The sequence below is a fragment of the Fervidobacterium sp. 2310opik-2 genome (assembly GCF_011057735.1).
Taxonomy (GTDB): Bacteria; Thermotogota; Thermotogae; order Thermotogales; family Fervidobacteriaceae; genus Fervidobacterium; species Fervidobacterium nodosum.
In genome coordinates this window covers 1-57671 of the sequence record NZ_LNGG01000025.1, presented here as the reverse complement: position 1 = coordinate 57671, position 57671 = coordinate 1, and the positions used below count along the sequence as shown (strand labels likewise).

At 35.7% G+C, this 57671-nt stretch carries 61 protein-coding genes and 1 pseudogene (1 of these 62 running past the window's edge); 43 read left to right on the top strand and 19 right to left on the bottom strand.

Annotated elements, in window-relative coordinates:
- The 7 genes from secA to AS161_RS07770 form a co-directional block, all read left to right on the top strand.
- Window positions 1–879: the end of a preprotein translocase subunit SecA gene (gene secA / locus AS161_RS07800; protein ID WP_164542369.1), read on the top strand. The gene continues 1716 nt to the left of window position 1, outside the view; only the last 879 of its 2595 coding nucleotides appear in the window; the start codon falls outside the window, past its left edge; it ends in the stop codon at window positions 877–879.
- Between the two features lie 28 nt (window positions 880–907).
- Window positions 908–1639 (top strand): cyclic nucleotide-binding domain-containing protein, encoded by a 732-nt coding sequence (locus AS161_RS07795; RefSeq protein WP_164542368.1) that lies wholly within the window; start codon window positions 908–910, stop codon window positions 1637–1639.
- Window positions 1626–1949 (top strand): cyclic nucleotide-binding domain-containing protein, encoded by a 324-nt coding sequence (locus AS161_RS07790; protein WP_164542367.1) that lies wholly within the window; start codon window positions 1626–1628, stop codon window positions 1947–1949. The genes AS161_RS07795 and AS161_RS07790 overlap by 14 nt, the downstream gene beginning before the upstream one ends.
- Before the next feature lie 79 nt (window positions 1950–2028).
- Window positions 2029–2436, top strand: a complete 408-nt coding sequence (gene mce / locus AS161_RS07785; protein ID WP_011994472.1) for a methylmalonyl-CoA epimerase — start codon at window positions 2029–2031, stop codon at window positions 2434–2436.
- Between the two features lie 47 nt (window positions 2437–2483).
- Window positions 2484–4022: a carboxyl transferase domain-containing protein gene (locus AS161_RS07780; protein WP_164542366.1), complete on the top strand. Its 1539-nt coding sequence runs from the start codon at window positions 2484–2486 to the stop codon at window positions 4020–4022.
- Between the two features lie 36 nt (window positions 4023–4058).
- Window positions 4059–4460 carry an OadG family protein gene (locus AS161_RS07775; RefSeq protein ID WP_164542365.1) on the top strand — a complete coding sequence of 134 codons (402 nt, stop codon included), beginning with the start codon at window positions 4059–4061 and terminating at the stop codon, window positions 4458–4460.
- Window positions 4454–4897, top strand: a complete 444-nt coding sequence (locus tag AS161_RS07770; protein ID WP_164542364.1) for a biotin/lipoyl-containing protein — start codon at window positions 4454–4456, stop codon at window positions 4895–4897. The genes AS161_RS07775 and AS161_RS07770 overlap by 7 nt, the downstream gene beginning before the upstream one ends.
- A gap of 228 nt (window positions 4898–5125) precedes the next feature.
- Here AS161_RS07770 and AS161_RS07765 read toward each other — a convergent pair whose 3' ends face one another.
- The 3 genes from AS161_RS07765 to AS161_RS07755 are packed head-to-tail and all read right to left on the bottom strand — an operon-like array spanning window position 5126 to window position 7287.
- The gene (locus tag AS161_RS07765; RefSeq protein ID WP_164542363.1) at window positions 5126–5932 is read right to left on the bottom strand and encodes a DUF2520 domain-containing protein; all 807 of its coding nucleotides are present in this window, start codon (window positions 5930–5932) and stop codon (window positions 5126–5128) included.
- A 9-nt stretch (window positions 5933–5941) separates the two neighbouring features.
- The gene (gene meaB / locus AS161_RS07760) at window positions 5942–6880 is read right to left on the bottom strand and encodes a methylmalonyl Co-A mutase-associated GTPase MeaB (RefSeq protein WP_011994477.1); all 939 of its coding nucleotides are present in this window, start codon (window positions 6878–6880) and stop codon (window positions 5942–5944) included.
- Window positions 6877–7287, bottom strand: a complete 411-nt coding sequence (locus tag AS161_RS07755; RefSeq protein ID WP_011994478.1) for a cobalamin B12-binding domain-containing protein — start codon at window positions 7285–7287, stop codon at window positions 6877–6879. The genes meaB and AS161_RS07755 overlap by 4 nt, the downstream gene beginning before the upstream one ends.
- Window positions 7288–7752: 465 nt before the next feature.
- On the opposite strand from AS161_RS07755, the gene AS161_RS07750 reads away from it, so the two are divergent.
- The 3 genes from AS161_RS07750 to AS161_RS07745 are packed head-to-tail and all read left to right on the top strand — an operon-like array spanning window position 7753 to window position 8944.
- The gene (locus AS161_RS07750) at window positions 7753–8292 is read left to right on the top strand and encodes a hypothetical protein (protein ID WP_011994479.1); all 540 of its coding nucleotides are present in this window, start codon (window positions 7753–7755) and stop codon (window positions 8290–8292) included.
- The gene (locus AS161_RS09350; protein WP_238374575.1) at window positions 8276–8425 is read left to right on the top strand and encodes a hypothetical protein; all 150 of its coding nucleotides are present in this window, start codon (window positions 8276–8278) and stop codon (window positions 8423–8425) included. The genes AS161_RS07750 and AS161_RS09350 overlap by 17 nt, the downstream gene beginning before the upstream one ends.
- A 42-nt stretch (window positions 8426–8467) precedes the next feature.
- A complete protein-coding gene (locus AS161_RS07745) occupies window positions 8468–8944 on the top strand; it encodes a polyhydroxyalkanoate synthesis regulator DNA-binding domain-containing protein (protein ID WP_164542362.1) in 477 nt (158 codons plus the stop codon).
- A 42-nt stretch (window positions 8945–8986) separates the two neighbouring features.
- Here AS161_RS07745 and AS161_RS07740 read toward each other — a convergent pair whose 3' ends face one another.
- The 3 genes from AS161_RS07740 to speD all read right to left on the bottom strand — a co-directional run bounded on the left by AS161_RS07740 (window position 8987) and on the right by speD (window position 10956).
- Window positions 8987–9514 carry an XRE family transcriptional regulator gene (locus AS161_RS07740; protein ID WP_164542361.1) on the bottom strand — a complete coding sequence of 176 codons (528 nt, stop codon included), beginning with the start codon at window positions 9512–9514 and terminating at the stop codon, window positions 8987–8989.
- 99 nt (window positions 9515–9613) lie between these two features.
- Complete coding sequence (gene speE / locus AS161_RS07735; protein WP_164542360.1) at window positions 9614–10501, bottom strand: polyamine aminopropyltransferase; 888 nt, start codon at window positions 10499–10501, stop codon at window positions 9614–9616.
- A 41-nt stretch (window positions 10502–10542) separates the two neighbouring features.
- On the bottom strand, window positions 10543–10956 hold the full coding sequence (gene speD / locus AS161_RS07730) for an adenosylmethionine decarboxylase (RefSeq protein WP_011994483.1): 414 nt from the start codon (window positions 10954–10956) through the stop codon (window positions 10543–10545).
- Window positions 10957–11279: 323 nt separating this feature from the next.
- On the opposite strand from speD, the gene AS161_RS07725 reads away from it, so the two are divergent.
- The 17 genes from AS161_RS07725 to AS161_RS07645 all read left to right on the top strand — a co-directional run bounded on the left by AS161_RS07725 (window position 11280) and on the right by AS161_RS07645 (window position 26812).
- Window positions 11280–11867: a queuosine precursor transporter gene (locus tag AS161_RS07725; protein WP_241241363.1), complete on the top strand. Its 588-nt coding sequence runs from the start codon at window positions 11280–11282 to the stop codon at window positions 11865–11867.
- Window positions 11868–11894: 27 nt separating this feature from the next.
- Window positions 11895–12632, top strand: a complete 738-nt coding sequence (locus AS161_RS07720; RefSeq protein WP_164542358.1) for a lipoate--protein ligase family protein — start codon at window positions 11895–11897, stop codon at window positions 12630–12632.
- 13 nt (window positions 12633–12645) lie between these two features.
- Window positions 12646–13389 (top strand): 16S rRNA (cytidine(1402)-2'-O)-methyltransferase, encoded by a 744-nt coding sequence (gene rsmI / locus AS161_RS07715; protein ID WP_164542357.1) that lies wholly within the window; start codon window positions 12646–12648, stop codon window positions 13387–13389.
- The gene (locus AS161_RS07710; protein ID WP_164542356.1) at window positions 13389–13925 is read left to right on the top strand and encodes an RsmD family RNA methyltransferase; all 537 of its coding nucleotides are present in this window, start codon (window positions 13389–13391) and stop codon (window positions 13923–13925) included. Before rsmI ends, AS161_RS07710 begins: the two co-directional genes overlap by 1 nt.
- A 58-nt stretch (window positions 13926–13983) precedes the next feature.
- Window positions 13984–14631 (top strand): DUF47 family protein, encoded by a 648-nt coding sequence (locus AS161_RS07705; protein WP_164542355.1) that lies wholly within the window; start codon window positions 13984–13986, stop codon window positions 14629–14631.
- Window positions 14632–14639: 8 nt separating this feature from the next.
- Entirely contained in the window at window positions 14640–15593 is a 954-nt protein-coding gene (locus AS161_RS07700; protein WP_241241362.1) for an acetyltransferase, read from the top strand.
- Window positions 15594–15637: 44 nt separating this feature from the next.
- A complete protein-coding gene (locus AS161_RS07695) occupies window positions 15638–16141 on the top strand; it encodes a DUF3242 domain-containing protein (RefSeq protein ID WP_164542354.1) in 504 nt (167 codons plus the stop codon).
- Window positions 16142–16184: 43 nt separating this feature from the next.
- Entirely contained in the window at window positions 16185–16922 is a 738-nt protein-coding gene (locus tag AS161_RS07690; protein ID WP_011994491.1) for a ribonuclease HII, read from the top strand.
- On the top strand, window positions 16909–17610 hold the full coding sequence (gene thyX, locus AS161_RS07685) for an FAD-dependent thymidylate synthase (RefSeq protein WP_164542386.1): 702 nt from the start codon (window positions 16909–16911) through the stop codon (window positions 17608–17610). Before AS161_RS07690 ends, thyX begins: the two co-directional genes overlap by 14 nt.
- The gene (locus AS161_RS07680; RefSeq protein ID WP_011994493.1) at window positions 17607–17963 is read left to right on the top strand and encodes a hypothetical protein; all 357 of its coding nucleotides are present in this window, start codon (window positions 17607–17609) and stop codon (window positions 17961–17963) included. Before thyX ends, AS161_RS07680 begins: the two co-directional genes overlap by 4 nt.
- Window positions 17964–18016: 53 nt before the next feature.
- Window positions 18017–18835, top strand: a complete 819-nt coding sequence (locus AS161_RS07675) for a bifunctional 5,10-methylenetetrahydrofolate dehydrogenase/5,10-methenyltetrahydrofolate cyclohydrolase (protein ID WP_164542353.1) — start codon at window positions 18017–18019, stop codon at window positions 18833–18835.
- A gap of 15 nt (window positions 18836–18850) precedes the next feature.
- Window positions 18851–19240 (top strand): preprotein translocase subunit YajC, encoded by a 390-nt coding sequence (gene yajC, locus AS161_RS07670; RefSeq protein WP_011994495.1) that lies wholly within the window; start codon window positions 18851–18853, stop codon window positions 19238–19240.
- A gap of 21 nt (window positions 19241–19261) precedes the next feature.
- Window positions 19262–20686: a protein translocase subunit SecD gene (gene secD, locus AS161_RS07665; protein ID WP_164542352.1), complete on the top strand. Its 1425-nt coding sequence runs from the start codon at window positions 19262–19264 to the stop codon at window positions 20684–20686.
- Window positions 20686–21582, top strand: a complete 897-nt coding sequence (gene secF / locus AS161_RS07660) for a protein translocase subunit SecF (RefSeq protein WP_164542351.1) — start codon at window positions 20686–20688, stop codon at window positions 21580–21582. The genes secD and secF overlap by 1 nt, the downstream gene beginning before the upstream one ends.
- A 147-nt stretch (window positions 21583–21729) precedes the next feature.
- Window positions 21730–23679: a sodium-translocating pyrophosphatase gene (locus tag AS161_RS07655; RefSeq protein ID WP_164542350.1), complete on the top strand. Its 1950-nt coding sequence runs from the start codon at window positions 21730–21732 to the stop codon at window positions 23677–23679.
- Window positions 23680–24681, top strand: a complete 1002-nt coding sequence (locus tag AS161_RS07650) for an ATP-dependent 6-phosphofructokinase (protein WP_164542348.1) — start codon at window positions 23680–23682, stop codon at window positions 24679–24681.
- Between the two features lie 766 nt (window positions 24682–25447).
- A complete protein-coding gene (locus AS161_RS07645; RefSeq protein WP_164542347.1) occupies window positions 25448–26812 on the top strand; it encodes an MFS transporter in 1365 nt (454 codons plus the stop codon).
- Between the two features lie 33 nt (window positions 26813–26845).
- Here AS161_RS07645 and AS161_RS07640 read toward each other — a convergent pair whose 3' ends face one another.
- From AS161_RS07640 to AS161_RS07625, 4 genes are all read right to left on the bottom strand, one after another.
- Window positions 26846–27409: a hypothetical protein gene (locus tag AS161_RS07640; protein ID WP_164542346.1), complete on the bottom strand. Its 564-nt coding sequence runs from the start codon at window positions 27407–27409 to the stop codon at window positions 26846–26848.
- 33 nt (window positions 27410–27442) lie between these two features.
- On the bottom strand, window positions 27443–27649 hold the full coding sequence (locus AS161_RS07635; RefSeq protein ID WP_011994502.1) for a heavy-metal-associated domain-containing protein: 207 nt from the start codon (window positions 27647–27649) through the stop codon (window positions 27443–27445).
- 53 nt (window positions 27650–27702) lie between these two features.
- Entirely contained in the window at window positions 27703–29895 is a 2193-nt protein-coding gene (locus tag AS161_RS07630) for a cation-translocating P-type ATPase (RefSeq protein WP_164542345.1), read from the bottom strand.
- Window positions 29896–29982: 87 nt separating this feature from the next.
- Complete coding sequence (locus tag AS161_RS07625) at window positions 29983–31671, bottom strand: GGDEF domain-containing protein (RefSeq protein ID WP_164542344.1); 1689 nt, start codon at window positions 31669–31671, stop codon at window positions 29983–29985.
- Between the two features lie 127 nt (window positions 31672–31798).
- Here AS161_RS07625 and AS161_RS07620 point away from each other — a divergent pair, with 127 nt between their 5' ends.
- Complete coding sequence (locus tag AS161_RS07620) at window positions 31799–32728, top strand: 1-phosphofructokinase family hexose kinase (protein WP_164542343.1); 930 nt, start codon at window positions 31799–31801, stop codon at window positions 32726–32728.
- A 48-nt stretch (window positions 32729–32776) separates the two neighbouring features.
- Here AS161_RS07620 and aglA read toward each other — a convergent pair whose 3' ends face one another.
- The 6 genes from aglA to AS161_RS07590 form a co-directional block, all read right to left on the bottom strand.
- Window positions 32777–34195 (bottom strand): alpha-glucosidase AglA, encoded by a 1419-nt coding sequence (gene aglA, locus AS161_RS07615; RefSeq protein ID WP_014452203.1) that lies wholly within the window; start codon window positions 34193–34195, stop codon window positions 32777–32779.
- A 63-nt stretch (window positions 34196–34258) separates the two neighbouring features.
- A complete protein-coding gene (locus AS161_RS07610) occupies window positions 34259–35146 on the bottom strand; it encodes a glycosidase (RefSeq protein WP_164542342.1) in 888 nt (295 codons plus the stop codon).
- A gap of 29 nt (window positions 35147–35175) precedes the next feature.
- A complete protein-coding gene (locus AS161_RS07605) occupies window positions 35176–36000 on the bottom strand; it encodes a carbohydrate ABC transporter permease (protein WP_014452205.1) in 825 nt (274 codons plus the stop codon).
- Window positions 35997–36881: a sugar ABC transporter permease gene (locus AS161_RS07600; RefSeq protein WP_014452206.1), complete on the bottom strand. Its 885-nt coding sequence runs from the start codon at window positions 36879–36881 to the stop codon at window positions 35997–35999. The genes AS161_RS07605 and AS161_RS07600 overlap by 4 nt, the downstream gene beginning before the upstream one ends.
- Window positions 36882–36944: 63 nt before the next feature.
- On the bottom strand, window positions 36945–38195 hold the full coding sequence (locus tag AS161_RS07595; RefSeq protein ID WP_164542341.1) for an extracellular solute-binding protein: 1251 nt from the start codon (window positions 38193–38195) through the stop codon (window positions 36945–36947).
- A gap of 56 nt (window positions 38196–38251) precedes the next feature.
- Entirely contained in the window at window positions 38252–39220 is a 969-nt protein-coding gene (locus AS161_RS07590) for a LacI family DNA-binding transcriptional regulator (protein WP_014452208.1), read from the bottom strand.
- 309 nt (window positions 39221–39529) lie between these two features.
- On the opposite strand from AS161_RS07590, the gene AS161_RS09345 reads away from it, so the two are divergent.
- The 6 genes from AS161_RS09345 (at window position 39530) to AS161_RS07565 (ending at window position 47419) form a co-directional block, all read left to right on the top strand.
- Window positions 39530–39790, top strand: coding sequence for a hypothetical protein (locus tag AS161_RS09345; RefSeq protein ID WP_241241361.1), 261 nt, complete (start codon window positions 39530–39532; stop codon window positions 39788–39790).
- On the top strand, window positions 39781–40854 hold the full coding sequence (locus tag AS161_RS07585; protein ID WP_241241360.1) for a hypothetical protein: 1074 nt from the start codon (window positions 39781–39783) through the stop codon (window positions 40852–40854). Before AS161_RS09345 ends, AS161_RS07585 begins: the two co-directional genes overlap by 10 nt.
- A 66-nt stretch (window positions 40855–40920) precedes the next feature.
- On the top strand, window positions 40921–43071 hold the full coding sequence (locus tag AS161_RS07580) for a hypothetical protein (protein WP_241241359.1): 2151 nt from the start codon (window positions 40921–40923) through the stop codon (window positions 43069–43071).
- Window positions 43072–43207: 136 nt separating this feature from the next.
- The gene (locus tag AS161_RS07575) at window positions 43208–45199 is read left to right on the top strand and encodes a glucodextranase DOMON-like domain-containing protein (protein ID WP_014452211.1); all 1992 of its coding nucleotides are present in this window, start codon (window positions 43208–43210) and stop codon (window positions 45197–45199) included.
- A 129-nt stretch (window positions 45200–45328) separates the two neighbouring features.
- Window positions 45329–46930, top strand: coding sequence for an ATP-binding protein (locus tag AS161_RS07570; protein WP_164542340.1), 1602 nt, complete (start codon window positions 45329–45331; stop codon window positions 46928–46930).
- An 18-nt stretch (window positions 46931–46948) separates the two neighbouring features.
- Window positions 46949–47419 carry a pyridoxamine 5'-phosphate oxidase family protein gene (locus AS161_RS07565; RefSeq protein WP_011994751.1) on the top strand — a complete coding sequence of 157 codons (471 nt, stop codon included), beginning with the start codon at window positions 46949–46951 and terminating at the stop codon, window positions 47417–47419.
- A gap of 321 nt (window positions 47420–47740) precedes the next feature.
- On the opposite strand, the gene AS161_RS09340 is transcribed toward AS161_RS07565, so the two are convergent.
- Window positions 47741–48340, bottom strand: a complete 600-nt coding sequence (locus AS161_RS09340) for a DDE-type integrase/transposase/recombinase (protein ID WP_158510139.1) — start codon at window positions 48338–48340, stop codon at window positions 47741–47743.
- Between AS161_RS09340 and AS161_RS09335 the strand changes: the two genes are divergently transcribed.
- A complete protein-coding gene (locus tag AS161_RS09335; protein WP_231882451.1) occupies window positions 48326–48793 on the top strand; it encodes a hypothetical protein in 468 nt (155 codons plus the stop codon). The genes AS161_RS09340 and AS161_RS09335 overlap by 15 nt on opposite strands.
- Here the strand turns inward: AS161_RS09335 and AS161_RS07555 are convergent.
- Complete coding sequence (locus AS161_RS07555; protein ID WP_033192267.1) at window positions 48735–49460, bottom strand: glycogen/starch/alpha-glucan phosphorylase; 726 nt, start codon at window positions 49458–49460, stop codon at window positions 48735–48737. The genes AS161_RS09335 and AS161_RS07555 overlap by 59 nt on opposite strands.
- A 529-nt stretch (window positions 49461–49989) precedes the next feature.
- On the opposite strand from AS161_RS07555, the gene AS161_RS07545 reads away from it, so the two are divergent.
- Window positions 49990–50400: a hypothetical protein gene (locus AS161_RS07545; protein WP_011994753.1), complete on the top strand. Its 411-nt coding sequence runs from the start codon at window positions 49990–49992 to the stop codon at window positions 50398–50400.
- Window positions 50390–51646, top strand: coding sequence for a CPBP family intramembrane glutamic endopeptidase (locus AS161_RS07540; protein ID WP_249477048.1), 1257 nt, complete (start codon window positions 50390–50392; stop codon window positions 51644–51646). Before AS161_RS07545 ends, AS161_RS07540 begins: the two co-directional genes overlap by 11 nt.
- On the opposite strand, the pseudogene AS161_RS07535 reads toward AS161_RS07540, so the two are convergent.
- Window positions 51647–52455, bottom strand: a pseudogene (locus AS161_RS07535) (IS481 family transposase).
- Between the two features lie 458 nt (window positions 52456–52913).
- On the opposite strand from AS161_RS07535, the gene AS161_RS07525 reads away from it, so the two are divergent.
- The 6 genes from AS161_RS07525 (at window position 52914) to cas1 (ending at window position 57620) form a co-directional block, all read left to right on the top strand.
- The gene (locus tag AS161_RS07525) at window positions 52914–54308 is read left to right on the top strand and encodes a DUF2828 family protein (RefSeq protein ID WP_041256981.1); all 1395 of its coding nucleotides are present in this window, start codon (window positions 52914–52916) and stop codon (window positions 54306–54308) included.
- Window positions 54309–54477: 169 nt separating this feature from the next.
- The gene (locus AS161_RS07520; RefSeq protein WP_011994757.1) at window positions 54478–54927 is read left to right on the top strand and encodes a hypothetical protein; all 450 of its coding nucleotides are present in this window, start codon (window positions 54478–54480) and stop codon (window positions 54925–54927) included.
- Window positions 54928–54966: 39 nt separating this feature from the next.
- Window positions 54967–55491, top strand: coding sequence for a hypothetical protein (locus tag AS161_RS07515; protein WP_011994758.1), 525 nt, complete (start codon window positions 54967–54969; stop codon window positions 55489–55491).
- Window positions 55492–55510: 19 nt separating this feature from the next.
- Window positions 55511–55858, top strand: coding sequence for a hypothetical protein (locus tag AS161_RS07510; RefSeq protein ID WP_011994759.1), 348 nt, complete (start codon window positions 55511–55513; stop codon window positions 55856–55858).
- A gap of 245 nt (window positions 55859–56103) precedes the next feature.
- Window positions 56104–56547: an RNase H family protein gene (locus AS161_RS07505; protein ID WP_011994760.1), complete on the top strand. Its 444-nt coding sequence runs from the start codon at window positions 56104–56106 to the stop codon at window positions 56545–56547.
- A 68-nt stretch (window positions 56548–56615) separates the two neighbouring features.
- The gene (cas1, locus tag AS161_RS07500; RefSeq protein WP_011994761.1) at window positions 56616–57620 is read left to right on the top strand and encodes a CRISPR-associated endonuclease Cas1; all 1005 of its coding nucleotides are present in this window, start codon (window positions 56616–56618) and stop codon (window positions 57618–57620) included.
- Window positions 57621–57671 lie beyond the last annotated feature (51 nt).

Genomic DNA, 57671 nt, shown 5'->3' with positions numbered 1-57671 from the left:
AGAGGTAGGTCTGGAAGACAAGGGGATCCTGGCGAGTCAATATTCTTCCTTTCGGTTGAAGACGATTTAATGAGAATATTTGGTGGCGACAGAATACAAAAAGTAATGGATATGGTCAAGATAGAACCAGGCCAACCGATATATCATCCACTATTAACGAAACTCATTGAACAAGTACAGAAAAAAGTTGAAGGTATAAACTTCTCCGTAAGAAAGTACCTTCTTGAACTTGATAGCGTTCTTGATACTCAAAGAAGAGCTATATATGGTTACAGAGACAATATACTTGAACGCGATGTCGATGACTTTATAAGTGAAGCTATCGATAATTTTGTTGAAGCAAGAATTGAAGAGTTTTGTTCTGGCGTGGAATGGGATTGGGAAGGTTTGAAAAACTCATTTGCAGTTATAAAAGATTTTGTAAAAATAGATACTAAAATAGATGATAAAGAAAAGCTGAAGCAGGATATAATTGAACAAATCACAAAGGCTTACAGATTGAAAAAAGAAGAATTTGGTGAGGATTTTGAGCATGTTGCCAAATTTATAGTACTTAGGATAATAGATGAAAATTGGAGGCAGTATTTAGAAGAAGTTGAGCATGTAAAAGAATCTATTAGACTTAGAAGTTACGGTCAAAAAGATCCTGTTCTCGAGTTTAAGAAAGAAACATACGATATGTTTAATGACATGATGATGCGGACATACGAACTTTCAGTTTCGTACTTACTCAACTTGAGACGTGTTGACAACAAAGCTGAAGAAGAAAGTAAGAAAGAACTTGCAAAGGTCAGCACTGTGCATGACGAGTTCAGATTAATTGCCGAAGAAAGCAAAGATAGCGATAAGAAAAAGCCCAAGTTGAAAATAAAGAGATGATGAGTTAGCAAATTGGGAGGAGTATCTGGTGAAAATAGAAGGTGTGATACTCAAAAGCGGAGAAATTCCGAAAAAGCTTTTTAAGGTAATTTCTGGGACCGTACGTGAAACAAGGCAAAATACGTACCACGATCTTGTTAGTGGAGATTATATAGCATTAATGGAATATTTACTTTCGATTCCATTAGAGGAAGATATAGTTGCAATCGAAGAAAGTGAAATTGTAGAAATAGACTTTGAAAGTGAATATTTAAATATAGTAAAAAAGATTGTCGAACTTAGGAAACTAATAGATGAAACATCCATCGATATTGACAACATGGTTTTAAGCGATTTTAATTTTGAAAATATTGAATTGGATGATTACCTTAATCAAATTGAGCAATTACTCACACTTGCGGCAGGCGAACTTCCGGATGATGTTCAAGAAGCCCTAAAACAAATAGAACAGCTTGAAGATGATAAGATAATAACGAAAGTTAACTTAGTCCGCAGATTTATTGAGAAATTTCCAGACGACGAAAGCGGTCCAAGACTTTTAATAGAAACAGCATCAAAAGTTTATCTTTTACTAAATGATAGATACCTCACAAAAGCTTTGTTAAAGAAAGTTTTAATAAATTACTCTCAAAAACTTGATTATTGTTATGAAGCGGCCAAAATGTTGAAAACCGTATACGAAGATGAAGGGAATATACTATGGCGAAGGTACGCAAAAATTGCAAAAGTCATTGAGGTGATTTTGCGTGGAAACGCTTGAATTCAAAGATAATCAGATGATTATACAAAAAGGTGAAAAAGGTGAATATGTTTATGTTTTAAAATCTGGAAAAGTGAAGATAAAAGTTAATGGTTATGAATTAATAATGACCGATGAAGATATATGTGTGTTTGGCTTAGAAGCTCTGATTGATGAACCTTACACGGAAACATGTGTGACGGTAGGAAACGTTAAGGTTATAAGGTATCAACCATCAGAATTTATGGAAATATATGCAAAAACAGAAGTTGGAAAGAAAGCACTTGAAAGTTTCATGAGAAGGACCGCAAAAGTTCTTGGATGGATTTGATTAAGTTTCAAAAAAGAATTAGAATATCAATATAGAGACTTATAAAGAAAATTATATTGCTTGCTTTGGGGGTGGATTTATGCACACTAATAGGATCGACCACATAGGTATAGCTGTAAGAGACGCTAAGGAAAAATTAAAATTATATCAGGATTTTCTTGGTTTGGAGGTTACCGAAATTGAAGAACTTCCAGAAAGAGGCTTAAGGGTGTATTTCATAAAGGTTGGAGACACTAGGATTGAATTGCTTGAACCGATGAACGAAAATTCTGAAGTGTCAGGATTTTTGGAAAAGAAAGGCGAAGGAATTCACCATTTAGCTTTCAATGTTCATGGGATAGAAGAGGCAGTCAGACTTGCAAAAGAAAACGGATTACAGCCACTTTCTGAAGAACCTAAAAAAGGCGCTGGTGGTACAAAAGTTTTATTCCTTCACCCAAAAACAACAGGTGGAGTACTAATTGAATTGGTAGAAGGTGAACATTAATTGTAATTCACATAAATAAAATATCTTTGAGGGGAGTGAAGCAGTAGATGGACGAACTTATACAGAAATTGAAAGATTTAGAAAAGGAAGTTGAAAATGGCGGCGGACAGGACAAAATAGACAAGCAACACGCGGAAGGAAAACTTACAGCAAGAGAAAGATTAGAATTATTATTCGATCCAGGTACATTTGAAGAGGTAGATAAATTCGTGAAGCATAGGAACACACAATTTGGGCTGGACAAAATGAAATTGCCTGCCGATGGTGTTGTAACAGGAATTGGTAAAGTAAATGGCAGACCTGTTGCAGCATTTTCACAAGATTTTACGGTCATGGGTGGCTCGCTTGGTGAGATGCACGCGAAAAAGATTGTGAAAATAATGGATATGGCGATGAAACTTGGGATTCCACTCGTTGGTATAAATGACTCGGGTGGTGCAAGAATACAAGAGGGCGTTGACTCACTTTACGGGTATGGTGAGATTTTCTATAGAAACACACTTGCATCAGGTGTCATCCCTCAGATAACAGTTATCGCGGGGCCATGCGCTGGTGGAGCGGTTTACTCTCCAGCTATTACAGACTTCGTTGTGATGGTTGATAAAACTGCTCAGATGTTTATCACAGGACCAAACGTTATAAAGGCAGTAACCGGCGAAGATATCTCAAAAGAAGATTTGGGTGGTTCATTTGTACACAACTCTAAGAGTGGAAACGCACACTTTTTAGCATTAGATGATAGACAAGCAATAGAAATGGTTAAAAAGCTAATTTCTTATATACCTCAGAATAACATGGAAGAACCATTGCCCGAGGATAATTTCAGTATACCAGATATATCTGATATACATACATTAGTACCTGTTGACTCCAAGAAAGGTTTCGATGTTCGAGACGTTATAAAAAAGATAGTTGATGAGGGAACATTTTTTGAGGTTCACGAGCATTTTGCGAAAAGTATTGTAGTTGGTTTCGCAAGAATTGGAGGAAGGTCTGTAGGTATTGTTGCAAACCAACCAAATTATCTGGCAGGAGTATTAGATATTGACTCTTCGGATAAAGCAGCAAGGTTTATCAGATTCTTGGACGCGTTTAATATACCGATAATCACATTTGTTGATACACCAGGTTACCTACCCGGTGTTAAACAAGAACATGGTGGAATAATAAGACATGGCGCTAAGTTACTTTACGCATACAGCGAAGCGACCGTTCCAAAGATTACAATCATTCTAAGAAAAGCGTACGGTGGTGCGTATATAGCTATGGGAAGTAAACACCTTGGAGCAGATTTTGTTGCCGCATGGCCAACGGCTGAAATTGCAGTTATGGGACCGGATGGCGCTGCAAACATAATCTTCAAAAAAGACATAGATGCATCAGAAAATCCAGAGGAAACAAGAAAACAAAAAATAGAAGAGTATAGACAACTGTTTGCCAATCCATATGTAGCTGCATCAAGGGGATACATAGATGCGGTAATTGATCCACGTGAAACAAGAACATGGATAGAAAAGGCTCTTGAATATGGTTCAACGAAAGTAGAACCAAGACCCAACAAAAAACATGGAAATATACCTTTGTAATTTGTAAGTAGTAATTAATTCAAAAGAGGTGGTTGTGTGAATAATCCAAATGAATTAACAATAACTATTGTTGGTGTAGTCACTGTCTTTGCAGTTTTTGTTATCTTGTATGGAGTTTTTAAATTAATGGAAATTATAGGCATTAGTCAAAACAAAAAAGTTAAAATGCCGAAAGAAAATCAACAATCTTCCAAACCTAATGTTGAAAATGCGGTTATCGTGGAAAATTCTACAACGAGTATCCCAGTTACAAATATGACGCAAGGGATTGAAAACGAGGAAGAAATAGCGGCGGTTTTTGCTGCGATATATTCTCTTCTTGGAGAAAATGTTATTGTTAAATCCATAAAACCAGTACAACGTATAGTTGAGAAAAAAGGAAAAAGAGGATGGAATGAATGGAGAACATATGGTTGGAGAGGTGGAAATAAATGGTGAGAAAATTTGTTGTCCGAGTTAATGGTAAAGAGTATGTTGTGGAAGTTGAAGAATTAGGAATACAAACTCAAGCATCTGTTCAAAGTTTTGCTCAGCAAGCGCAATCATCTCAACCTGTCCAAACAGTGCAAACACAACAACCAGCACAACCGGTCCAAGCGGTTAAAACAGTTCAACCGGTTCAAGAGGAAAGTAAACAAACTCAAGTGTCATCTACATCGTCTGGAGTAAAAATTGTAGCTCCAATGTCTGGTGTCATTTTGAAAGTACTTGTTAGCGAAGGTCAAAAAGTTGAGTACGGTCAGAAAGTTGTCATCCTTGAAGCGATGAAGATGGAAAATGAGATAGTGGCAGATAAACCTGGAGTTGTGAGGAAAATACTTGTTAAAGAAGGAGACAACGTAGATACTGGCCAAGCGCTTGTTGAGTTAGGATAATAAATAAAAAATTAATTTGATAAAAAGCGGACAAACCTAAAAAGTTTGTCCGCTTTTTATCGTATAATTAGTAAAGAGGAATCTATTTTCTATAAAGTAATTATGAGTTTGTTTGCGAATTACAATATTTTGAAAGGTGAAGTTACATCTTCTATAAATCACAGTAGTTCGCATAAAACAAAAAAGTGCCATTATTGGCACTTTTTTCATATAGAATACTCAAAGGGTTTAAAGTACAATTTTTCGAAGAATTTTTACAAATTGTTGGTATAAATCCTCGTTTATCCCGTACTTTTCTTTGAAAAACTCTTTAAAAACCTTTCCTTCTTCTTCTACCACTTTCCAATCTTTTCTCTTAACAGGTCCAGTTAAAGCATCTTTTAAATCATACTTTGATATATTTTTACTGACCGATTCCATCAGTGTTGATATTATTTTTCTAGCGTTTTCATTATCTATTCCTATATCTTCGTATATTTTTAAGGACAAATACGCAAGTGCCATAGGAAAGTTGCTCGATATAACCGCCGCAAGATGATATAAAGCTTTGTCATGTGTTGAAATTGTTACATACTTTCCTCCGACTAATTTTACAATTTTCTTCGCTATTTCTAAGCCTTTTTCGGAACCTTCTATACCAAAAATGACATTTTTGAAAGAATGATATTCATCTGCAACTGAGCAATTAGGATGCATAGAAACAGGGGACCATTCTTCAGGAAATATTGCGGATGAATGAAACCCACTGAAATGTACCGCTATTATATTATTGACTTTTCTCTCCAATTTTTGTTGTATATAGGGTAATACTGAATCATTTACTCCAAAAAGTACGATACCATCCAATAGAAAATCATCATCGTAAGTAACTGGTATACCGTCTAACTCTTTAGCAAGTTGTTCGGCTTTTGCTCTATCTCTTGAAAGAATATGCCCAAATTTTGTTTTTCCCTTTAATTGTCTTGCTATAGAGCTGGAAACTTTTCCAATGCCAACTATATTTATAAATAATTTTGATGGGCTTTTCGTACTCATAATCTTGGTTCATTCCTCTTTATCACATATTTTTCCAATTACAAAATCAACTAATTCTAAGACATTCTTTCCATCAACGCTGTACTTATCAAGCAACTTGGATATTTTTTTATTCAATATAGTTTCCACATGCTTCTTGATTCTTCTTTGAGCTCTTAAAGAAATTTCACCACTCTGATATAAAAATTCACGGTGATTTTGAATTTCATTGTAAAGTTCATCAATTCCTTTTCCTGAAGTTGCTACGCACATAACTATAGGCTTTTTGCTATCTGAATAAGATAATATTGTTTCTAGGTTTATTTTTAGTATTTCTGCGCCTTCAAGATCGGCTTTGTTTATGACAAATATATCGCCTATTTCCATTATTCCAGCTTTCATAAGTTGAATTTCATCACCGCTTCCGGGCGAAAGAACTAGTACAACAGTGTCTGCTACATAAGCAATATCTATTTCGCTCTGACCAGCACCGACAGTTTCAATTATTATATAATCGAATCCAAATAACTTATAGAGTGTAATCACACCAAAAATTGAGTCGTTTAGACCTCCAACATTACCTCGACTCCCCATGCTTCTTATAAATACGTCATTATCTGTAAAATGCCTTTTCATCCTTATCCTATCACCCAACAGTGCACCACCAGTAAATGGGCTTGAAGGGTCAATTGCTATTATACCTACGCTCTTTCCATCTTTTCTTATCCTTGTAACATAAGAATCTGTCAATGTACTTTTTCCAGCTCCTGGACTACCGGTTATTCCAATGATATGTGTTATTCCATTCTTCTCTAAAAGAATATCTTTAAAATTTTTTTCAATTTCAAAGACTAACTCCGGATTATTCTCAACCATAGTTATAGCCCTTGAAAGGGCAAATTGATCCTTTTCGATGATTTTATCGGTGAGCTTTAATAAGATTTCCGACTCTTTGGAAAATTTTTTCATGCTTGCTCTACACCTTGCTTAACAACCTCGTTAATTTTTTCTACAACTTCTGAAATTGGAGTTCCTGGGCCAAAGACAGCTTTAATTCCCATTTTCAAGAGTTCTTCGGCATCATCGGCTGGTATGATTCCTCCAACAAATACTGGAACATGGAAATCGTATTTTTCCATCAATTCGAGAACTTTTTTACATACGCTCATATGTGCGCCAGAAAGGATAGATAAGCCTATAATATCGACGTCTTCTTGCATAGCTGCTCTTATAATCTCCTCTGGAGTTTGTCTTAACCCAGTGTAAATAACTTCCATACCAGCATCTCTTAGACCTCTTGCCACAACTTTAGCACCTCTATCATGCCCGTCCAGTCCGGGCTTTGCGATAAGAACTCTAATTCTTTTCCCTTCCATAATCATCACCCCACAACCTTAGATTTTTGTTTACAAACCTATTTTATCACTCAAAAAATCTTTTTCAAATATTGGAAAAAGTTAAAAAACAAATTAAATTACACCAAAGTTATTCAATGAAGCTAATAATTTAAATCATTTAATTAATGCGTATTTTTAGTCTGTTTTATTTTGAAAAAAGCCTTAACCAAAATTTGAAATAGAATATTTTACATATAGATTAAAGCAATCGATGAAAATAAAAGGATGTTAAAAGCACAGATTACACATTGAGACATTAATAAATACTATCGTAATTTATCGTAAAGCGATAAATCTAATTAACAAATAATTTTTTCATTATTCGATGGATGTTATTATGCATTGCATAATAATTAACAAAGTTGATACTTTACTTGTAACATAAAAATTGGAAGATATTTAGAATTTGAAAAGCTTCCTATTACAGGATTAAGGTATTCTTATATGATAAACGATGGAACTTTTGGTTTATATGTCTTTTCAACATTTGAAAATTTACCTTCTTCAACACCATCTTCGTATGTCTATACCGTAAAATCAAATTTAAATGATGAAACAAAAATGTTGATTTTAGCTTCAATGAAAAATAACAACTCACACATTGTTTTCGAAAATCAAAAAGTTATTGACCAATTCGCGTATGCCTTAAATTGGTATGGAAATGTGTTGTGGCTTGATTACGGAGTTTTAGTAACATATCAGAAAGCAAAATATTTAATTGTTGATAAAATTTTAGAAGATGGTGTTCATCTCAAATGGCCGTTTGTTTACACGACTTCATTATCGCTTGTTTATCAAGTACCATCTTCTAGTCTTATAGTTCATAACTACACAGCTTTTGAGACTGAAAATAGGAGTACATTTAAATTACCAGTTGAAGGTTTAGGAGAAGTTGAAATAGAAGAAAAAGTACCGAGTATTTTTGAAGATGTTTTTGGTGCAGAATATCAAATTGGAAACAATGGACTTGAATGTAGAATCTGAGGAATTTGATGTTATGTACGAAGGTTTATATAATTTTGATGATTACACATCACTTTTTGCAAGAGGATTATACAATAAATTAGGTGATAATGATAAAAATTTACTAATGCTTGGGATAAAAGCTAGTTATTAATCTTCCTGGGGGGTTCTCCTCCCAGATTTTTGGAGGAATACAGTGAGGATAATAGAAAAATATAAGAACAGAAAATTATATGATACGAATATGAAAAAATTTATCACTTTAAATGATGTTGCAAATTTTGTTAAAGAAGGGGAGACGGTAAAAATCATCGATAGCCTGGGTAAAGATATTACCCAGGAGATTTTTTTGAAAGCAAGAATAAAAGGTAAGATTTTTTGTAGCCTAAAAAAGGAAATGATAGAAAGATTAATCCAGGGTTTTATTAAAATTTTTAAAGGAAATACAGACGACTTTATTGAAATACTTCTTGATCTTGTAAATCAAGGGGTATTGCCTGCAGATATTGCAAAAGAACTAGGAAATGCTGTAATCAAGCATTTTAATGAATTTGAAGAAAATATGAAAAAGGATATAATAGAACTTATTAAATCAACAGGTTTTGTTTCAAAAGAAGAGTATGATAAGTTAAAGGAAGAATACGAAGCTTTAAAGAAAAAATGTGAAAATTAATTTTTTTAATATTTGTGTAAAAAATCTATTTTCATGTTTTTTTCATATTGTTTGGATCCAAAGTATTTTTGCTTTTTCCTTCCCTGGGTTTCTGAGATAGTGGATACAATCTGCCGAGTAGTAAAAACAATCTCCTTCATTTGCTCTGTATTTTTTCCCATCGATATAGATTTCTACAGAGCCCTCGATAACATACCCGAACTCATCGCCGTCGTGATAATCTTCCTGCTCTGTTTGTGCCCCTGGTTCAAGCTCAACAATTTTTGCATCTATTTCTTTGTCTTCTATTCCATCCATTAGAATATCAATCTTTACACCTTTTGGTAATTCGTACATAGGTACCCTTTCATTTTTTTTGAAGATAATTTTCTTTTGTTCATCGGTAAAGAAGTGCTTTAAATCTGTACCTAATACCCTTAAGACCCGTTCTAATGTTTCAACGGATGGTGAAACTTTATCGCTCTCTAACTGTGATATAAAGCTTCGCGATAAATCACACCTATCGGCCAATTCTTCTTGCGTGTATCCCCTTGCTAATCTTAGGCGTTTTATCTTACTTCCAATTTTCATGATTTCACCTCAACATACTTTAACTAGTTCTCTTGTTTAATTATAGTTATATTTTAGCATAAAAAACGGCAGGGATAACCTGCCGTTTTGTTAATTTTTTTATTCTTCTATGTATTTTTTTACGAAATTCGGAAGTGCAAATGCGGCTATGTGTATTTCTTCATTGTAATATCTTAACGGTTCTTTGAAATTTTTTACTTTATCTGGATTGAAATCTTTAACTGGGTCAATTCCTGCTTTTGAAGCGTAAGTGTAAGACCAAATACCTCCGGGATACGTTGGCATAAAGCCAAGGTACATCTTTACAAGCGGGAAGTTTGCCTTAATTCTTTTGTAAGCAGTTGAACCCCATTCGTAGTCGTATGTCAGGCCTTCAGTTTGAGCACACAAAATACCATCTTCTTTCAAAGCCTCGTTACATGCCTTGTAAAAGTCAAGCGTGAATAGGTGCCCACCTTCCCCTGCTGTTGGGTCGGTTGAGTCAATTATAATAACGTCAAACTCGTTTTTAAATTGCCTTACGAACTTCGCACCGTCTTCGTAAACAAGCTCTACTCTTGGGTCTGTTAACTTTGATGCGGTGTATGGGAGATATTCCATAGCAGCTCTTACAACAAGTTCGTCAATCTCACACATTACCGCTTTTTCAACGGATGGGTGTTTTAAAACTTCTCTTATGCTTCCACCGTCACCGCCACCGATAACAAGGACTTTCTTTGGATTTGGATGCATAAACATTGGTACGTGAACGAGCATTTCATGGTACATGAATTCATCGATTTCCGTTGTCATTGTAATACCATCTAGTGAAAACACTCTTCCATAAAATGGTGCTTCAAATATATCTATTCTTTGATACTGACTCTGGGCTGAGTACAAATATCTATTAACTTTCATGAATAATCCACCGGGATCTTTCGAATACCATTCCATATACAACATATGTCTACCGGGTTTTAATTCTTTTTCGAGTCCTTTATCAGCCATTCAGAGCACCTCCTTTTCGAAGTTTTTAAACTATAAAAACATTAGAATATTTCTGCCATTTCTGCTTCAACAGCTTTATGTGGTGCGTTTTCAGGAATTCCGACTTCATCGTATTTTCCTCTAAGGTGCTCAACGACATGTGCCCTTTGCGACTTGAATATCTTCTTTAAGTAAGAAAAAGCTTTCCATGGGTCGACATGGTCACCACATGTGAACAAGTCAACCGCTGCGTAACCGTACTCTGGCCATGTGTGGATCGTAAGATGTGACTCACTTATTACTACCACACCGCTTACTCCGTAGGGGAGGAACCGGTGGAAAGAAGAATTAACTATTGTCGCACCAGTTTCGTAAGCTGCTTGTTTCATATGAAACTCGATTGCGTCAATATTATCGAGCATTTCCTTGTCACAATCGTAAAATTCTGCGATAATATGTCTACCCAAACTTTTCATGTTAATCCCTCCCCATTTAAATTTTGATTATTGTTTATTTATGAGATATTTGGTAAAAGATAGAGATTTGTTTTTGTGCATTTAAATAAACACAATTATTCCATTTATATAATCATGTTTACTTAAGTGAACAAAATACGTCAGTATTACGGACAATATTATATACAATAAATCGGTTTTTTATGGTTACGTCCATGTAACGATTGTGGTAATTTTTGGTTTAAAAAATTCCTTTATAAAACGTATGAAGTATAATAATTTGCATTTTGATTTTCAGAAAAATTAGGATATATAGATTGACAAAGGAGGTATTTAAAAAGTTTATGAATCAAGTAGAGAAGAAACTCATGACATTTACGACCCTTTTTATCACTGGTATTGTTATTTCAAACGTTATAGCATCTAAAGTTGTTAAAATAGGTTTATTTGTCTTCCCGGCCTCTATTATAAGCTATACTTTTACGTTTATTATTTCAAATATGGTTTCAGAAAGCGTAGACAAAAAGTACTCAAAACAGCTTATATATATGGGTTTTCTTGCACAAATAACCGCAAGTTTGTTGATAATATTAGGTTTGTTCATGCCTTCCGCTAACACTGAAAGAGGAGAAGCGTACAAGATAATTCTTGGAATGAATTGGCGCTTTACGATAGCGAGTTTATCAGCTTATGGAACATCGCAATTAATTAACCATTATGTTTTTAACAAGGGGTTATTTAAAAGTCCGCTTACTGCAAATCTTGTTTCAGTTGGCATCGCACAATTTTTCGATACATTAGTATTTACCTACGTTGCGTTTTTAGGTGTTTATAGGGGACTCTGGGGAATGATATTGTCTCAGTATGTAATTAAGGTTATAATTGTTATAGTTACGAATCCTGTTTTTCTATTAATCAAAAAGGCTAAATAAAGCTTTCAGGATACTTGAGGTGATAAGGTGTATATAATTGAGACTTACGATTTTGACGGTGCGACAAATATGGCTTACGACGTGGCATTGGGAGAGTTAGCCGATGATGTGATTTTACGTTTTTACACATGGAAAAATCCAACTTTATCGTTGGGAAAGCACCAAAAAACCGATGATTTAGATTTTGAATATATAACGGCGAAAAATTTTGACATTGTGAGAAGACCATCTGGTGGAAGGGCTGTTTTGCATTGGGATGAAATTACTTACTCTGTTATTATTCCAAAAAATCATGAGTTATTTAACACGACAGTTTTGGAACTATACAATTTTTTGTCAGAATTACTAGTTAAAGGATTAAGAAAAGTTGGATATCCTGTTGAAATGGTTGAAGGGAAGAAAAAAACTGCGAGTCACGTTTGTTTCCAAACGCCTTCAGTGTATGAAATAACATTAAATGGGATAAAAGTTGTTGGAAGTGCTCAAACACGAACCCAAGATTACATATTGCAACATGGTTCAATTGTTTTAACACCGCACGACGAAATTAAATACTGCTTCAAGAGTACAAAAAGTCTTGATATACCATTGATTGGTCTATACGATTACAAATATGTATCGTTTGATGATATAGTTAGTGGGATAAAAGAATCATTTGGAGATTTCTTTGGTCAGCCAAAGCACTTTTTGAACCAAGACGTTTTATTTGAGAAGATAAATGATAAAATGCATACATTTAAGATAGTGACAAATGAGTCGGTTTAGAAAGGTTGATTTTATGGTGAACAAAAGCGAAAATAACAAAGAATACGGAATGCTATACATTGTTGGAACACCTATTGGAAATTTGAAAGATATAACATTCAGAGCTTTAGAGGTTTTAAAAGATGTTGATATTGTAATTGCAGAAGACACCAGACGGACGAAGAGTCTTCTGCAATATTTTGGTATCGAAAAGTACATAGAATCGTTTAACGAACACAACTCTTACAAAAAGATAGATAAGATAATAGAAATTATAAAGTCAGGGAAGAAAGTGGCTCAGGTTTCCGATGCAGGAATGCCCGTTATTTCCGATCCAGGTTACAACCTTGTCAAAAGATGTCACGAAGAAGGTATAAAGGTAGAAGTTATACCAGGACCGAGTGCCTTAACAAGTGCGGTAGCTGTAAGTGGGTTCAGAGGAACTCACTTTTATTTTATAGGGTTTATGCCAAAAGATAAAAATAGAAGAAGGTTGTTAAGGAAATTAGAGCAAGTAAGAAATTTAGGATTAATAGAATCTTTTGTCTTCTTCGAAAGCCCGGAAAGACTTTTAAAAACACTTGAAGATATAAAAAGTATACTCGGCAGTTGCGAAGTATTTATAGCAAGAGAACTAACGAAATTTTACGAAGAACACTATTTTGGGACAATTGAAGGAGCTTTAGAAAAATTCAAAAATGTTAAGGGAGAACTAACAGTCATTGTTAAGTTAAATTCCAACGAAGGAAATGAAGAAAGTGATGATGGTGATAAATAATGCTTAGGATTGAGAGTGGGGAATTAAAAGGGAAGTTAATAAAAACAGTCCCAGATCCACGAACTCGTTATACATCAGCTATACTAAGGAGAAGTTTAGTCAACATAGTCGAATTTGAAGGTAAGATTTGCGCGGATGTTTGCTGTGGAAGTGGTTCTGTTGGATTTGAAATGCTCAGCAACGGAGCAAAAGAAGTTGTTTTTGTCGACGTTTCAAATAAGGCTATTTCGACCGTTAAAGAAAATGCTAAAAACCTTGGCTTGGATGACAAGATAAAAATATACAAAGAAGATGTTAGGAGATTTTTGGAAAGTTACGGAAACGTTTTTGATATAATATACTCAGACCCTCCTTATGAACTTGGCTTGGTTAATGATATTGTTCAAAGAGTACACAACGTGATGCATGAAACTTCCATTTTCATCCTTCAATGTTCAAAGAGAGAGATACCAGATGAAAATATCTTAAAATTCATTAGAGTATTTAAAATAAAAGAATACGGAGATTCTTTTCTCGTTTTTTTTGAGAAAATGTGATATAATTAAATAGAAATTAGAAAAATTTAATACTTAAATGTTAATTGAGGTGGTATGTGTGCCTTTCTCATTTGCAAAGAAAGAAAGGGAAGTAATAGAAAAATTAATACAGCTTTCCAGAAAAACCATTGAAGCGACAATGGCTTTAAAAGATTTTTTCACGTGCTATTTTTCTCCAGAATGTGAAAGACAGAGAGAAGCATTTTTATTAATCAAAACAATTGAGCACGAAGCCGATGAGATAAGAAGGTTTATAATATCAGAATCCTACAAAGGGTTATTTTTACCCGATATGAGGGAAGTAATTCATTCTTTGAGTGAGAGCATAGATAAAATAATCAACAAATGCGAATCGGTAAGTAAAATAATCGATTATCAGCAACCTAATGTGCCAGAAAACATAAAAGATAAAATTCTTAGTCAGCTTGAATGTGCTGTAAATGCTTCTAAATCATTCTATAAATCTGTTGAAGAATTGTTTAATGACATTGATAAGGTCAATGCTTATATACTTGAAGTTGAAAAATACGAGCATGACGAAGATATGATTGAGGAAGTTGCACTAAAGGAAATTTTCTCTTTAGATTTACAACTTGCTGAGAAAATGCAACTTAAAGAATTAATAATAAACATAGGTGATATTGTCGATAGAACAGAAGACGCTTCAGATATACTGGAGGTATTGTTATTAAAACTAGCTTATTAAGTTTACTCTTGGTTTTGGTTACCATTTCACTATCATTTCCAGCGCAGTATTATGTGTATTATAACAACGGAATACCTGTTTATAGAACGATAAACGAAATAAAACCTTTCTTTGAATATACAAAAGTCTCGGAAGTTTATTGGGAAAGACCTTTGCCTGAAATCGTTAAAATAAGAGATGGAGAACTTTCAGTTGTTCTCATTCACGGGATTGACCCTATGGAAGTTAACGGTAGTTGGACTTTATACAAAGAATATTTTGTAAATACATGGAATAGTTTATTGCCTAAAAATTGTGGTCTTTACATATTTATATATCCAACGCTTGATGTGCCACTTGAAGAAACGGCAAAAATTTTAGTCGATGAAATAATCAAATTGAATAAAAAAGTAAATATATATGCTCACAGTATGGGTGGAATTCTTCTGAGATATGCGCTTCAAAATGAAGAATTTAGGAAATTTGTGAACAAAATCATCTTCGCTGGAACACCTCATCGTGGAACACCGCTTGCTAATTTTGTAGTTTTGGACAAGAGCGTTTTGAAGTTTCATCCAAAATGGGACATAATAAAGACCGTAATTTTAATGGCTAATACTGCGTGGGTTTTTATTGATGCGCCAAATTATAAATACCTGACATTTGGATTTGAAAACCCTGAAATTCCAGAAAATATCAATTTTATGAATTTTGCAGCCAAAATAAACGCAAACACAAGTAGCATAGTTAAAAATTTAATAAATACTGATTTTTTTTCATCTATTGCGTTGCAAATTCTCGAAAGTACTATAAAGATAATTTATCCAAAAGATTCCGATTTTACTCAAAATGATGGGATGGTACCACTATTCAGCGCGACATACTATGGTAATGAAAAGGTATTTGAAGGATTTGACCACGCAGACTTAGCCATTAGCGAGACAATTGTTAAGGAAGCGATAAAATACTTTTTTGGAGAATAAAAATTATGTAAAACAAACAAGAAGGTGTTAGAGGTGAGCTTAAGATGTTTCAAAAGAATAGATTAAATAGTTTTGTGTACATTCTATGGGCTTTTGTATTGACTTTACTATTTTTCTCTTGTTCCGTACCTTTTATTCCTGAAGTACCACCTTCAAGCTACTCCCAAGAGGCTGCAATAAATGTTTTGAGTAACAAGTATTACCTAATTGATAGTGGTTACATAGAAGGTTTCGGTGATATTTACCTTGGTGAAGGTAGGTACGCTATATTTGATGGCATAGATGGAATATTCATGGTATTCAAATATGACGATGAAGAACACGCAAAAGAAAGTTGGAATAAAATTACAAAGAAATACAACAATCCTCTCAAGTTAAAGTATTTTAAGGTAAATATGGGTGATTATGGAATTTTTACTTTAAGACTAGAAAATACAGATTTATATGTTTGGTACAAAGACAATTGGCTAATAGTTATTTCTGGAGATAAAATCGATAATTTTGTGAAGGATGTCAACGAGATTTATAAGACTATAAAAGCTCGATAAGAATTGATTTTTTATCAAAAAACAACATTAGGGGTTAAGTATTATGAGTACAAAAGGGACAATTGACTATTCCATTATAGGTGTTGACGAAGCTGGCAGGGGCCCAATTTTTGGTCCGGTAGTTGCGGCTGCTGTTTTTTTTGATGAGGGTATATACATAGAAGGGATAACGGACAGCAAAAAACTTAGTGAATCCAAAAGAGAAGAGCTGTATGAAAAAATATCTTTTAGCGCAAAGTTTGGAATCGGAATAGCCACACCAGACGAAATAGATGTATACAATATACTTCATGCGACTGAATTAGCGATGAATAGAGCGCTGGAAATACTTTCTTATTATATCAAGATAGATGAAGGAAAAAATATTTATGTTGATGGAAAGGATTTGAGACTGAATTTTCCTTCTAAGTGTATTGTAAAAGGTGATGAAAAAGTTTATCAAATATCGGCTGCATCAATTTTGGCAAAAGTGACACGGGATAGGATAATGAAAAAGTTTGATAAAGAATTTCCAGAATATAATCTATCAAAACACAAAGGATATGCTACTTCTGAGCATATTGAATTACTAAAAAAGTATGGTCCCACTCCGTATCATCGTTTAACCTTTGATCCAGTATTTCAATTGGTAACTCCTTCTTTGTTAGATAAATGGTTAACTGAAAACATGATTACTTTAGAAAGATACATTATTTTAATAAAATCAATGGAGGTGGACTTGTTTGGCAATAGACGAGACGTCAGGAAAAAGAGCAGAAAGACAAAATATGGAAAATATTGATTTTTCAAAATTTGAGAAGAATATACTCGATAAGGGTTTCGTTAGATTAGTTGACATGATGGGTGATGATTATGCGGCGGTAAAAGCGGCACGTGTTTCTTATGGTCAAGGACTTAAAACACCGGAACGTGATAAAGCACTTATTATGTACCTTATGGAACATGGTCACGAAACACCATTTGAGCACATTGTCTTTACATTCCACGCAAAAGCCCCACTCTTTGTCGCAAGACAATGGTTTAGACACAGGATAGGTTCATTCAATGAAATAAGCCAAAGATATACAGAGATAAAAGACGAAGAATTCTATATCCCTTCCAATGTTCGTGTAAACGTACCAGAAGATAGACAAAAAGCAGTTCAATTAAACGACGAAGAACTTTTGCGCAAAGTTATTGATATGATGGAAAATGTATTTGATGAAAGCTATAAAATTTACAAAGAGTTGATAGGCTTAGGTGTAGCACGTGAACTTGCAAGAATAGTCTTGCCATTAGCAACATATACACAATTTTATTGGACGGTAAACGCAAGGAGTCTGATGAACTTTTTGAACTTGAGAGCAGATTCACATGCTCAATGGGAAATTCAACAATACGCTATAGCAATAGCCGATATATTTAAAGAAACTTGTCCATGGACATACGAAGCATTTATAAAATACGGCTATAGAGGTGATTTATTGTGAAACTTAGTGAGTTACTCAAAATAGTTGAAGGTGAAATAGTGGTCAATAGTGGTGTAAATCCTGAAGAAATAGAGATAGAAAAAGTTGCAGCATCTGATTTAATGAGTGATGTTCTTGCGCTTTCTGAACCCGGGTCTTTACTGGTAACAGGTTTAGCAACTCCACAGTGTGTTAGAACAGCTGGAGTTGTTGGGATTCCTGTAGTTTTAATTGTTAGAAACAGGGATATAATGCCTGAGACAAAAGCAGCTGCCGAAATGTCTGGAGTGGTTCTTTGTGTCACGAAGAAAGGTATGTACGAAGTATGTGGAATACTTTATAACACTGGACTGAAACCCGTTTATGCACAATAATTTAATTATAAGTTAGTTAATATTTTTAGAAGTAAGTGAGGGGAAGTGTTTTTATGTTTATCAATATAGAACCTTTGTATTCTTCAATGGTTGAAAATATAAAAGAACGTGTATCTAAACTTTCTAAACCTCCAAAGTTGGTTGCAGTTACTTGTCAACCTGATTCTTCAACATTGGCGTACTTAAGAAGCCAAGAAAAACAAGCAAAAAGATTTGGAATTGATTTTGCGGTGTATGAAGCACCAAAAGCGATGGATTTGAAAATTCTTTTACCAAAACTCTCAGCAGATGGTTCCGTAAACGGAATATTTTTGACGCACCCGTTACCATCTGATATTTCTGAGTACGAGGCAGTTTCTTTAATATCACCGGATAAAGATATTGAAGGACGCCATCCAATTAACCTTGGTAACATTTTGTATGACAAACCAGTATTCCCTCCATGTACAGCGGAGGCGGTTTTAAGGATAATAAATTACCTCACAAATCCATCAGGTAAAAAGATAGCGGTAATTGGTCGAAGTGTCACGGTCGGAAAACCTCTTGCTATGCTTCTTCTTCAAAAGGGTGTAGACGCAACAGTTACAGTTTGTCACTCAAGAACAAAGGATATTGCTGAGATTACCAAAAATTCTGATATTGTAGTTGTTGCTATAGGAAAAGCGAAGATGTTTGGAAAAGATTACTTCAAACCTGGTACAATAGTTATAGATGTTGGAATCAACGTTGAAGGGGATGAGATTGTTGGAGATGTTGATCCATCTGTTTCTGAAATTTGCGAATTAACGCCCGTTCCAGGCGGAGTTGGTCGTATTACAACTCTTGTATTGATGGAACACACTGTGAAAGCGGCAGAAATGTCGTTAAAATAAAAGGAGGTATTTGTTATGAGGATGATTTTTGCAGGCGCACCTGATGCAGGTGCGACGACAGGAACAACAGCTACTTCAACAAGTGGAGCAGGAGCATTGATGCAAATGCTCATAATGCTTCTTATATTCTTTGCAATGATGTATTTCTTGGTTATTTTACCACAAAGAAGAAGGGAAAAAGAATTTAAGCAAATGGTTGAATCCCTTAAAAGGGGAGACACAATTATAACAACTGGTGGAATTGTTGGAAAGATAATTGATATCAAAAAGGACACAATAAAAGTTAAGAGTGCGAACTCAACTGAGCTTGAAATTCACAAAGCTTACATTGCGAAGGTTATTAAAGAGAAAGAAGAGGTAAAGGAAGAAGAAAACGATAATTCCAAGGAGAATTCTAAAGAATAAACATCAAGGGAGGGTATTACTATGCGAAGTGACCGTGTAAGACTCATACTTTCATTAGTGCTACTGGTCGCAGCCATTGTGGCATTGTTATTACCAGGGGGAAGACAAGCAACAGGTATTGCTAAGCTTTTCAGTAGAATCAAACTCGGTTTGGACCTCAGCGGTGGCGTAAGGCTTGAGTACAGAGTTGATATTGAAAAAGGTGTAGAAAATCCAAGTGCTGTAGTTGACGATGTGTGGACAGTTCTCAGAAATAGGCTTGACTCGGCTGGATATACGGAAGCAGTAGTAAAGAAAAGCTTCAGGGAAAATAATTCATTTATCATAGTTGAAATTCCTGATGCAACTGACACATCATTTGCTGAAAAATTGGTTGGTTCAACCGGTCTTTTGTGGTTTGGTCAAGCAATCGACGAAAGAGATTATGACCCAACTACCAACCCTGATGATGTGAACCTTGCTACTAGGGAAGGAGCACAATGGTATTCAGATAAAGATGGTAAAAAATGGTACTTAATAAGGAAAGAAATAAATAACAGAAGAGATCTTGTTCTTTCTGGTCCAAGAATTTCCGAAGCAGTTCCTACTGTTGACCAAAAAGGTGTTGCAAACTATGTTGTATCATTTACTTTGGCAAGAGAATACGTTGAAATATTTAAAAATATAACAAAAGAGCTTTACGTACCAGAACAGGTTCTCAATAGTGGTACGACACAATATCAAATGGCTTTAAAAAAGAGATTAGCGATAGTACTTGATGACAAAGTTCAATTTGTAGGATTTGTTGTAAGCCCAATAGAAGATGGTAAAGGACAGATTAGAGGTAATTTCACATTTGATGAAGCCAAAGAACTTGCAGCAATTTTAAGAAGTGGAGCATTACCTGCAAGACTTGAAAAAACTTCCGCAAGCCTTGTTTCACCACTTCTTGGTAAAGATGTACTTAAACAATCTCTAAACGCAGGTATAATTGGCGCGGCATTGGTAATGATTTACATGCTTGCTTTCTATGGTGTTATGGGAATTGTCGCAATTATCGGTATATTCTATGCGCTTATACTAATATTCGGTTTCTTGGCCGGTACGGGTGCGATATTAACATTACCAGGTATCGCAGGTATAATCTTTACAATAGGTACACTTGTTGATGGAAACATAATTATTTACGAAAGGATAAAAGAAGAAATCAGAGCCGGGAAAACACCAAAAGCAGCTATAGAAGTTGCATTTTCAAGATCTTTCTGGACACTCTTTGACGCAAACCTAACGACTATAATCGCAGCTCTCTTCCTTTACTACTTTGGTACGGGAACAATAAAAGGCTTTGCTATAACAACAATCGTTGGTATCTTCTCAGCAATGTTCATGAATTTGGTATTCAGCAAATTCTTACTTGACGCAATGGCTGGAGCAATTAGAGTGAGAAAGACAGGGGGTGCACAGTAATGAAAATCGATTTTGTTGGTAAACGATACTTCTTTATGGCATTATCAGCTGTCCTTATAATTGTTTCAATAATAAGTTTTTTCACCAAGGGATTTAATCTTGGTTTAGAATTTATCGGTGGAAGCGAAATAGTTGTTAAAGCATCAAAAGATATGACTGTCGCAGACGTAAGACAAAAGATTTCCTCACTTGGTCAAGAATTTACAAATGCAAGGATACTTGAAGTACATGCGTTAGGTCAGGAAACAGACAAAACATTTTCAATAGTTGTCGCTCCAAAAGACGAAAAAGGACAATTGAGAGTTTACACAGCGGACGAAAAAGCGGAGATTTCGAAAAAGATAGAAAACCTACTTAATGCAAAAGTTGCGTCTTTCAATGAAATTAGCGGTGATGCAGCGAATGAAATAAAAAATCTTACATGGAAGGCTATAGTCTTTACTCTTCTTGGTATACTTGTTTACGTTGCTCTTAGATTCAAATTTTCATTTGGTGTTGGTGCAATATTAGCACTCATACACGATGTTATAATAACAATGGGATTTTATTCTATATTCGGGATTGAAATGAACATCGCAGCTATTGCAGCATTACTAACCCTTGTTGGTTACTCTGTTAATGACACTATTATCGTATTCGATAGAATAAGAGAATTTGGAAAGAAATTTAGAGGTAAAGATATAGCGACTGTTGTAAATGATAGTATAAATTCTGTTTTAATAAGAACCATAAACACATCATTAACAACCTTTTTCGTAGTTTTAATGCTCATGCTATTTTCAACAGGTGGAATTAAATCATTTGCGTTTGGAATGACCATAGGTGTTGTTGTAGGTACGTACTCGTCAATATTCATAGCATCCCCAATAGTAATTAAGTGGACCAAATCAATATAAACATTACAAAATAGTCTTAAAATAGTAATTATAGCTATGTAACATAAATCGGGGATCCACATCCCCGGTTTTTTATAAAAGTAAAAGAGACTTGTGCAGTCTATAAATTCAGTTAAAAATTAATATTTAAAAAAGGAGGTTGGGATTTTGATACTACTATTTTCTTCGATAGCTATAGGTACTGTACTGATTATCTATCTAACGTTATCAGTACTTGACAAAAGTCCTGGAAACGAAAAAACAGAGAGGATTTCAAACATAATCCAAAAAGGTGCGCGCTCGTTCTTGTTCCAGGAGTACACCGTATTTTTTCCAATAGTCATAGTTTTAGCTCTTTTATTTACATTCACTACAGGATATAAACAAGCACTTTCGTTTATTATTGGTTCAGTTTTTTCGGTTTTAGCAGGCTTTTTTGGTATGATGATAGCTACTAAATCTAACGCGCGTACCGCATGGGGTGCGACAAAAGGTGTTGGTGAAGCATTAGATATAGCATTTTCTGGAGGAGCAGTTATGGGGCTAACCGTTTCTGTCTTAGGCCTTCTTGGCTTAAGCATAGTTTACCTGATGTTTGGACTTCAAGCGGTTAGCTATTATTCACTTGGAGCGTCATTTGTAGCCCTATTTGCCAGAGTTGGTGGAGGTATATACACAAAAGCAGCGGATGTTGGTGCAGACATCGTAGGAAAAGTGGAATCGAATTTACCAGAAGACGACCCGAGAAACCCTGCGGTTATAGCCGACAACGTTGGAGATAACGTAGGAGACGTTGCAGGGATGGGAGCTGACCTTTACGAGTCTTACGTTGGTTCAATATTTTCAGGAATAGCACTTGGTTACATCTTATTTGGAGATAAAGGGATCTTAAACACACTTTACATAGTAGGTTTTGGTTTAATTGCATCGATACTTGCGATTATATTGGTAAAGGTTCTTTCAAAAATGAACACAGAACCTGCCTTGGCATTGAGAAGTGGTACAATTGCGTCAAGTGTTGTGTTTCTAATATTCTCATTGGCATATTCGATTATAGAGAAAAACTTAAATCTCTTCTGGGTAGTTCTCATTGGTAATATCGTTGGAGTAGCTATAGGCCTTATCACCGAATGGTACACTTCTGGAAAGAAAGTCGAAAAATTGGCGCACTCTGCTATGATGGGGCCAGCGAACGTTATCATCAGCGGTACGGCCCTTGGAATGGAATCGACAGCGGTAATAACGATAATTATTGCTGTAGGTACGTTATTAGCTTACAAAATTGCGGGGCTTTATGGTATAGCCATGGCGGGCGTTGGTATGTTGGCAACACTTGCTATGAACCTTTCCGTTGACGCGTACGGTCCTATAGCGGATAACGCAGGTGGAGTTGCGGAAATGTCAGGTTTAGATAAAAGTGTCAGAGCAATTACTGATAAATTAGATGCTCTTGGAAACACAACCGCGGCAATGGGTAAAGGTTTTGCGATAGGTTCAGCGGCCCTCACAGCTATAGCATTATTTGCGAATTTTGGTTCAACTGCTCACGTTCAAGAAATAAATCTTCAAGATCCTAAAATGTTCATTGGAGCACTTATTGGTGCGATGCTGACATTCTTCTTCTCAGCACTTACAATGAACGCTGTTGGTGATGCGGCAAACGATATGGTTGAAGAAATCAGAAGACAAATAAAAGAGATACCGGGCATACTTTCTGGTACGAGCGAGCCAGATTATCAAAGTTGTATAAAAATAGCAACGAAAGGTGCCTTGAAACGAATGGTACTTCCGGCAATCTTAGCCATTCTCGCACCAATTATTCTTATGGTAGGTCTTGGGGTTCAAGCAGTCGCAGGTTTACTTATCGGTTCAACAGTGACGGGTGTTGCACTTGCGATATTCATGGCAAATTCAGGAGGAGCATGGGACAACGCCAAGAAGTTTGTTGAAGAAGGGCACCTTGGTGGTAAAGGCTCGTTTACACACAAAGCAACGGTTGTTGGTGATACAGTTGGTGACCCTTACAAAGATACAGCTGGTCCGTCTCTCAATATTCTTATTAAATTAATGGCAATAACATCGATAGTATTTTACTCAATAGTGGGGAGGTGGCTATAAATGAGGAGAATAGGTATACTCTCAGTAGGTAACGACTGTCCAGGTTTAAATGCTGCGATAAGGTCAGTTGTAGTAAATGCAATTGAAAAAGAGATAGAGGTAATGGGAATAAAAGATGGTTTTGAAGGGTTACTTAAAGATAAAGTGGATATACTAGTTAGAGACGACGTTTCTGGTATACTCCACAGAGGTGGAACGATACTTGGGACTTCGCTATTTATCCCAGAAAAAGACGAAGATTTAGTAACTATAAAAAACAAAACAACTCAATATGGCATATCAGGATACATTATTTTTGGAGGAAGAAACGCGGTTAAAAGTGCTTTGAACTTGCAAAAGTACGGAATACCAAGCATAATAGTTCCAGCAACGATAGACAATGATTTATCGTTTACCGACTTCTCAATAGGTTTCATCACAGCACTTGAGCATGTGACTCAAGCACTTGATATTATCCACTCAACAGCTGAATCACACCACCGTGTAATGATAGTAAAGACAATGGGAGCACCGGGTGGATGGCTTGCGACATTTGGAGGACTCGCAGGTGGAGCCGATTTTGTTGTAACAAGTTCTGATGCTGTAGATCCAAAAGAACTTGTCACAACAATTCAACACAGATACGAAAGCGGAAAAAGATTCTCGATCGTAGTTGTTGAAGATGGAGTAAAACTACCAGATGAAATATTAGATGAATGCAAATGCTCATATGAAACAGACCCAGCTGAAGTTATAGGACTTTACATAGAAAGAAAATTAAACATCGAATGGCGTTACACAAACCTTGGCTATATCCAAAGGGGAGGCGTGCCAGCTGCAATTGATAGAATTATTGCAACGCAGATGAGTGCTCGTGCTGTCGAACTAGTAAAAATGGGTAAATTCTACCATGCGGTTGGAGTTAAAGGATTCATAGTTACAGAAGTACCTTACAGTGAAACACTGCTCAATGTAAGACCTGTGGATTATTATATTAAGCAATTAGCGAAAATTTTCTACTGATGGTAATATTAAAGTAACAAGAAAAGCAGCCCTAAACATTGAAGGGCTGCTTTTTTATTAGAAATGTTTATTAAATAAATTTATTTTCCTTTCCAATGGTTACAACTTTCCGATGCAGTTTTATATTGGTTAATCCATAAACAATTCCCGATTGTTTTTTTAGAAACGGCTATAAATTTTCTATTCTCAAACCTTCTATGTCCACTCCAAAAAATACAAGTTAGACATTCTTTAATGTGAGGTTCTCTCTCATACATCTTCGGAACATACATTGGAAAAGCGATTTCTTTTTCTTTGGTCTTATCATTGGTGTGAGTTTGTATGTTAAATGAGTGTTTCATAGTGTTTCATCCCCTTCGCCCCCGCGACTTTTATGTTACTATCTAATGTCAATCTCATATTAACCTCCGTACAATTATAAAATTTAAATTTTTCTATAATTTTGCTTAAAAGTAACTTTTTATTGTGTTATTAGTTAACTTAGTGTTAATAAGATTATATTTTTCTTTTAAAAAATCATAATTATTTTTCATACGATGTCAATGAATGTTAACGAGTAATTTTAAGTGAAAAACGGAGATAAATACAGATAATTTGAGGAAAAAATACTTTAATTGATTATTTTTACTAATAAAAATTCAAAAACGCTTTCTAATTTTTAATGATTAAATGATAGAATATTCATGAACATTCGGTAACGTTACCAAACAATAATGAACAAAAATTATCATACAATAACGATTGTAGGTATAAGGGGGTTGAGGTTATGGCTGAAAGATTGCCGATGTGGAAGAAGTGGATGTATGCTCTTGGTCAGCTTGGTTGGTCACTTGTGAGTTTTGCTATTGGAAATGCGCTTGTTTACTTTTACATGCCGCCAGAAACGGTTAACTTTCCACAATTTATTCAAAGAGGTATTGTATTTGCGGGTTTGACTATTGTTGGACTTGCTTTGGGAGTTTCAAGGTTTTTTGATGCGGTTACAGATCCAATTGTCGCGACGCTATCTGATAGAAGTAAATTAAAACTTGGTAGGAGACGAGGATTTTTAGCAATTAGTGTTTTACCGTTTGCGATATTTTCTTTCTTACCTTTCTTACCTCCTTCGGCTAATAACTTTGCGTTAAATACTGCTTGGTTATTCGCAACTGTGATAATTTTCTATTGGTTTATGACTATGTACGTTACACCTTTCTTTGCTTGGATGAGTGAATTGGGGCATGATCCAAACGAAAGGTTACTTCTAAGTACACTTATTTCTATTACATGGGCAATTGGTTATGTAATTGGTACACAAGTCTATTTGTTCCAGACTTTGCTTGAAAAAGCAGGCTTTGAACCGGTAAGGGCATTTCAATTGGTAGTTATTGTCTATGGGATAATAGGTTTTGTGTTAATGCTTTTGCCAATTATATTCATCGATGAAAAGCGTTACTGCGAAAGTCATACCGTAAATGAAGGCGGTTTAGAGGCAATTATAACCGCGTTCAAGGAGAAAAATTTCTTAATATTTGTATTTCAAGATTTGCTCTATTGGGTTGGTTTGACTGGTATTAGCCTGGGACTTGTTTATTACGTTACGGTTTTATTGGGACTTCCAAAAGAGCAAGCTTCACAAGTGCAGCTTATAATGTTCTTATTATCCTTTATATTCTATGTTCCAGTCAACTTTTTAGCTAAGAAATTTGGTAAGAAAAAACTTTTAATGATTGGCTTTATCATCTTCGCAATTGATTTTGTATTTGTTTCGATGCTTGGTAAGTACAATGTATCTCCAATTATACAAAGTTACATTGTGGCTATTCTTTCTGCTATTCCTTTGGCTATATTTGGTATACTTCCGAACGCAATGGTTGCCGATATTGCGGAAGCTCACGGAAGGGAAACAGGAAATTACAAGGCTGCAGTTTTCTTTGGAGCAAGGACTTTCATGCAGAAGATGGGCCAAACGGTTGCTGGACTTATCTTTCCATCGTTATTTATCCTTGGCAAAAACGAAGTTAATGAAATGGGACTTAGAATTAGTGCTATAGTATCCCTTTCGTTTATGATTCTTGGATATATACTGTTGATATTCTACAATGAGAAAAAAATACTGGAAAATTTAGGTTTGGCTTTTGAAGAGAAATAATCATCAACAATAAAGTGGCTCTTAAGAGCCACTTTATTGTTCTGAATTCACAATTTGCTTTACTTTTTCAATCAATTTTTCAGGTTTTATCTGACTAATTACGGCTATATTTTTGTTAGTAAAGGTTTTGAACTCTTCAATCGACATATCTTTTCGGAGATTAAACACGCTTTCGTATTTTTCGAATTCGTCCTCTGTTTCAATCTCCGCCATATATTTTATGTTTACACGGTAAGGTTTATCAATTTCTAAAAATTCATCCAAAACAACCTCTGCTGGCTTGAATAATAGAAAGTATCTTATTTTCACAACTACTGGGCTTTTTGAAAGTTCACCAAAAAGCTCATTTGCTGGACTTATCTCGTGCTCTTCCTCAATTCTTGTAAAATCTTCCCTGAGGTCTGATTTAAAAGCAACTATCCACTTTTCGTTTCCATGCTCATCTACGGTGTACCTTACCCTACATTCTCTATCAGTTTTAATTGGGCATTTTTCTAAATACCATTGGATTACACCTAATTTTGCCAATGAACTTTTTATTAGATTTTTTGCAAGCGTTTCATCGACGAAATATTTTTTCTCTCTTTCTATTGCCATGAAAACGTTCTCCCTAGATGAAAAGGTAAGATTTTATTGAATAATTGCTTGTTCTACTGGATAGTCTATTTCTTCCAATTTTTTGACAACTTTTTCGATATTTTCCGTGTCTATTATTACTTCTTTTTCAGCGACTTTCACTTCAAAGTCTTTCTCTCCAATTTCTTCAAGTGCTTTTTGAATTCGCATTTTACAGTGGTTGCATGAAATATCAGGAACTTTCAACAAATACCTTGCCATAATAACACCTTCCTCTCTTAAGTGTTTTTAAGTATTTTTAAACAATGTTAGACCTAACTACAGCATGAAGGCTTCTTTTCCTTTCTAATTCTCATGGAATTAATTATAACTGTAATTGAACTCATCGCCATGGCACCTTCCGCTATAGCTGGGTGCAATAATCCGAACATTGCAAGTGGAATAGCCAAAACGTTGTAGAAAAACGCAAAAAGTAGATTTGTTTTGATTGTTTTAAACGTCAATTTAGATATTTCTATCGCGTCGACAACTTTTGATATTCCACCTTTTGTAATAATTATATCAGAATTATCTAACGCAATGTCACTTCCACTACTTACGGCTATTCCTATATCCGCGCTTTTCAGAGCTGCTGCATCGTTTATACCATCGCCTACCATTATAACTTTCTTGCCTTTAGCTTGAAATTTTCTAACGATATCCAATTTTTCCTCAGGTTTGACGTTTGCAAATACTTCTTTTATTCCGAGTTTTTCTGCAACAAATCTTGCGGTATTTTCATTATCGCCAGTAACCATAACAGGGGTTATACCCATTTTGCTTAATTTGTATATCGCTTCTCCTGAATCGTGCCTTATAACATCTTGGATCGCAAAGAAACCTAATATATTTTCGTTTTTTCGCACTTCCACAATTGAGCAACCGTTTATTGTGTAATCTTCGTAAGCTGATATATTTTCAGTTTTTCCTATGAAATAAAAATCACCATTCACTCTTGCTCTTACGCCTTTTCCGTGCAGTTCTTCAAACTTTTCTATTTCAATATCGTTATTTTTATTATTAATTTGCGTTCTCAGATAATCAACTACAGCTTTTGCAAGAGGATGGTTGGATAGATTTTCGATAGCCAGTATTTTTTCATACTCGCTTTCTGGCAAATCTGTGTAAATTACCTGTGGTTTCCCTTCTGTCAATGTTCCAGTTTTATCAAAGAGTACATATCCAACCTCTTTAGCTGTTTGAATAGCCTCGGCGTTTCTTATAAGTAATCCTTTTTTTGCAGCCAAAGAAGTTCCGACAATTAGCGCCATCGGAGTTGCAAGACCAAGTGCGCAAGGACAGGCTATAACAACGGTTGTCAAAAATACGAAAACCGCAAACGAAAGTGGATCTGATGTATGGAGCGTCCATGGAAGAAAACTTCTTATGCTATGAGTTAGCATATTGAGATTTTCAAAATTGAAATACCAAACAAAAGCACTTATTGTAGCTAATGATATTATCATTGGTACAAACCAGTTTGTTATCCTGTCTGCTAATGCTTGAATTGGAACCTTTGCGCCTTGAGCTTCTTGAATAAGATTTATTATCTTCGATAAAAAAGTATCTTCACCAACTTTTGTCACTTTAATCTTTATAGCACCTGTAAGATTTAATGAACCACCAACAACTTCATCGTTTACTTCTTTTGAAACAGGTATCGATTCACCTGTAATCATAGACTCGTCTATGGATGTACTACCTTCGACTATAATTCCATCTACTGGAATTCTTTCGCCTGGTTTAACGACAACTATGGAGCCTTCTTTTATCGCCTCAATAGGCATTAAAATTTCACCTTTGTCCGTTATTACAAGCGCTTCCTTAGCTTGCAGATTAATTAATTCTCTTACTTGTTTCGATGCTCTGTCTCTAAGATACGATTCTATGTATCTTCCAAGAAGATGCAAAGAAACTATCATAGCACCAATTGTACCAAAAGGATGGATATTAGTGCCAAAATAAGTCAAGATATTTGTTGACCAAGCTGTAGCAGAACCAAAGAGAATGAGCGTATCCATATTCGCGTGTTTATGCAAAAGTGCAATACTAGCTCCTTTTATTGTGTCTCTACCAGCGTAAAATATGACTATTGCGGAAACGATTAATTCAATCTCTTTGAAATAAGGAATATGTTTACCACTCGTGTGTAAAAACATAAGAATCATTAGAGGAATGGTCAATGCCAAAGCAATTATCATGTTAGATTTTATTCTTTTCAATCTCTTTTCTTCTATCATTTCTATAGGTTCGTCAGAAACACCGTATCCAACATTTTCGACAGCTTTTTTTAATTTTTCTTCATCTACTTCTTTTTCAAGTACAACAAAAGCGGTATTTGTGGCTAAATTTACCGCAGCAAATTTCACACCTTCAACTTTTGAAAGTGATTTTTCAACTATTCTCGCACAATTTGCACAAGTCATACCTGTTATTTTCAATGTCCTTTTCTCTTCTTTTAATTCCATATCATACCACCCCACCTTGTGAAAATAAAAATAAATGGTAAAACCCTCAAAAAGATTTTACCATTTATTTTATATAAAGTCAATTAGCTAAAACTTATTGTTATTATTTTCCTTGCTATCTTGAGGTTTAATTTCTATATTTTTTGCTAAGTAAAATTTTAAATCATTTGTCTTGGCATAGTACATAGCCATATCGGCTTTCATAATCAAATCATCAGGTGATTTTGCATCATCGGGATAGATAGCTATGCCAAAATTTCCTGAAATATTTATTTTAGAATAGCTGTAAAATACATCTTTTTCAATCTCTCCTAATATTCTTTCTAAGAAATTTATATAATCTTTGCAGTCGTAAAGCAAGAATATGAATTCATCCCCACCTACCCTTGATACAAAATCACTTTTCCTTACAACGTTTCTAAATCTTTCAGCTAGAACTTTTAGAACGTAATCTCCTGCATCATGACCGTATTTATCGTTTACAGGTTTAAATTTTTTCAAGTCTAAATATAATAAGCATACATATTTATTTTCTCTTTGAGCAAGCGTTAACATTCTTTCCAGCTCAATTTCAAGAAATCTTCTGTTTGGTAATCCGGTTAACGGATCGTGTAGTGCTAAATATTCCAAAGCTTCTTTTTTCTCTAATAATTCCTTTTCTAACCTAATTTTTTCGAATATCAATCCCAACTGATTAGCGAATGCTTTCCCTATTTCTACAGAAAGCTGACCAAAAGCATTTTCACTTTCAAAGTTATCTGAATTCAGAAAAGCTACTATTTCATTGTTAATTACTATTGGAATGGCTAATGTTGATTTTATCTCTTCTGTTTTACCAGAATCTCTCAGTTGTTCAATTTTCTCATCAGGTAAATTCTGTTTATCGAAACTTCCAATCCTCTTTATTATCTTTAATTCTCTTGTATATCCTTGAGCCAATTCTTCTGGTTTGAGTTTTATTTTTGAAAGTGTTTCAAAATCATATCCAACTACCGCGGAAAAAACAAAAAAGTCATTTTCTTTTGTCAATACACTTCCCGCTTGTGCTCCAGGAATGATTTTTACAGCATAATCAAGCAATAATTGATATGTAGGCTCAAGAACGCCTTTAAGTAAAGATTGGGAAAGTTCACTAATTGCTTGCAAGGCTTTTTTGTGAGTTTCTTCCACTTTTCTGTAATTTCTCTCTGCTATGAGAACTACAGAAATTAGTAACAACAATACTATGGAAAAAACACTTAAAGCGATACTTATATCGGCTATGCTTGGTTTTATGTAATAGCGCAGATTGTACACAAAAGGTTTGCCAAACTTATTAATTTCCAAATTCTTTACTCCCATGTAATCGACTATTTTTTGTGCAGAAAATACAGCTATAGCTACTTTGTCTTGGATATTTTTCTCACCAAAGCTATCGTATATTTTGAATTCCACATATATCTTTGTTTGGTCAGATGAAATTTTATACAAAGAGTCAAATTCTGGTTTTTTATTTTCAATATGTACCTTTTCCGTAAAGGGGTAATTTTTTATAATATCTTTAAATTGTTCTTCTAGAAATTCTTTATCATCATTAGTCACAGCATCGTACATTTCATCCCATTGAAAAGAGCTGAACGATATAGAATTTGACAGAAATTCAACATTTTTTTGAAAAGTATTTCTAAATGTTTCTACAAAAGAATTGAGGTATAAACTCAAGAATGTATATGGTATTATTATTAAAACCGCAGCGACAATGACAAAATAAATAATCCTGTTTATATTTGTTCTCATTTTTTAAAAACCTCCCAAAGAGGTAATTAAAATTAAAAATTTCCCAAGTCAATTTTACCACACTTTGGTATTAATATAGTATAATTTTAGTAAGAGTATATGAAACGCTTAAAGGAGGCAAATTTTTATGATTTTCACTTTAACTATGAATCCATGCCTTGATAGGTACATTTATGTTGATGATTTGATCGTTGATGATACCATAAGGGCAAAGAAAGTGGTTGACTATCCTGCAGGAAAAGGTATCGATGTTTCGAGGGTCATCAGAGAATTTGGAGGAGTTTCGATAGCTATCGCGCTTGTTGGGGGAGATACTGGTAGAAAGCTAGAAGAAATGCTTGACAAGGAAGGTGTTATATACAGCTCAATTAGGGTTCCTCAGGAAACGAGGATGAATATAATTTTAGAATCAAGCAAAGGGCAGTATAGAATAAGTATGCCTGGCGAAAAGATTAGTGTTAAAAAACTACAAGTTGTTCTCGAAGTTCTTCAAGCACTTGTTCGAGAAAAAGATATTGTTGTAGTTTCGGGTAGCCTTCCCAAAGGTGTTGCCGCAGAGTTTTACACGGGAATTATATTTACGCTAAAGCAGTGGGGAGCAACTGTTTATTTCGATGCAGACGGAGATAAGCTAAAAGCAGGATTAATCGGTCAACCTGATTACATAAAGCCAAATTTACATGAATTTCAAAGGCTTATTGGAAAGCACGTAAATACGCGGGAGGAAATAATAAGTGAAGCAAAGAAAATTATAGACACCCACGAGCTTCAAGCTATATTGCTTACGCTTGGTGGAGAAGGTGCGTATCTTATCGCAAAAGAAAAGGTATTGTTCACAAAAACGATAAAAGTTAACGTAAAAAGTGCTGTAGGTGCGGGTGACTCGTTCCTAGCTGGATTTGTTTTTAAAAAGGCAGAAGATGCAAGCGATGAAGAAGCGTTAAGATGGGCAAATGCCGCGGGAACTGCAGCAGTTATGACCCCTGGTACCAGATTGTGTAGAAAAGCAGATGTAGAAAGATTAATAGATAGAATAGAAGTGGAAAGAATTGAGTAAAATACAAAAATGCGGGCATAGAAATGCCCGCATTTGTTTTTTGCAAATTTAATTTTCGATTATCTTTTTCATTTCTGCAATTACAAACGGATAAAGTTCATCGATTAATTTCTTAACTTGCTCACTACTTTTTGTTCTCCAGTCCCGTTCAATTATATCCGCGACGAGTTTTGTATCTTTTTTCAAAAACGCCTCAAGCGCTTGTTTAGCTAATAAAACCCTTGGTTTTATATACCAGTTGATAACTCTTTCTGGCAGGTGTGTTTCTTCAAATTCGATATTTTCACCACTCACCCATGCGCATATTTCAACAGCAACATCATCGTCTATACCTTTTATCTTACCTTTGTTTATCATATTAACGACGAATCGCCTTTTTGTACCATTCACAACGCTATCAATAAATGGAACATGCTGTTCGCCACTTAGTTTTTCACTATCAAGTAATTCATTAACCATGTTTTTCCAATCATCTTCTAGCCAAGGCATTAAGTTCATGGAATCTTTTACTTTTTCCAACGTAAGACCATTTTCGATAGCTGTTGCAAATTGGTTGATGATTTCGACAACTTTGTATAATTGTTCTACATACCATTTCCAACCTAATTCCGAATCGGCACCACCCCATGGTTCACCATACCATCTTTTCTTTGTTTCTAAATCCCTGTGGTATTTCCATGTCGAATTTCTCACAGTATCGCCTATTGGGAATAGTCCATAAAAATCGTACATATCCCATGCAACAGGTGACAATTGGTCGTCAAATGGATTTGATGGCTTGTGTTGAATTTTACCTTTGTATTTATCGATTTCCGGGTAAAGATCTTTCCCATCTTTTGTTGTAAATTTTGTTAGCCAAATACCGTGGTTGACACCACCCACTTGCCAATCATATTCTTTCACCCCAATTAAATTGGCCAAACTCTCAACTGCATAGTGCCCGTGACAAAAGCCTACCATTTTTATTGATGTTTGCGTCGAAACCAGGGTTGTACCTTCAAACACTGGATTTGCAGCTTGCAAATACCAGGCGTTAGGTGCAAATTTTTCAATCATCTTAGCTATTTTCAAAAAAAGTGAAAATTGATTCCAATTTGTGAGGTTAAGATAGTCAGAAACGAAGTTATAATTTTGCGCATCGATACCTCTGTAGTATCCGTGCTTTTCCCCAATTTCTCTGACTTTGTCAAGGTAACTATGCCCACCAGCCATAGCTGTGTTAATTACGAAATCTGCGCCATCTATTACTTTTGTCATATCCGTTGTAGTTTCTATCTTCAAATTTGCACCGAAAACTCTTGATAATTCGTTGGCGAGTATACCAGTGTTTCTTAGCCTTGCTTCGTCGATATCCATCAGTACAACGTGTGAGCCGCTGAGTTTTGGCATTTTACAAAGGTCCGAGATAATTCTCATCGAAAAAACGGCGCTACCAGCTCCTATGATACCTATCTTCAGGTTGTTCATCGTGTTCCCCCCTTTTTGCTTCGGATAGTTTGGATAGTTTATTAGATTATACCACTTTATTTGTTATGATTTGCACCATTCAAATACTTCATCGACACTTATCGTTGCAAGTGCGATGTAATTATCGGCAGCACCGTAATAAACGTAATACTGACCGTTGTATTCAACCATCGCATCACTAAATACCACATTCGGTACTCCACCAAATATCTCCCAATCTTCTTCAGGTTCAAGTATTGGTTTTTCGCTTCTTTTCAATACTTTCGTTGGATCGTTCAAATCAAGAAGCATAAATCCGAGTCTGTATATCGGTCTTGGTGCATCTTCAACGCCATGATAGAGTAATAACCATCCATACGGAGTTTTTATCGGTGGAGCACCCGCACCAACTTTGAGATTATCCCAGTAACCTTCCCTTGGACCTGCTACTTTAACGTAATTACCCCAATTGATAAGGTCATCGGAATATGCGAACCATATATCAGGGGGGAACCTATGAATCATTATGTATTTACCATTAATTTTCTCTGGAAACAAAGCTGCATTTTTGTTGTCAATTTCATCTTTTATCACAATGCCATATCTTTCCCAAGTGATGAAATTCTTTGTTGAAGCCATTGCAACTCTTGGACCTTTCGGGGAATACGCAGTATAGAGCATATAATATTTATCTCCTAACTTCGTGATTCTTGGATCCTCCACACCGTAAAGTTCATCTTGGCAAGCCGGTGAGAAGACGGGTTTTTCCAACCTGTTGAAATGTACACCATCTGTACTAACTGCGTAACCTATCCTTGAAACCATATCCTGTCCTTGCGCTCTGTAAAGAAGATGGAACAATTCACCATCGTAAACTACTGCGCAGTTGAATACGAACTTATCTTCCCATATATGACCTGGGACTGGTGCTAATAAAGGGCTAAGCGGGTGTCTTTTCAGTTTTAAATCCATCAACATGCTCCTCCTTTCACTCAACGAGTTTATCTTAACGACATTGATATACCTTGCAAGAAGTATTGCCTTAACACAAGGAAAATTAATACCATTGGAATAGTCTGGATAACTGCACCTGCAAGTACAGGACCTATGTAACTTGCGTATTCATGATTGAAAGATGCAAGCAAAACTGAAAGTGGCATCCTGTTGTAATCTTTCATCACCATAAGTGGCCACAGGAAGTTATCCCACGTACCTATGAATGTGAACATTCCAACTATCGAAGCGGTAGACTTTGCCAGTGGTAACATAATTCTAAAAACAATCCAAAAGTTATTTGCACCATCTATCTTTGCGGCATCTATGTAATCTTTTGGGATAGTCTTGAAAGATTGTGCAAACATGAACACGCCCCATGAACTTGTCAAAGATGGTACAATAAGCGCTTGATAAGTATTAAGCCATCCAAGGTTTCTTATCAAAATGAACATAGGTATCATGAACATAAATCCCGGAAAGAGCATCTGGTATATCAGGAAATTGAAAACGTACTTACCAATTTTGAACTCTATCTTTGATACAACGTACCCTATAATTGCTGATGTGATCAAAACAGAAAACGTAACAGTCGTGGTTATGAAAAGACTATTCAAAAAAGCTCTTACAAAAGGTCTTTGGAACTTGTTGGCCATTAGGAATATAAACTTGTAATGCTCAAGGGTGAGCCTTTTTGGTAAAAATGTCGTGTATATATCCTCTGCTGGTTTAAACGAAGACATTACAAGCCATACATACGGGTAAATCCACAAGAACGCAAGTGCCAGAAGCACGACAGTGATAACCCATGAAACGATGCGTTCTCTTTTCATACGAACACCACTTCTTTCTCAAAGAACTTTCGTATAAGCATTACAAGTGCATAACTAACTAAAGCTGTTACTATTGCCACTGTAGTTGCGTACGATGGATCTATTCTCTTAAAAGCAGTGTCGTACATGTAAATCAAGAACGTAGTCGTTCTTTGCATGGGTCCGCCACCTGTAATCATGTACGGTTCGGTGAAGATACCAAACGTTAGTGTGATTGCAAGCACCGTCACGGTGATAAGCGATGGATTGAGTAACGGAAGAGTGATTTTCCAAAATATCGTCTTTTTATCGGCACCGTCAAGCTCTGCGGCTTCGTAAATCGATTGGGGTATCGAGAGCAACCCTGCGTATATTATCAACCCATAGTAACCTATGAATTTCCACGTGATGATCAGACAAATCGAAAAAACTGCCAATTGCGGATTACTGAACCAAGGGATTGTGAATCCAAATAAACTATCTACAAGTCTGTTTATTGGTCCGTTGATAGAAAATAGATTCGAAAACAAAAGCGAATAAGCAACACCTGATGAAACATTCGCAACCAAAAAGCTGAGCATGATGAAAGTCTTACCAAATTTCACCTTTGTCAATGCCATTGCAAAAAGGAGTGAAGCAAATAACACCATTGGTATCAAATAAGCAAGAAAATTCAAAGTATTAAGGGCTATCCGAATGACCAAACTATCGGTGAATATTCTAAGAAAGTTGTTCAAGAATACAAACTGTGGTTTTGAAAAATAATTCCATTTTGTGAAAGCCAAGACAACCATCCAAATGAACGGATAGCCCCAAAAAACCGCCGTGTAAGCTAAGTAAGGAAATATAACCGAATAACCAAATGCTCTTTCCTTCTTACCAAGTTTCGAGCAATTTGACATAATTTCACATCCAATCTTTTCCTCTCTTTTCCTCCAAGAATTCAAGAAATAAAATTAAAACACTCAGAATAATAATTTGTTGATTTCCTTCACAGCCTTATCAAGGATATCGAGTGGTTTACCTTTAAGATACATCAAAGGTTCTATAAGTTGTGTGGTCATAGCTTGTTGAATATCGATAGTCTTATCGATAAGTGCGGGTGGTACGGCGTATGGAACAAACTCACAGTACGCTTTGAAGAACTTGTCATCCATGTACTTTGCAAAGAGCGGATTTGTCGTTAAATCTTCCCTTGCAGGTGGCATCTTAGTCTTTTCTATCCACAGAGCATCGTTTTGTGCATTTGAAAAAACCCAAGAGATGAATTCAAAAGCTTCCTTTTTGTACTTTGATGTCGAGTAAATAACTAATCCTTTTGAATCAGCAAATGTATAAATGGGTTTATCTTTCGGATAATTATCTGGAACAGGTGGTGCTGAGAACCAGATTTCTGGAACAACTTTCGGGAATGTTTCCTTTGCCCAGTTAACTTCCCACGGACCTGTGATCTTACCAAGTATTACACCTTTATAGAATGGATTATCACCGAGCTCAACTGCTGTGTATTTCTTTTCAAACATCGTGTAAATAAATTGAACTATCTGCTTTCCAGTATCATCACCGAAGTTTACTTTTCTTTTTGCAACATCTATGTACGGTTTACCACCAGACGCTGCGTAATAATAAGTTATAAAATCGAACCATCTATCCCACCAGTTTCTTCCCACGACAACTTGCATTGTGAATTTCGTCTTTCCATCTGCAAACTTTTTACTGACTTCGTAAATATCGTTGTACGTCCTTGGTGGGTTGTTGTAACCAAGTTTCTTAAGTAAATCGCCTCTCCACCAGAACAACATCGGGTTTGAATAAATTGGGAAAACGTAATACTTGCCTTTAATCTTCCAACCTTCGATGATGTTTTTCATCTTCCTTGTTTCTATAAGCTTTTGAAAATCAGCACCAAAGCTATCCAATGGATAAATCGCACCGATATCGGCAAGTTGAGCAGCAAAGCCGCTGAAGATGTTTTCAGAAAAATCTGGTGCGTTTCCTGCGGCAATTGCTGTAAGTATCGCCTCTTCCGAACTTCCGGCTGCGGGTATAGTTTGAACTTTAATTTGTATATCTGGTCTTGCTTTATTCCATTGAGCTACGATGGTTTTCCAAAACTCTTCTTGCAAAGGATTTGGTGCAGTCCAAAAGACAAGTTCAACTGCCCACGTCAACGTAACAATCAGACCCAGTATCAAACCGATCAAAACTTTCCTCATACTGACCCCTCCTCGAGAAAGTGTGGAAACGTGTTAAATATTTAATATTTAAATATTTAATATTTAGAAGAATTTCTTTTAACAAATAACGTATACAAACACTGTTTGTATGGATGCAAACTCTGACCTGTCAATAATTCGTAAATCCTCTTTACTGCGTTTAAACCAAGTTCTGATTTCTGAACTCTCAGTGTCGATAACCCTTCTCTTTCCGCTGCTGGTATATCATCGAACCCTATAACACTGATATCTTCTGGAATCTTGTATCCCAATTCTCTGAGTTTTGAAAGCGTTCGAAGAGCTATCACATCGTTTGAACAGATTATTGCTTCAGGAACCCAATCTCTCAGCATTTTTTTTAGAACATTGTCAACATCTTCGTGCAAATCATCGTACTCGTACGTGATAGGCAATTTTCCATACCTTGTCATCGCACTTACATATCCGTTGTACCTATCTCTAAACCCGTAATACTTCAACGGGCCGTGTAAATGCACGATACGATTCAAACCCTTACTTATAATTTCCTTTGTGACAAAGAACACACCATCGTAACCATCACTCACAATGCTATTCACTCGCAATCCGTCTATATAGTGATCAACAAGCACAACTTTTGCTTTAGAGCTAAGCTTAAGTATCTGTTCTTCCGTTGCATCACTACCAACCAATATATAACCATCATGATTTGTTTTAAAATCCCAATCATCTAAACAAATCGTTTCAGTGGAGATCTTGTACATAGCCGATGCACTTTCAATAGCTTCCAAAATAATCTTGTAAAAGACCCCTATTTCCGTTGAAAGTATCTCTTGAATTCTCCTACTTACTACTATCCCAACCTCAAAATTCTTCCTTCTGGCAAGTGCTTGTGCAGAAAAATGTGGTCTATATCCAAGTTCTTTTATAGCTTTAAGCACCTTCAATTCAGTTTCTTCAGAAACATATCCAGTTCCATTGAGTACCCTCGAAACTGTGGCAATCGAAACACCTGCTTTCAACGCAACATCTTCTATCGAAACCATTGTCTTATCACTCCTTTCACTTAAAAACATAAGAACATCACTTTTAATGTTGATAAGCTGTAAGCGTTTACATACTGTCTATATTATACATTTCCGTTTTTGGAATACCAAATATTGAAAAAAGAAGAGAATTATAAAAAATATAAGTAATGTGATGATTAAACTCATTAAACACGTATAATAAACATTTTGAGTAAAATGTTCCACATATTAGAATTGAGATAATTTAAACCAAAACATTATAATATCGTTAGTATGTAAACGCTTACCTATTTTTCCATTTCCACCACATTAGAGGGAGGTGTAGGTATGAAGAGGGTACTTGGGATTTTAGTATTGTTAAGCGGTTTGGTTGTTCTTGGTGCTACCGTTACCATACCAGTTGTTGCTGGAAACGTAGAAGTCCCTGTTGTATTGCAGATGGGAAAATTAGTTGATATTCTTCCTGAAGATTTCGAACCTGACTGGACAAGCTTAAAGGTCATTGTTGACAACAAGGAAGTTCCTTATCAATTGACGATGTTGATGGTAACAAGCGTGTATCTGCACCAGATTATTTGGTGTTTGTAGCAAAAGGTAACGGTAAGATACAAGTATCGGATCAAGCTGCAAAAGCACCAAGTTATACAAAAGCATTCACTGTTACAAAATCAGACAAGGGTTGGACAATTAAAACAACGGATAACACACTGGAGGTGTTTGTTAACGGAATTGCCAGGATCAACCAGTTTGGAAACATCAAAGCGAATTTGGTCGACGAAATAGGAATTGCGAGGATAGCAGGCTGGTCAAGGTCAACATATTTTGTTAATGGAGACATTGGTAATCAACACGATGAAGAAACATCACAAGGCTTAAGAGCAGTTGACGTGAAAGTTTTTGAACCCGGTCCGGTTGCAGTTGGAATAAAGGCGCTTTTACAATCCGATAAGTTCTTTGGACTCTTCCAAGATTTACTCATCTATGTCTTCAAAAATGGTGATATTTACGTTGACAACAATTTCCTCTTCTACAACTATGCTGATATCATGAAACTTCAGACGATGATTACAAAGCCTATCATTCCTGCATTTGACGATACAGTCCATATACTCCCCGTCTTCAGAAGATTGGCATGGGCAGACCAACTTGGCATTACTCCATACGAATACTGGCTTGAAAGGAATGCCGTTACTTGGATAAACAAGATACCGTACATCGTATTCCCAGCAGGACAGAGTATGAAACCACTCTTCTGGGGTGCAACTTACATATTTGCTTCAGCGGAAAGATGGAGAAGCAACTATTCACCAAAGGGAAAAGTTGGTATCGCAGAGATATTCCCAACAGTGCCAATGGTCAAAGCGGACTATGCAAAGTGGCTTGAGGGAGACACGTGGGTGTATGAAAGTCTTGAGTTCAGAACCGGTATATTCAAATGGGTTGCCGATGAATTCAATGCATATCCAGCCACTGAAAATGTCTATCCTGTATGGGGTACAAAGAAAGAAGCTATGCCAAATAGATACAAAGCGGGAGATAAAGTTGAACATACGATGCTTTACACACTTTACAGCGCAAACTCTGTCGAAGATGCTGTGAAACTCATTGAAGAAAAGAGTAAATCATTCAGGTCGCTTAAAATAGGCGAGTAAGAATTCACCTCTAAGGTCAGGCGAAAGCCTGACCTTTTGTGTTTATCATTCTAAACGGGGTTGGTGATGCAGATGAGAATGTACAGAGCGCTTGTGGTGATGGGAATGTTATTAGCTATCGTGGGATTTTCCAATTTGAACTTCAATATTACACATCTTGAAAGACTATCTGAGTGGTTCGCTCTTGATGGTGAGATGGTCAAGGGATACTGGGTTTACGCAGAAAACAAAGGTAATGCATTTATACCCGTTAGTGCACTAAACGAGGGAGATTTTTGTGTTGATGATGTGGCAAGAGTGGTATTGCTTTATTCCGAGGCGTATGAATTAACGAAAGATAGTAAATATCTGAATTTAGCTTTAGATGCAGCGAAGTTCGTTGTAAAGATGCAAGCAAGTGATGGAGAGTTTTACAACTTTGCATACAAAGATGGCACAATCAATAAGTACGGTATCACGAGTCAGAAATCCGCAGGTTGGTGGGCTCTGAGAGCGTTTTGGGGGTTGTCAAAGCTTGCAAAATTCACCGATGATAGTAAGATCCATGAAGCAGTCAAGAAAACGTACAACGCACTCAAAAGAAAACCACCAACTTCAGCTGATCAATTAGCACTTTACATCCTTGGGCTTTGCAATTATTACGAAGTTTACCAATCATCAGAAGTTCTCAAAGAGATAAATAAATACGCCACAGATTTACTGGATTATGAAATAAAAAACTTCGATAGTTTGAAAGGCTTTTTTACCGTTTACAAAGACAGATTGTTATGGAACGGATGGGGAAACCATTACATAGAAGCACTGCTACGTGCTTACAAAATCACAGGTAACGAGAAATTTCTTTCGGTTGCAGAAAAATCACTCATTTCACAAGCTTCTATTATGATTTCAACAGGTTTGATCTATTCAATCCAAAATTATTTCAAGTTGTACCCAGAATTAGCTTACGCACTTGAATGTACGGCAGTTCCTCTTGTTCTGTTGTACGATATCGAGAAAGATGAAAAGTACGCCTTGCTTTCCTCTTTAGCCATTTCTTGGTTGTTTGGCGGAAATAGACTTGGTGTTAGAATGTTTGGTGAAAATGGAGAAGGTTACGATGGTATGGAATATATGCATTACAACAGAAATGCCGGTGCGGAATCAACAATTTGCAGTCTCAGAACGATTCTTCATGGTATGAAATTACCAGAAACTTACCAAACATTAGCAATGAATCCAGAGTTAATTGGTCGTTCTGGTGTAATTGTACTTGAAGCAGAAGCTTTTGACATTGGCATATCTTCCGCCAAGATGGTAACAGGAGATTACGGTTCAGGTGCGAGCTTACAAATGGACGGAAAAGGGCGAATACGAAAACAAAATATTGAAAATGGAACGTATTATATTCTCTTATCTGGTAATTTTTCTAATACAACGATAACTGTATCTTCCAAAACGAGTGTTAAAAAAGACTTAACTGGTAAGGGACTCTTTGAAATTGGTATCGTTGAGATAGAAGGTAATTTATCTGTTTCAAATTCAAACAGTTGCAACATCGACCAGATAATATTGATTCCACAACAATTGGGAATCTCATTCGATAAGAAAAATCCTAAGACTGTTCTTTACGATATACCATCTCAAACATTGAAGATTAAAAATAGACAAATTTTCACATCGAAGAGCAAAGAATTTTCTTTCGAATCAATAGCTAAACTTGAATACTCCGGAACCTTTGGTTTAGTGGATCTGTCTGATTTTTACAACAACGACGGCATTGGAACACCTCAAAATCCTGCAAACTTCGATAACTTAGGTGGTGTTGTTGGAGCGTATTTACCACAAAACGAAATCGATGAAGGTATTATATACCTCAACAACGTACCATTTTACTTGAAAACAATTGGAATGGATAACATAAGATGTGATGGACAGGTTATAGTTCTTCCGGAAAAACTTTACGTGAAAAAAATATACATCCTTGCTGCCGCCAATCATGGGGATTACAATGTCAAATTCACTATAGATAACTCTGATTATGAACTAAATATACATGACTGGTGTAACTCACCAAAAGATATAGTATTTGATTACAGATATATATCTTCAGGGGAGAAGCAATACATAAAATGCGGTATAGATACGTACGTGTTAGAAATTAACGACTTTGTGAGTAAGATAATCTTACCTCAGCAAATCAATGTACACATCTTTGCATTGACGATTGAAAGATAAAATATAGCTACAATTCTTAAACCACCGGTTTGTACCGGTGGTTTTTTACATGAAAAAATTCCAAATGCATTGCACAAAATTCGCGAAATGTGAGAAAATATATTTAGTCTACCATTCTTAAAAAGGGGGTAAGTGTATGAAAGCGTTAAGAGGTATTTTGATAATTTTCCTTGTTTTGTCCATTTTCTCTTTTGCGGCGTTAAAGATTGATGGTAACAAGGTTGTATTCACATTCAGCTATCCACAGGCAAGTACAGTGCATTTGGCAGGTACATTTAACAATTGGTCGACAAACGCTAATCCGATGAGAAGAGAAGGCGATTTGTGGATAACAGAACTTGAACTTAAACCGGGTACTTACCAGTATAAGTTCGTTATCGATGGTGGTAAAGTTTGGAAAGAAGACCCAGATGCTCCAGGATACACAGATGACGGATTTGGTGGTAAAAATGGTGTGTTTACTCTTGCACAAAAAGATGGAAAACTTGTTATCGTTGCACCAGCAGCTGAAATAAAAGAAAAAGTTGAAATTAACACAGAAAGAAAGGAAAACTTTTCCATCGAAGATAATGCATATGTGGTTATAAAATTCTACAAACCAGAAGCTAAATACGTTTTCATAGCGGGGTCTTTCAACAACTGGAGTATGAGCGATACTGAATGTTACAGCTCTGGCGACGGATGGTGGGAAGCCGTTCTTGAACTTTCAGCGGGTGTTTACCAATACAAATTCGTTGTCGATGGTAAAGATTGGGTGGCTGATCCAAACGCTCCAGCCTACGTTGATGATGGTTTTGGTGGTAAGAACGGTATCTTCGAAGTGTGGAAAGAAGATGGAAAACTAAGAGTTGGTGCTCCAAAGGTTCAGAAAGAAGAAGAACAAACCAAAGTTGAATTACCTAAGGAAAATATTATCAAGTCAGTTCAATACGAAATCGATGGAAAATTATCTGATGTTGAAAAATCAACGGCGATGTACAGCGGAACAGTTATAAAACAAGCTTACGTTGCAAGAACATCAACAGCTGCGTACGTGAGCATCGTACTTGACAAACCAGCAAGAGATTACGTTGGACAAAATGTTCTCTTTGAAGTTTACACCGACGCACCAAAAATGACAGCGTCGAACAGAAAAACATCCGGTGGTACAATACTCAGTAAACCAGTTGGTTTCAGATTCTCACTCAACATGAGAACATGGCAAACAAGGAAACGTGGTACATTCTTCGCAGCTGCAGGAGACGATTCTTGGATACTCCAAGCAAATGTCTTCAAATCAGCAGTTGATGATGTTGTCGAGATTGAAATACCATACGATATACTCGGAATCAAAAGTGGGGAAAATTTCAACATTTACATCGTATGTTCTGTTGATGGAAAAGATGAAGTACTGCCGCAAGAAGGCATAGCTATAAAGACACCTACGATGCTTTCTGGAAATGTGATAGCAAAATTCGCCGATAAAATTGGCGATGATTACGGCTTTGGTACGTACGTTTATCCAAAAGATCCAGCTTTTGCGCCTTACAAAGGACTTTGGGACATAACAGAAGTTACCGTACTTGAAAATGACGAAGCGTACGTTTTCAGCATCAAATTTGCTGAAATGACCAACCCATGGGCGTCACCAAAAGGCTTTTCACACCAACTTGTGAACATTTACCTTGACACAAAGGCTGGTGGAAAGACGTCAACATACAAAGAAGGGGCAAGGGTACAATTCAAAGAACCTTGGGATTACTTCATAAAGGTTGCAGGATGGCCAGATGATAGAATAGTCTTTGCCACAGCCGATGGTAAAGAAATACCAGAAGCTATAATATACGAAGCCGATCCAGCAGATAAAGTGATACATATAATCGTATTCAAGAAATACCTTGAAGTGAAAACTGGTATAAAAGCATACATCTTATCACTTAGCCAAGACGGATATGGTACTGATCACATCAGACCTGTTTCAAAAGACCCAACACAATGGACACTCGGTGGATACCCCGTTGATTCAAAAGACTTTGCACCATACGTACTTGATACAATAGTTCCAGAAGGTCAAAAACAAGAAGACATACTTAAATCATATGTTCCAGGACAATCGTACGCAACATTGATACCAATCGTGGTAAAATGACATAAGCAAACATAATTTGAAAACCTCGCTGGTGTAAAACCAGCGAGGTTTTTGTTTTTTTGATGAATTAGAAGAGATAGTGATATAATATTTTCGAGATTTAAACTTCAAAACAAAGAGGTGAGAATAATGAAAGAACTGCCGATAGGTGTAATAGATTTCAAAGATTTAATAAATGGAAATTTTACATACGTGGATAAGACAAAGTACATATACGAACTGGTGAAAAGAGCAAAAGGATACTATTTTCTTTCCCGACCAAGGAGATTTGGGAAGAGTTTGACAGTGAGTGTACTTGAGTATTTATTCAAAGGAGAGAAAAAACTATTCGAAGGCACATGGATATACGACAAATGGAATTGGGAAAGCTTTCCTGTTGTTAGGCTGGATATGAACGAAATAGATACAACTTCACCGGAAGATACGTACAATTCTCTTTTCTTAAGATTAAAACGTATAGCCAAAGATTACGATGTTTCATGTGTTGACGGCACTATTTCCGATGTATTCTATTATCTTGTGCAGGATATAGGTCGGAAATACAACAAACCCGTTGTCTTACTCATCGATGAATACGAAAAGCCGATATTAGATCATATTTCAGACAAACAAAAGGCACACGAAATGAGAGAAATACTCAGACAACTGTACACAAAAATCAAAAGTCTTGATCAATATCTTCGCTTTGTCTTTCTCACTGGTATTACCAAATACACCAAGGCTGGTGTGTTCTCCACTTTGAACAACCTTGTTGATATATCTTTCCATGAAGATTTTTCTCAAATGCTTGGATATACACAAGAGGAAATCATTCAATATTTTCCTGAGTACATTGATATGGCTTGTCAAAAGTTAAATATGAGCAAGGATTACTTACTTGAGCAACTTGAGAAATACTATGGCGGTTTTTCTTTCGATGGAAAACACTTTGTGTTCAATCCATTTGCGGTACTTTTGTTTTTCTTTCACAAAAGCTTTCTTGTATACTGGAACGATCCAGGAGCACCGAAGTTTTTACATGATTATCTACGTGCAAGGAAAGTCAAGCTTGAAGATATCCTCAAAAAAGATTTACTCATCTCATATATCGAATTGACAAGTAGAGAAATAGAAGAGAGCGTTGCTAAATCTTTCCTTGTTCAAGCAGGATATCTGACATTTTACAAGGAAATAGACAGCGGACTGTACGGGTTAAAAATACCAAACATAGACGCTGGGCAATCATTGTCTCAGATGTTACTTGAATTGAATTACGAATTGGATATAGATGATTTAAACAGAATAGGAGTAAAGATAAAGGATGCTGTGAAAAAAGAAAACGTTGATGGGTTGATAGGTGGATTAAAAGAGATACTTGGTAAGATGAGCTATCGGTTGAGTGAGAAGATAAAACAAGTAACGAAGAATGAAGAACAAGAAGACAAATTAAGGACGATAGAATCGCACTATGAGATGGTGATAAGCGGGATATTATTTGGAAGTGGAGTGTACCATGAGATAGAAAAAGAAGTATCCGGAGGGATAATAGACATTCTGATAGAAAACAACGGGGTTGCGTATATAATTGAGCTGAAGGTTGACAAAAGTGCAAAAGAAGCGCTTGAACAGATAAAGGAAAGAAGATATTATGAAGGATTCACAAGCAAGAAATGTTATCTTATAGGTGTGAGTATAGATAGTCGGTTAAAAAACATAAAGGAATGGACCTACGAAGTTATCGAGGCAAAGTAAAAAGCGAGGTTGATAACGATGGAGAAATTTCCACCTATGCGTAGAAAAGATAGAGAATTACCAGAACAACAAACGTTTGAAATACTCAAATCCGGTGATTATGGTGTCTTAGCAACATTTAACGGCGAATATCCATATGGGATACCAGTAAACTATGCATTTGATGGAGAGTATATCTATATTCACTGTGCTAAAGAAGGTCATAAGATAGAAAACATAAAAAAATTTTCAAACGTATGCTTTACTATTGTCAAAAGCTACGAAATTTTGCCTGATGAACTATCAACTGCATATGAAAGCGTAATTGCCTTTGGAAAAGCTTCAATAGTTGAAAATGAAGACGAAAAGCGCGGAGCACTTGAACTGATAGGAAAGAAATATTCAAATAACTTAGAGAAAATAAAAGGCGAAATCGCAGATTCAATACAGAGAGTGAGCATTATAAAAATAGAAATCGAACACATATCTGGTAAATCAAGAAAAAGATAGTATATCGCAAAATGCGATATCGCATTTTGCGATATTTTTTTCATTTGTCAGAAATTTCCATCCTGGGTGTCTATATATATGAAAAGGAAAAAATCCCAATAGACTGTTCGGTGATATGAAAAAGTAGGGCAAAAAAGTAAAATTCTTGTTCTTCATCAAGATTTGTTTCTGAAAACCTTTGTCGTTTTTCTTCGTCGGTTTTTGAAATTGGTAATTTTCGTTCTTTGATAGTCAATTTCTAAGCTTTTTTCACTAAAAAATATCTTCACTGTCTCCACATTGCTTTTTTACTTGGATTTGATTTTTCTTTACTTGTTTGTTTTACTGTAGTGCAAATAGTTCTTGATGGTGTTCAAACAAGTAATTCAGTAACGGTTTTTGTATCTTTGTCCAGTTTTTTGCTTGATGTTTTATTCTTAGTTCTCTTTTGATATTGTGCATTACCACAAACGCTTTGATGTAATAAAACACATTCGATAATTTTTTGAATCCTCTTCTAACTTGAGTAAACATTGCAAGAAGACTATTTCTTGATTCAGCTGGTTGATTTTTCTTTGAATCGATGATTTTGTGCTTGATATTGAGTTTTTCGCAAGCTACAGCATAGGAAGGTAGACCGTCAGAGTAAACAAGTTTAGGTTTACATGGAAAGATTAGTTGCAAAGCTTCAAAAGTATCACGATTAGTGGAAACAACAAAGTTAACGATTCTGTACTTACTCACGGCAAAGAAAATGTACAAATTACGTCTTTCATCACCGATTTTGATTTTCTCAAACTTCTCATCGACGTTGATAATATCAGACAGGATAGGAGAAAATACGATAGCTTTAGAAAGATTGATGATCCACTGATAAATAGTAGATACACTTGGAGAGTAACCTTGAGAAATTAAAACATTTCTAATTTGTCTGATAGACAAATTAGAATAGAAAAGCTCAAAGGCATGCAAGCAGACAGAAATAGGATACTTAGGCGAAAAACGGATAGAAGAGAAATACTCAACCAAAGAAAGAGTAAAAAGGTCAACGTTAGTTTTGAAATCACAAGTGCGACAACGGAAACGGACGTAAGAATGACGGACTTTGGAGATTTTCATGGGGCGATCACAATGAGGGCAGCGAGGATAAGGGAAATCGAAGCGTTTCTTACGCTGAGCTTTAGGGAAAGAGAAAGTGCGTTTACATTCAGAACAGATGAAACTGGTAACTTGAACCAAAGAACCATCGGGAGCACGACGATGATAGTGAGCGTTGATGTAGACTTTAGTTGGATGATCGCAGTAAGGACAGCGAGGACGATTGGAGAAGTCGGATTTACGTGGCATAGGGTAATCTACTTTCGTGAGGATGGAGGGGGGTGTACCCCTCTTTAAGAATTATACAACGAATTCGGATGGTTATCATAATTTTATCGAACAGTCTAGAACAGTCTCTAAATTTCAAATTACCCTTTTCATCTGTATAAGGTTCACTTCTGCCAAAAAATCTAACCTTTACCGCTTCTTCCGGCTTTGGAAATTCCCATGGATATCCATTCTTTAGCCAATCATCTGGGAGTTCCTTTTGAAATCCATTTTCGATAGCTTGTTTAAACAGGCCGTATTGATACCTAATCGTGTATCCGTAAGAAAGGCAACCGAGGGTGGCTAAGGAATCGAGAAAACAGGCGGCAAGTCTTCCAAGTCCACCGTTACCAAGCGCTGCATCTTCTTCCAAAAGCGCAATTTCATCGAGAGATACGTTGTATTTACTCAAAAGTTCTTTAACTTCATCTTCCGCTTTCAAGTTCAAGATATTGTTGTACAACAACCTACCTATCAAAAATTCCATCGATAGATAATTGACTATTTTCAGATCTTTCTTTTTGTAGATTATCTCTTCTGTGTTGAGCCATTTTTCGGCAATCAGGTCTCTAACAGAGTAGGAAAGTGCAAAGAATTTCTGTAGCAACGTGGAATACTCCGTTTTTTCCGCCAAGGAATGATGCATGTGGTACTTAAATTGCGTCGATAAGTCTAGTTTTTTGCTATTTCTTGCCACCATCCGCACCCCTTTTCTAAAACTTCAGAACCGTTTCCAACAAAAATCCATCTTAAAATTTACACTAAATTCGAAAAATGTCAAATACACAAGGAAAAACGAACATACTCTTGAATTCTCAAATTTTAGACGATTAAATGTTGTTTTGTGATGCTAATGCCTCCTAATCAGTTCATTTACAAATTCACTCCATTCAATATCCTTCGCCGACAACAGTAACGTGAGGTGGTACTTCAAATCGGCTAATTTGTATATCAAATGCTCTCTATCTTCTCCCATGGCTGCCAATACAACTTCGATACTTTCTTCACCGAATTTTTTGAATCGTATTATAACAAGAACCTTCTACAAGCCAAAATAATAAATAATCATAAGATTAGAAAATATATTGAGCATTAATTAATTAGATTTCTTTTTTTTTTTACAATTACTCGCGATTGTCATCAAAAGAAGTTGTACTATAATAAAATTAGTCAGAACATCAAACCGGTTTGATGGATATAAATCAATATTACGGGGAGGAAGTATTATGAAGATTCAAGAAAGAAGTAGATTTCTTTTGATAATGGTAACATTATTTTTTTTGTTCATTAATGGCTCTGTCCTAAAAGCGGAAACTCTGAGATTGCAAAATAATTCGTTCAATAATTCGTTCTCTGATTATCAATTAAATTCACCTTGGCAAGGATTTATAGTGGTAGCAAAGTATGTGTATAAATTTTTTAATATCGTAGGTGTAGTAGAAACTGGAATCAAGACTGTCAGAGCAATTGGGCAAACTACAGAAGAAGCTATATGGAAGCTTTACAATGCAATTCAAGAGGAAGAGATGATGGAGTATAACAAAAAGGTTATTTCAAGTACATTGACTATAGAACAAATATATCCAATCTCTTACTTCACAATGAATAACTTTGAAAAAACCGAAAATGGAGAGTGAAATGAAACAGTCAAAGGATAGTTTTTTAAACCGATTTTTGAGCCATCGTGGTAGAATTTTTGAATATGTAATTTTCGTAACCTTATTTGTAATATTCTTTTCTTTAATAAACGGAGCACAAGAAAGCTTTGTCCCCACATATGGTGGGGTATTTTATATGTTTGTTATTGCATTTTTTGAAGAGCTTATATTCAGGAAATTTTTGTATGGTTTTTTAAGAAAAAGGAAAAATTCCATAATCGCCGCTATATTTTCGTCAGTTATCTTTTCAATTGCGCACACACAATATTATTCTTCACCTCTTTTGTTATTTAACATTTTCATTTTGGGGTTAAAGTATTGTGTAATATTTGACTATACGAATTCCGTTCTTTTTACTTCCTTAATGCACTTTTTGGAAAATGTATTTAGGCAAAAAATTCCAAAACAATTTTTCCCTATTATATCAGTTTCCTATTCAGATTCTGCAGTTATATCTTTTGTTTCGTTCTTTTTAGTTTTGTACTTTTATTATAAGAAAAATTCAACTTTACCTATTCAAAAAGAAGAAAGAAAAAAGCTCAATTTTATGGATTTTTTGCAATGGTGTTATCTTCAATCTCAGCATTTTCTCATTATTTTGTCAATTCCGTTTTTGTACGGGTATGATTTAAAAAAAGAAGAGATATTTATTGATCCTAAGTATAACAATATTCAAACGTACGTGAGCGTTCTTTTTGTTTTAACATCAGTATCGATCTTTATTTTCTACTTCTCTGAAAAATTCAAAAATTTCTTTTCGGTGTTTATGGCATACACTTACACAACATTTTGGTACATATTTTTAAACCTCTTTCTGAATGTAAAAGAAGGAAAAAACATTATAAACTTTTCTATTTTATACATATTTCTTTATGTTCACCTAAGAAAACAAAAGATTATACATAAGCTTGAATACATTCTTATTCCAAGCCTAAGCACTGTATTAATAGTAATCGAAATTGTTTTGAAAATGAAACTTAGTGTAATACTTCTATCAGTAGCAATTTTAGTAGCAATTCTCGTACGTGAAAACGGTTTGTTGTATAATTTTTTAGCTTTTACAATTTCATCACTTATTTCAAGGTTCAGTGGGGATGAATTTCAAATTTTTTACGCTTACTTTTGGGTAATTTATTCTTCAATACTGGTTTTTATTTTTTCATTGAAGTATTTAAAACTTGCATCAAATTCTTCAAAAGTTACTGTCTCCCAGGATGCCTGCTAATTAACTGGTGGTGGTGAAGACATATTTACCAGTTAATTTATTGAAAAGATGATACAAACTCCCCACTTTTCTGAATACCTCCTCAAGTAATACCACAGGATATTCGTATACATGTCCTGATACCATTATTTTGCTTTCTGTAAATTTTTCATATGGCGTCATCCCTTTCATCCCTTTTCCGTTGCTTGGTCTGGCTTTGTTCCACGTGTCTTGCCATCTTTGTGCCTTGTCTAAAAATTCAACCTTATTCTTGCATCTTTCAGCATGGTTCATCAAAAAGTATTCATCATCCGCTCTATGGCTGTTCTCTATTACTCCCATCAAGTGTTTTGCTCTCGGTGGTATTGGACTTAACTGTAAATCTAACTTTTCAAATATCTCGTTCCATTCGTTCAATTTCCTTTCGCTTCCTGCGCAAAACTCCATTCCGTTATCCATCCGTATTTTCATTCTCCATCTTACATTGTGCACTCTTAACCATAACGCTACTATCGAAATGAACATAAATCCAAACGTTGAATTTAATTCATATGAGTATGCTGTAAATCTTGTCCTGGTTGCTACGTCTATCATATTCCATTCGTATCTTGGCAATCTGTAATTTTTCATGTGCTGATATACTTCTTTGGGTAAGCTTTCTTTGTCTAATGGGAGTTTTTCGGTCTTCTTGACTTATCTTCCAAACAATCGTATACAGCTCTTCTTACTGTTGCTCTTGCAATACCTAATATCTTTGCTGTCTTTGATACATTCTGGTTGTTAGCTTCAAAAACTTTACGAACAACTTCTCTTGCTTTTTGAGGGGACAGTTTTCTTAGTTCATGATATGATTATTCATAGGCTGACCTCCCATCCTGGAAGGAATTTGGTAATACGATAAAAGGGGATGTTACATGTTTTAATTATATCAAACAGGATGGAGGCAGCCTCTATTCTTTTTAGAGTTCCATTTATGTTATTTTGTTTTTCTATCTGGTAAGTATGTCCATACCCATTCGTGGATGAAAAGCGCTATGCACTTGAACTGATAGGAAAGAAATATTCAAATAACTTAGAGAAAATAAAAGGTGAAATCGCAGATTCAATACAGAGAGTGAGCATTATAAAAATAGAAATCGAACACATATCTGGTAAATCAAGAAAAAGATAGTTATATCGCAAAATGCGATATCGCATTTTGCGATATTTTTTTCATTTGTCAGAAATTTCCATCCTGGGTGTCTATATATATGAAAAGGAAAAAATCCCAAGGATGGGGGTGCTTGGCATGATGAAAACTAACGAAGGTGGAAATACATACGAATTCTCTCTCAATCACCATCTTGAGTTCTTCTCTAAAGCTGGAAGCCTCTTTGAAGGCAGATACTCATTTTACGGACAAGAAGAATCCGCACTTTCTCTTTTCCAGAAGATGTGGGCAATCGATAGAATTGAAGATAGAGCACTTGCCATGAAACTACTCTTCTGGCTTAGAGACTGCCGTGGTGGGGCGGGTAATCGCAGTGGCTTTAGAAAATGTGCCAGATGGCTTGCCAAAAACGACTCAAAATGGCTTGAAGTAAACATGCATTTAATCCCAGAATACGGTCGTTGGGACGACCTTAAGATACTCTTTGGTACACCACTTGAAGACCAAGCAGCTAAACTTTGGGCTGAAGCCATAACTGAAAAAAACGTACTTGCAGCTAAATGGGCGAAAAGAGAATACAAACCCGTTCAACGTGCTCTTGGTCTAAACGAAGCAGGCTTAAGAAAATTACTTGCTAACATTAGAAAACAACACATAGTTGAGCACAAAATGTGCCAAGACATGTGGAAAGAAATCGAATACGAAAAGGTACCTTCAGTTGCAATGGCAAGATACACACGTGCCTTCTTAAGGCATGATAAAGAAGGCTTTGAAACATACAAATCCAAACTTTCTAACGGAGAAGCTAAGATAAATACACAAGCACTCTATCCACACGACTGTGTAAGAACAGTCTTCTTTGGCGATAAAGAATTAGCAGACCTTCAATTTGAAAATTTACCAAACTTCATGCCGGAAAATTACAAAGTCATAGTAATCTCCGACACCTCGGGAAGCATGTCAGTTCCTGTTAGTGGTTCAATACAGGCAGTCGATATTTCCATAGGACTTGCTCTGTATTGCTCTGCAAAAATCCCACAAGATAACCCATTCCACAAGAAATTCATAGCTTTCGAATCAGAAAGTGAGTTTAAGAACTGGAACGGTATGAAATTCAGCGAAGCGGTTACGAACAGAGAAATTTTCGATGGTGCTTGTGGTGCCACGAGGATAGATAAAGCATTGAAATTGATCCTTGATACGGCAAGATTTTACAACCTAAGACAAGAACAACTACCAGACGTCTTACTCATCGTCTCAGATATGCAATTCCACATGGGTGTGGAAGGGGAAGGAACAGAAGTTGAAAAAGTCTTAAAACAATTCCAAGAAAATGGATACATACCACCGAAAATCGTTTACTGGAACACAGCAGGATACGCAGGAAGCCCTGCAACGGTCAACACACCAAATACGGTTCTAATCTCAGGTTTCAGCCCATCAGTACTAAAATACGTCTTTGCATCGGATTTCTCACCAATGAGCGTGCTCTACGCTACAGTTGAAAAATACAAAGTTAACATACCAAACTAACCATCCACTCTCTAAAAAAGCTACTTTCTAACACAATTAGAAAGTAGCTTTCTTACGCCCAAAGATAACCTCTACAATCACGTCAATTATCAACTTTCCCACCATAACAAATGTCCTGTTTAATTTGGGAAATTCCATCCTGAAATTCAAAGCAAGGAGGTGTATTATTTTGGACAGACCAATAGAGATCTACGTTGATGGTGCGTTTAAAGGAGGACTGATCGCATACGGATATGTAATTCACAACAGCGATTGCTCAAAAGCTATCGACGTACAAGTTAAAAGACCAACTACGCACTTTCAAAACGTAGAAGCCGAAATCACAGCTGTACTTGAAGCACTTAGACACATTTACAGAAACTACTGGACTACAAATACCGGAAAAATAATACTATACTACGACCTCAACCTGATAAAGGACATTATATACAACAGAAAACTGCAGCTTAAAAACCCATATTATGAAAACTACGCCACGGAATTTAGAACACTTGAAGAACACCTTAAGTGCGAAGTGATCTTTAAGAAAGTAACAAACAACCCAATACACAATTATATTGACGAAGAAATTAGGAAAAAACTAAACTCCTCACTCAAAAACAAACTACAATCACTATGACTCCAACTCTGAAAATAATCAAAAAAGGAGGTAGAAAATATGTTTGGTTTCATTCCTTTAACAGAACCTGAAGTAAAAGAAATGCTTGAGATTATGACCCAAAACGACGCATCACACAAAAAATTCATGTTCACTCTAATTAACAACAACGACATTATCGCATTTGGCTTATCAATTCTAATCTCGTTTGTTATCGATCCAGTAATAATAGCTACTATTTACGGTGGTAGCATACTCAAATTTCTTTTAGCAACGTACTTTTCCTACATGATAGCTAATTACATCATTAACGGTGGTATATATTACACATATATAGCAATAAAATTTGCAAGTACGAGAAAACTAAAATTGAAAGTAACCCTAAACAGCATACTGAACTCCGCGTTTCACGTTGGTCTTTTAACAATAGCTTTATTTCTCTTCGTATTTGTATTACGCATCAACACATTACAATTTGCGGCAGTTGTAAACGACAAATACAACGTACCATTTGAAGATTTCAAAGCTATATTTAAACATGTACCATTCGTAGTTCTGCACTTTGCGTTCTTATTTGGAATATAGAAAAGAAAGGAGGAAGAACATGGAAAGAATGGAAAGAATACTGTTTGGTAAATTCATAGGTGACGTAGGCATGATGACAATACTTGTCAAAGCTGAAGAATTAGACAATCTACCAAACTGGATTTGGATAGATTGCGAAGAAGACTCTCAGAAACCAGACTACGTTTTATTTGAAATCTTAGACTCAGTCCCCGAAGTTGGTGAAATAGATGGAAACATATACTACATTTACGGTGAATTCAACGAAGAAAAGTACCAACATGCTGAACCGATTACTACTTTCCAAGATTACAGTATAGACTTAGACTTTTTTCAAACAATACAAGACGAATGCGAGTGGGAAATTGTACATTATTTAGATTACTAAATTAAGAGCGCTATCGCTTCTGAAATTGAACCTCCACACAAACCCACACTATTACCCCCACACCCCGAATAAATAATGTCCCAACTAATTTGGAACCCCCTAACAAATTACACTTTCACTACTCTCACTACATACTAAAATACTAAACTTTGGGTACAGGATCAAACCGGTACCCATGCTTTTTCAAATTAATGTCCATCTTAATTTGGAAAACAAAAATAACCTAAAAATTGGAGGTGTAAAGTATGAACGGAGTAATAAGAGTCTATACTGACGGCTCTTACAAGAACGGCATGATCTCCTACGGATTCATGCTTTACGGCTTTGGTTTTGACGGAACAATAAAAGTTTCAACGTCAAGACCTGGTACTACACTTCAAAACGTTGAAGCTGAACTCAAAGCCGTCCTTGAAGCACTCAAATACCTTAAAAGAAATTACGGTGAACTAAACAACTACACCATCATACTCTGTTATGACCTTGAACTAATTAAAAGCATACTTACCAACCCAAGAGCACAAGCAAGAAACGGATACTTACGAAACTACGTTGAACAATTCAGAATACTCCAACAATCCTTAGGTTGCAAGATACTCTTTGAAAAAGTAAAAGGACACTACCACGAAATACACAACAGACTCGATAGAGCTGTAAGAAGAAAACTAAACGAAGTACTTGCGTCAGCTTAGTAAATTACTCTCCCTTCCCCCGACGCAAGTCGGGGTTTTTCTAACAACCTAACAAGAAGGTGGAAAAAATGACAATATATGTCTTAGAACAAGGAACAGTACTCGCTAAAAAAGATGGCAGAATGATTATAACCAAAGCCAAACAAGTATTAGACGAAATACCACTCAAAAAAATAGAAAGAATCAACCTACTTGGAAACATCACGCTAACATCTCAAATGATTAACTACTGCCTCGATAACAAAATCGAAGTAATCTTCATGACACAACACGGAAGATACAGGGGAAAACTCTATACAGACGAATACAGAAACGTACTCCTAAGACTTAAACAATACGAAAGAGCAACCGACAAACAGTTCCAACTCGAAATATCCAAATCGATAGTCCAAGGCAAACTACAAAACTACTACAACTTCCTAACCCAGAAAAGCAAAAACCTCCCAAAAGGATTATTAAGTGAAGAAAGAGCTGGAATAAGAACAGTAATAGAAAAAGTCAACAAAGCGAAAACAGTCGATGAAGTCAGAGGTTATGAAGGAATAGGCTCAAAAATATACTTCTCTGGTTTCAAAAAATGCATACGAACAGAAGAACTCACATTCAATGGAAGAACAGCACATCCGCCGAAAGATGAAATAAACGCAATGCTTTCACTTGGATATTACTTTCTGTATGTAGAAATGTTATTAGCAATAAATGCAGTTGGACTTGATCCATACTTTGGGAATCTACACACAATAGATGTTTCAAAACAATCACTATTATTTGACTTAGTTGAAGAATTCAGATGTGTGATAATCGACAACTTTGTTTTGAACCTAATCAACCTAAAAACAATAAAAAAGGAAGACTTTGAAAAACGTGAAAACGATATCTACTACTTCACAAAAGACGGTATGAAAAAATACATAACTGAATACGAACAAATGATGAAACAAAAACTCAAATACCACTTAGATTCAGAAGAAAATTACATACGTACAATATTCGAAAAACAAGCACGACATTATGCAAGAGTCGTATTAGGCGACGAAGAAAAATACCAGCCATACTACTTAGAAAAAATTTAATGTCATATATAACTTGGGAACAACCTCAAAAAGATTTCCGGTAATAAGTCA

Bases quoted from the DNA above. Each gene is read 5' to 3' on its own strand.
- mce (WP_011994472.1), top strand. From the start codon at position 2,029: ATGCACACTAATAGGATCGACCACATAGGTATAGCTGTAAGAGACGCT.
- AS161_RS07780 (WP_164542366.1), top strand. From the start codon at position 2,484: ATGGACGAACTTATACAGAAATTGAAAGATTTAGAAAAGGAAGTTGAA.
- AS161_RS07770 (WP_164542364.1), top strand. From the start codon at position 4,454: ATGGTGAGAAAATTTGTTGTCCGAGTTAATGGTAAAGAGTATGTTGTG.
- AS161_RS07765 (WP_164542363.1), bottom strand. From the start codon at position 5,932: ATGAGTACGAAAAGCCCATCAAAATTATTTATAAATATAGTTGGCATT.
- meaB (WP_011994477.1), bottom strand. From the start codon at position 6,880: ATGAAAAAATTTTCCAAAGAGTCGGAAATCTTATTAAAGCTCACCGAT.
- AS161_RS07755 (WP_011994478.1), bottom strand. From the start codon at position 7,287: ATGGAAGGGAAAAGAATTAGAGTTCTTATCGCAAAGCCCGGACTGGAC.
- AS161_RS07750 (WP_011994479.1), top strand. From the start codon at position 7,753: ATGATAAACGATGGAACTTTTGGTTTATATGTCTTTTCAACATTTGAA.
- AS161_RS07740 (WP_164542361.1), bottom strand. From the start codon at position 9,514: ATGAAAATTGGAAGTAAGATAAAACGCCTAAGATTAGCAAGGGGATAC.
- speE (WP_164542360.1), bottom strand. From the start codon at position 10,501: ATGGCTGATAAAGGACTCGAAAAAGAATTAAAACCCGGTAGACATATG.
- speD (WP_011994483.1), bottom strand. From the start codon at position 10,956: ATGAAAAGTTTGGGTAGACATATTATCGCAGAATTTTACGATTGTGAC.
- AS161_RS07725 (WP_241241363.1), top strand. From the start codon at position 11,280: ATGAATCAAGTAGAGAAGAAACTCATGACATTTACGACCCTTTTTATC.
- rsmI (WP_164542357.1), top strand. From the start codon at position 12,646: ATGGTGAACAAAAGCGAAAATAACAAAGAATACGGAATGCTATACATT.
- AS161_RS07710 (WP_164542356.1), top strand. From the start codon at position 13,389: ATGCTTAGGATTGAGAGTGGGGAATTAAAAGGGAAGTTAATAAAAACA.
- AS161_RS07695 (WP_164542354.1), top strand. From the start codon at position 15,638: ATGTTTCAAAAGAATAGATTAAATAGTTTTGTGTACATTCTATGGGCT.
- AS161_RS07690 (WP_011994491.1), top strand. From the start codon at position 16,185: ATGAGTACAAAAGGGACAATTGACTATTCCATTATAGGTGTTGACGAA.
- thyX (WP_164542386.1), top strand. From the start codon at position 16,909: ATGGAAAATATTGATTTTTCAAAATTTGAGAAGAATATACTCGATAAG.
- AS161_RS07675 (WP_164542353.1), top strand. From the start codon at position 18,017: ATGTTTATCAATATAGAACCTTTGTATTCTTCAATGGTTGAAAATATA.
- yajC (WP_011994495.1), top strand. From the start codon at position 18,851: ATGAGGATGATTTTTGCAGGCGCACCTGATGCAGGTGCGACGACAGGA.
- secD (WP_164542352.1), top strand. From the start codon at position 19,262: ATGCGAAGTGACCGTGTAAGACTCATACTTTCATTAGTGCTACTGGTC.
- secF (WP_164542351.1), top strand. From the start codon at position 20,686: ATGAAAATCGATTTTGTTGGTAAACGATACTTCTTTATGGCATTATCA.
- AS161_RS07650 (WP_164542348.1), top strand. From the start codon at position 23,680: ATGAGGAGAATAGGTATACTCTCAGTAGGTAACGACTGTCCAGGTTTA.
- AS161_RS07645 (WP_164542347.1), top strand. From the start codon at position 25,448: ATGGCTGAAAGATTGCCGATGTGGAAGAAGTGGATGTATGCTCTTGGT.
- AS161_RS07640 (WP_164542346.1), bottom strand. From the start codon at position 27,409: ATGGCAATAGAAAGAGAGAAAAAATATTTCGTCGATGAAACGCTTGCA.
- AS161_RS07635 (WP_011994502.1), bottom strand. From the start codon at position 27,649: ATGGCAAGGTATTTGTTGAAAGTTCCTGATATTTCATGCAACCACTGT.
- AS161_RS07630 (WP_164542345.1), bottom strand. From the start codon at position 29,895: ATGGAATTAAAAGAAGAGAAAAGGACATTGAAAATAACAGGTATGACT.
- AS161_RS07625 (WP_164542344.1), bottom strand. From the start codon at position 31,671: ATGAGAACAAATATAAACAGGATTATTTATTTTGTCATTGTCGCTGCG.
- AS161_RS07620 (WP_164542343.1), top strand. From the start codon at position 31,799: ATGATTTTCACTTTAACTATGAATCCATGCCTTGATAGGTACATTTAT.
- aglA (WP_014452203.1), bottom strand. From the start codon at position 34,195: ATGAACAACCTGAAGATAGGTATCATAGGAGCTGGTAGCGCCGTTTTT.
- AS161_RS07610 (WP_164542342.1), bottom strand. From the start codon at position 35,146: ATGGATTTAAAACTGAAAAGACACCCGCTTAGCCCTTTATTAGCACCA.
- AS161_RS07605 (WP_014452205.1), bottom strand. From the start codon at position 36,000: ATGAAAAGAGAACGCATCGTTTCATGGGTTATCACTGTCGTGCTTCTG.
- AS161_RS07600 (WP_014452206.1), bottom strand. From the start codon at position 36,881: ATGTCAAATTGCTCGAAACTTGGTAAGAAGGAAAGAGCATTTGGTTAT.
- AS161_RS07595 (WP_164542341.1), bottom strand. From the start codon at position 38,195: ATGAGGAAAGTTTTGATCGGTTTGATACTGGGTCTGATTGTTACGTTG.
- AS161_RS07590 (WP_014452208.1), bottom strand. From the start codon at position 39,220: ATGGTTTCGATAGAAGATGTTGCGTTGAAAGCAGGTGTTTCGATTGCC.
- AS161_RS09345 (WP_241241361.1), top strand. From the start codon at position 39,530: ATGAAGAGGGTACTTGGGATTTTAGTATTGTTAAGCGGTTTGGTTGTT.
- AS161_RS07580 (WP_241241359.1), top strand. From the start codon at position 40,921: ATGCAGATGAGAATGTACAGAGCGCTTGTGGTGATGGGAATGTTATTA.
- AS161_RS07575 (WP_014452211.1), top strand. From the start codon at position 43,208: ATGAAAGCGTTAAGAGGTATTTTGATAATTTTCCTTGTTTTGTCCATT.
- AS161_RS07570 (WP_164542340.1), top strand. From the start codon at position 45,329: ATGAAAGAACTGCCGATAGGTGTAATAGATTTCAAAGATTTAATAAAT.
- AS161_RS07565 (WP_011994751.1), top strand. From the start codon at position 46,949: ATGGAGAAATTTCCACCTATGCGTAGAAAAGATAGAGAATTACCAGAA.
- AS161_RS07545 (WP_011994753.1), top strand. From the start codon at position 49,990: ATGAAGATTCAAGAAAGAAGTAGATTTCTTTTGATAATGGTAACATTA.
- AS161_RS07540 (WP_249477048.1), top strand. From the start codon at position 50,390: ATGGAGAGTGAAATGAAACAGTCAAAGGATAGTTTTTTAAACCGATTT.
- AS161_RS07525 (WP_041256981.1), top strand. From the start codon at position 52,914: ATGATGAAAACTAACGAAGGTGGAAATACATACGAATTCTCTCTCAAT.
- AS161_RS07515 (WP_011994758.1), top strand. From the start codon at position 54,967: ATGTTTGGTTTCATTCCTTTAACAGAACCTGAAGTAAAAGAAATGCTT.
- AS161_RS07510 (WP_011994759.1), top strand. From the start codon at position 55,511: ATGGAAAGAATGGAAAGAATACTGTTTGGTAAATTCATAGGTGACGTA.
- AS161_RS07505 (WP_011994760.1), top strand. From the start codon at position 56,104: ATGAACGGAGTAATAAGAGTCTATACTGACGGCTCTTACAAGAACGGC.
- cas1 (WP_011994761.1), top strand. From the start codon at position 56,616: ATGACAATATATGTCTTAGAACAAGGAACAGTACTCGCTAAAAAAGAT.